Below are 57671 nucleotides of genomic sequence, written 5' to 3'. Positions count from 1 at the left end.
GCGACAGGATAGACGATGTTCGTCGCCTCGCCGTGAACAGCACCTCGGGGCAGCTAGTGACCCTGGGTAATATTGCGGACGTAGTGATGTCGAATTCTCCTGTCGAGATAGACAGAAAGTATCAACAGCGGATAATCGACGTCACTGCAAACGTTGCAGGCAGGGACTTGGGAAGCGTCTCAGCCGATATCCAGAAGAAACTCAACACGATTGTTGTGCCATCCGGATTCCAAGTCGTTCAAGGCGGAAACATCGAGCAGCAGAACAGTACGTTCAAGTCTTTGGGACTTGCTCTCATACTTGCTATCATAATGGTTTATATGGTCATGGCTTCTCAGTTCCAATCGCTCGTCGATCCGTTTATCATAATGTTCACGATACCGCTCGGAATCGCAGGAGTCGTGTGGGCATTGTTCCTCACGAACACTACTCTTTCAGTCACTTCTTTTGAGGGTGTAATCGTTATGGTTGGTATCGTGGTCTCCAACGGAATCTTGTTGATCGACTACATCAATCGTCTGCGTAAGAGAGGAATGGAATTGCACGAGGCGGTGATGACCGGCGGAAGAACGAGGCTGCGCCCGATATTGATGACCTCATTGGCAACGATCTTTGGATTGATTCCCATGGCGATAGGGGTCGGCGGCGAACGATCACAAGCACCTCTAGCCATCGCCGTTATCGGCGGTCTAACGGCATCTACTTTCCTGACTCTGATTTTTGTCCCAACCCTTTATACAATTTTCGAAGAGAGATTCAAGCGTGAGTTAAAGGCAGAGGAATAAAAGATGTCCTTTTTCTGCCATATCACTTATGATAAATATATGCATTCTGGCGGAGTTTTGTTTTGCTGGTTGAATCCTGCAACCATGGTCACGCTCGTCTAACCGCTCCATAATTTATTTTAGCTGGCGAGCGGGACGGCGCTAAGGGAGAGATTGACGGCACATTTCGTTTTTCGGCATCCCGCATGAAGCAATTGGCCACGAATTTTATCTTTTATTGCAATGGCTCATAAGGCAATGCTTTCTATTAGACATATGCTTCCATCCTATTAAATGCCGATACCAACATGGCTTTTGCCCTATCCTTCATTGTCGAGATCTCCTGGTATACTTTTGGAAAATAAATTGATGGACCGCCACCACACTGCTACGGCGTGTATACCGCAAACATTGTACCCAAAATGAACTTTTGGGAAATTAGATCCTATTTCTCCAAGCTCCTTAATCCTCCTTTGGAACCCGAAAAAGGATACGATATATGGGCTGACATCTATGACTCGAAGGAAAACAATCTGGTGTTCATGCTTGAGGGCAAAATTCTTGATTCTCTCTTAAAGGAAACAGATTTAAACGGGAAAGTAGTTCTTGATTTCGGATGCGGCACGGGAAGAAACTGGCAAAGACTTCTCGACAAAAAACCACAAGAAATAATAGGCTGCGACATTTCACGGGAAATGCTGGCGCAACTAAGGATGAGATATCCCGGTTCTAAAACGTATTGGACGGATCAAAAGTCGGTTTTGCCTTTTCAACATGAGTCATTTGACCTAATTTTTTCCACGTTGGTTATCGGACACATCAAGAATCTTAGGCCCATTTTCGAATCGTGGTATAATTGGCTGAAGCCGGGAGGATTTCTCCTTATTACCGATCTGCATCCGCAAATTTTGGCATCCGGCGGTAAGAGAACCTTCGAAAAAAGCAAAAAGATTTATGAAATCCGAAACTATGTCCACTCTCTCGACCAATTAAGAAATTTTTGCTCGCTTTTTCGTCTCAACCTCATAGAAATAGATGAGAAATATATTAACGAAGAGCTGAAAGATTTTTATGAAAGTAAGAACGCTTTACATGTTTATGATAGGTTCTTCGGTTTGCCTTTGGTGTACGGAATGTTGATGAGGAAGTAACGTGTTTTTATTAAATCTGCATACCCTGCAAAAAGACGATCACCAGTGGATAGAGATCAGAAAAGACAAGATTCACGCGATCGATGCGTTGAACGGCTCTGTTGCGCGGAATGACTCTATAAAATTTGGATTCGACAATGCAATTGCATTCCCCGGCTTAATCAATTCCCACGACCATCTTGAATTCAATCTTTTCCCAAAACTCGGCAACAGAAAGTATAACGATTTCGTTGAGTGGGGAGAAGATATTCACAAAACAAACAGCGGCGATATTGAGAAGATAAAACACATTCCGTTGCGCACAAGAGTGCGGTACGGAATCTATAAGAACCTGCTGAATGGAATTACTACGGTTGTTCACCACGGGAACTTCCCTATCGATAACAATGATCTCATTGATGTGTACTCGAATTATAATTACTTGCATTCGGTGAGACTTGAAAGACACTGGAAGTTGAAACTAAACCTTACGCCTAACCTTCTTCCCTTTTTAATTCATATCGGCGAGGGAACAAATCTAGAGTCATATCGGGAAATTGAGGAGCTCATTCACTTCAACTTTTTCAAAAGAAGAGTCATCGGCATTCATGGAATTATGATGGATGAAAGGCAGGCAGAACATTTTGAGGCGCTTGTCTGGTGTCCTGCCTCCAATTATTTTCTTTACGGATCCACGCCTCGCGTAGAGAAAATTAAACACCACACCGCGATACTTTTCGGCACAGACTCAAATGTCAGCGCGGACTGGAATCTTTGGGACCATCTAAGACTGGCAAGAGGCAGTTCGCAGCTCGACGACCGGGAATTATACGATGCCTTAACTTCGACCGCCGCAAAGATATGGAATCTTATCGGCAGTGGTTCTCTTTCCCCCGGTTGTAAAGCGGATATCGTAATTGCAGAAAAAAAATCGGAAGATTTTTTCAACTCCTTTTACGCTCTTAATCCTGGTAATATTTTAATGGTCATAAAAAATGGGAAGATAATTCTTTTTGATCCAACTTTGTTAACCCAGATGGAATCTTCGGGTGAGGATTTATCACACTTTAGCAAACTGGCATTTGACGATACAAGCAAATTTGTACGTGGAAATTCTAATGAGTTGATTTCCGGATTTGAACACTTTGGCTAGAAGCCGAGTCACTCACATCCCTTCTATTTCAGGCTGGCGATATCTGAACAGCCGCTGCAACAATTGAATTTCATATGGAAACCGGTACATGTGAGTTGCATAACGCCAAGAACCTGCAATTTTCAGTACCGACCGCTGAAACGGCTTCAGCTTGATATCGGAGTTTGTGGGAAACATCGCGTTTAAGACCCTTTCAAAATTTTTTACGCGTCGAAGATGACGGTCGGTTATCCATGGCGTCATAGGATTTCGCCGCAAATCGAAAATCGCCCATTCGGGCGTGAGCCAATCTTCTAAAATTTCAGGATAGCGGAATCCGCTTTCCGTGACCTGCTGATATAGAGAGGCGACATCCAGAGGAATCGGCGAATAAATGTAAATGACGATCTCCGCTTCAGGATTCTTTCGTTTCAATAGGTTAATGAAATTGATGTCACGTTCTATAGATGCACCAATATTTTTTGACAGGGCACCGAACACAAACGAACACTCGGGAATAATGCCATGCCGCTTGAACTTTTCGACAACTTTCACGATCGTCTCCCCTGTTTGAGTACCGCCTTTGTTCATGGATAGGAGTGTATCGTTGTCGCCCGACTCAGCTCCCATGAATATCATTTTCAATCCAGCCTGCTTCATCAAAGAAAATGTTTCGTCGGAATATTTCAACAAAGTATCCGGCCGCCCCTCTCCCCACCACCCGAATTTTAGTCCTCTTCGCAGGATCTCCTCTGAAAATTCTTTAACCCTTTTTTCTGAAGTGAAAAAATTATTATCGTGAAACTCAATGGCGTTCGCGCTATAATCTTTAATAAGTTTTTCGATGTCCTCAGCCATTTTACCGGCACTTCTCCCGAGCCAACGAGCCTTATAAATAGGAACTACCGCGCAAAAACCGCATTCAAATGCACAGCCATAGGAAGAATGATATGAAAGTGTTCGCGATCCAAGGTAGGTTTTGCCGACATATCTCTGAACATCGAGCCTATGATAAGGTAACGGCGGAAGGTCGTCAGGATGAATCAAGGGGACCGAATCATTGTGGGCCAGTTTGCCGTCGACCTGGTAAGAGACGTTGGGTACAGAACATAGGCTGGTATTCTTGTCATATAATGCATCCAATAGAATCGGGAATGCTCGTTCTCCCTGCCCGCGAACGACAAAATCCACATAAGGCGATTTCACGCAGACTTCCGTGTGGTTTGACGGGAAGTACCCGCCCCAGACAACTTTGAGCGAAGGAAATTTTTGTTTCAATCTCTTGCTCAATGGAATCGCTTCCTGGAGTTGCGGCCCAGGCATCACCGTCATGCCGATCAGCTCGACTCTCTTTTCGGAAATAACGTGACATAACGACGAGAAGGCATCGTCGACGAGATTTCCATCGACGATTTCATAGTCATACCTGCCTTCGATTACGGAACCGAGTGAGAGCAACGAATTGGGCAAACGGTATTTCGAGTTACAGCTGCGCGGATTGAAAAGTAGAATCATAATCTTTCTGCGAGGATCTTCTCGAACTTCGAGTCCTGGTTCCCCTCCAATATGGAAGTCACGAATTTCCGGATCGATTCTTTTATGTCAACAAAATGAATTTGCTTCATGCACTGCCGATTATTGATGCAGTTGACTGTCTTCAAGTTACTCACAGTCATACATGGACTGCACCATAATCTTTTATAAAAGGTAAGCTGGCTGGATGAGAGACTTCCGTATCGTACCGGCGATTCGGGGCCAAAAAAAGAAATTGTGGGAATATTCAAAGCCGAGGCGAGATGCAAAGGCCCGGAGTCGTTTGTTACAATCAATTGACAGGACTGCAGAAGTCCGATGAGCCCTCCGACTGTCAGTTCTCCGCAAACATTTGTGAAGCAGCTTGGATCCGTAAGAGTTGCCGAGAACTTCTCTACGTATTCGCGTTCCTCCTGTGAGCCGGTCAACATAATATGGGCTCCAAATTCCGCGGCAAGAAAGTCTGCGAGCAGCCCGAATTCCTCCGGACTCCATCTTCGCTCGTATGCCAGAGGGCTCGCGTTAATATTGAATGCGACTGGCATGTGATGGTACATTGGCTCAGGATCGTTTATTTTGTCGACCTTGAAATGTGGAAATAAAATATCGCTTGTTTTGTCAGCAAGCCTCAGGAAATTGACAGCGACATGCTCATTATCATGGAACGGCTTAGTGTCAGTGTACAGCTTGCTTCTCGCGTTTGTTCTGCTTCGACTGTTTTGAAACCCGATGCGATCACGAGCGCGGACAACTCTGCAGATAATTGCGGAGATATTTGTGAAGAATTCAAGGTCAAAAACCATCTCGAAGTTGTGGCGGCGAAGCGATGTCACTGCCTTAAAGGTCGATAGAAGAAAGGATGTTGCAGAGGTAAGCGAAATCGTGTGGATGAAGTCTATTTCCCCGATCATCGAACAAAGTTCGGAGTTGCCTGCAAGCGTAAGATAATGCAGCTTCGCCCCTGGTAAACTCCTCTTTAGATGCGCTAACAACGGCATCGATAGTGTCACGCTACCCATACCCCAGAATTTGATGACCAGTATGTTCCGTGTTTTTTTCTCACGCTTTCTCTTTCGACCTACGGACAGGATTGCCAACAGAAATACAATTGCGGTTCCAATGTATTCATCCATGAATTTCATGAATCGGATCGTCACGGCAGTTCGTCCCGACTAATTGGCAGGTAGAAAATCGTTGTGCAATCAATGCCACGCCCCCGGTCGGAAAGAAAATAGAGTTGCTTCGCATCTCTTGACCATACGGGTTCGCAATTTACTCCGGACGCCTCCGTCATTTGACGCACCGTGCCGGTGGAATTATTTCGCACGAAGACTTCAGTGGAGTTAGTTAAGGCCGAATCAAATGCGGTGAAAATGCCCTCTTCTGAAGTCCGCTCCGGTACCGGAGGATCGTCGTAAGTCCTTGCTCCGTTTCTCATGGATATAAATCCAGTTGGAGTCTCCCGGAAATAGTATATTGCACCATCGTGGTACGATAGATCAGCGATGATCAAACCATCAAAGCCTGCCCATATGGCCCCATCGGTCTCTTTTTCCCTGGTGGAGCGTACCGCCACTATCAGCAGACTCAATGCCAATGAAGCAGTTAGGGCTACCGGAAAAGATTTGGACCGCAGTGTTTGCGGTGGAATCATTGTTGTAAAAAAAATAACGAGCAGAAATAGTTTCGCATATGCGAAAAGTTGCAAGATCGGGAGTCCATAAAGCCATTGAAAAGGGACCAAATTAATAGCGATGTACGTCGCTGCTAACAATGCAAAACGCTTTCTCAAGTAATCTTTTCCTTCTCGGTTTTCCTTTGACAGAATAAGCGAAGTTACGAATGCCATAGGGATGATCAATAACACAAGATGGTAGCTTGCCGATGCTGGAGATGTTACAAGCCCAAATAGCGTGATAAGCGAGCAGTCATACAGAACGCGGTTATGTTCACTCCGCCAGGCAACCGAACGGCTTCCGCTGATGACCAAGGAGAGAAATATCAGGGAGATGAATGATGTGAGCCATAATGCCAAAAGGGGGCTGTTGAAAATCGGGTGTGGATTCAGGGATGCATTATTAACCAGCAGTCGATTTAGTAATGAATTAAATGATTGAAAATTCACGGCAAACGGATTTTGGATTTCACCCGCAAGATGCCGAGGCAAAATGTTGGTCAGGTAGAACTCATTAAGCTTCAGGCCTGTAAGAAAGAAACCGGCGAGAAAGATTGAAAGCGCAGAGAGAGCAGCTCCCATAACGATTCGATACCTTCGCCGCAGAAAAAAATATGCTACATACAGGAAGGTGATGTACTTGATCGGCAGAACGACGCCGAACAATACTCCCGCCAAAAGATGTCTTCCCTTTTTTTCTGCTGCGAAGGCAAGTAAAATCAACAAAGTGAGTATCAGATAGACCTGACCCTCGCGGAAATTGCTCCATAGACTGAATCCGTCGAGGAGCACCAAAATACTTAACGGCATCAGTGAGATCCCGGTAAACCTCCCCAAAACAACTATCATGGTACAAAGGACTAACATGTTGACAAGGATAAAAATATCTCGGGCTGAGTTCGGCGGAAGCCATGCCAGAGGAATCATAAGAAGTGCGGTAGACGGCGGAAATGGAATGAATGACCCCAGCGTGCCATGGAAATACCTCTCGATCTGTTTCTGAAACTCAAAGTGATCGTAAAGTCGGACATCATTGAGACTGTCAGTGATGGCGAGCCGCGAAGCCGTGTAGTAGTTTGCGAAGTCGCCAGCAGGTGATTTGACCGCTCTATAGCAGTTGAAAAGGAGTAAACCTATCAGTAGAGCCAGGACTAGTTTCCCAAGAATCCTCCCTGTCAGCCATGTTGGATAATCGGTCGAGAAGTCAATGTCCTTCATGGTTCGTATCGCATCGTGAGAATAAAGTGGTCGGCCCATGAGTGAAATGGAAATCTCTTTGAGAGTCTCACATCTAAATGCGATAATAATTCGAATAATCGTGGGTATCTTGTCGGGAATCGATCAAGGTACGGCGGCGGAACCAGACTTCCGAGCCCGCGCAGATCGAGCAGACTGTACTCATCGCCAAAGAAACCGATGAGCCGGCGCGGCGTGAAGTAATACGATCTAAAGATAACGCCCTCGACATGCGACCTTGTCCCGTGCTTCTGAAGTCTGCGGAATGCCAACTGGAAGTTTCCTTTTAATGCAAAAAGAATTTCCCAAGGACAGACGGGAGGCATCATAACCAGGGTTACCGTTCCTCCCGGCTTGAGCAGGCGTCTAAACTGTCGAATAACAAAATCAGGCTGCGAAGTGCAGTTTAATCCACCAAAGTCCGAGAAAATATGATTGAAAGTGTGAGGGCGAAACCCTTCTAGGTTCCTAAACGATCTCTGCTCAGCGTAAACAAGTTCGCTCAATCCATTCTCCCGAATTTTCCCTTTGAGCCGTTCCAACATTTTTCTAGAAATATCTATAGCATGCACACTGACACCGTTCTGCGCGAAGAAGATTGCATCAATCCCGGTGCCTGCGTTTAGTTCCAAAAGATGGTCCCCACGTCTCACATAGCTTAACATGTGCTTATGAATTACCGACCGCATCCACAAAAGGATTCGATTACCTTCCTCGTACTCATCGAAGGAGTCGGCCTGCCTGTCAAAAGCATCGGCAATAATCGCTACTGTATCCTGGTCTATCATGTGGTCGGAATTCTTTCGCTGAGAGTCAGACGGTTGGGATTCGGAAGTCTGGCAAGCTGGAGAAGTACATGGTAAACAACGAGAGTTATCGAGCTATAGATAAGAACGGCAACGGTTCGAGGAGTTATTCTTTCGCCGCCTTTGGTGATACGTAATATCCTGTGAAGCCGATGAAGAACTTTATGAAGTGTTTTATAAAAACGCGGCTTGAATTCGCCCGGAAAGAGAAGCGCTAAGTCGTTACTATCACGCCAGTTTCTTTTCTTTCCTAATGTCTGTTCGACTATCTTGTAAAACTTTGTATTCGGCAACGGGTACGAGACTGACATTCCAATTTCATCAGGCATCTCCTCTTTTACCAGATTGAAAGTTTTTAAGATATCGTTGTATGATTCACCAGGATATCCGAATTGTAAGAAATAACCTATCCTAATCCCTTGTTCTCTCAATGTTTTCGTCGCGGAACGAATTTGCTCTATGGTTGTTCCTTTATCCATTGCGTCCAAAATTTTCTGTTCACCGCTCTCCGCTCCCATCCAGACTGTTTCGCAGCCTGATCCGGCGAGCATAGAAAAACTATTCTCCTTGATGAGTAAATCCGGACGCGAAAGACATTTATATCTAACCTTGAGACCGGAATGTTCCACCTCCCTTTGGAATTCACTTAGCCAGCCAGGTCTCAGACCAAAAATATCATCGCAAAACCAGATGTGATCGGGGTTGTAATGTATTTTTAAAAAAAGCATCTCTTCAACAACATGCTTCGGCGATCTAACATTGTAACCTCTTCCATAGATCGGCTTCGCACACCAATTGCACCCAAACGGACAACCCCGCGTGGTGACTATGTTCATTGAGAAATATCCATTTGCAGAAAACCAATGCTTTCTATAATTCTCGACGTCGATAAGGTCCCATGCCGGAAGAGGTAAACTATCCAAATCTTTGATTGGCTTCCTCGCAATGGTATCAACCACACGACCATCCTCGATAAAGGATAAACCGTCGATCTCGCGGAATTTGTCGTCGGGTGATCTAAGAATATTTGTGCAGAGTTCGAGTAATGTTATTTCCCCTTCCCCCTTGATAACAAAATCTGCCCCGCGCGACAGATATTCCACTGCGTGATCGGCTGAATCGGAACTTGAGACGACTACGATACATTTTTTCCTCTTGGCAATTTCAATCATTCTAAAAGCTGCGATTCGCATTCGCTCGAGGCACATCTTCGTCAAATAATTGAAACTGTCGTCGTAGATAGCGACAATTCTGGGAGAATACTTTCGTATATAACCTTCCATCTCAAATTCAGATTCTGCCAGCATCGAATCAAAAAGGGAGACAGAGATGCCGGCATTTCGCAGAACACTGGCCGCATACAAAGTCCCCAAAGGCGGGTAAGGCTGCATGGTACGCCATTGTTTCTTATCAAACCGGGTAAAGTAAGAGTGCGTTAGGAGTACGTCAGTCACCTATTTTGATCAACCTTTCTATTCTTTCATCTCGCAATCTGTTTTCGTAAGCACTTAAGACCTTTCTCTGAAAATCATTGGGATGGATCTTTGAAGAATACGGTGTAGAGCGAAACTGGAACTCCCTCTCGGATTGAGTGTATTCCGGATATCTTGTTGCCCAGATCTCCCTGAATCGACGCATCAGTTGAGCGTCCCACTTCGCAGTGTACCCGTCACTCATCGGCAACTCAAGAAGCCGCTGGACAGTAGAGAAGGTTGGTTTCCTTCCGGGGCTATCAATGCGGAAGTTCGGAAAAAATCTCAGGATCCACCGATTGGCCTCAAGAAGTTCAAATAACATGTTCCGGTTAAAAAGAGGACGAAGTGTAACTAGTTCTGTCGCGGTGAAGATATTTTTTTCCGGGATTTCGAGGTGTTTCTCGGTCACGAAATAGTTCGGGCAAAGAAACTTTTTGCTATTTAAGAGGAACATCTTTTTAAAGAGAGTCAAGAAAGATCGGCAAATCCATAGTCTCTCCTCGGCGGATATTATGAACAAGTCAATATCGGCATCGCCATCGTTTACTCCTTTGCTCAGTGAGCCCGACAGGAAGACTGCTCTTACAAACGGGAAATATCTGAGAAACTTTCCAATTATCCCTGTCGCGAGCAACATCCTCTTCGCTTTCTTTTCCCTATGCTTTCTGATTGTAACCACCTCGTCATTGTCGCGAAGATGAACGAATCCGTCCACCGAGCGGAAGTCGTATTCGGAAAACATTCGATCGAATTCAGCCCTATCCAGCTTCTGCGGGAAAAAAGCATAGATCTCGTCTCGCGAAAGCGGGTGATCGAAAAGATCGAAGTACAGAAGAGTGGCGTAAACATTGTTTTTGAAATTCATCAGAAGCAATAACTTGAGGAGAATAAGTCGAAGTTCCCGTCAGCCGTCGTTTTTATCTAAAACAGCATCCGGTGTGACAAGGATAACACCTGTCAATAAGATGTGACCTTGGGTATTTTCACGCCGACACGGAAGTAAAATGTCCAGGGTGTGGAGATAGTCCTTAAATTTGTACTCTTCCCGGGATTGAATGCCTTCCCTGCGCTGAATTCTACCGGTCCGATTGGGGTGTCGAAACCGAGCGAGCCTCCAATACCTTGCTTCAAAGTTTTGAGGATTATGTTTTGTTGGGTTGCCCAGACGTCACCGATGTCGAAGCGCGCCGATAGAAATGTGCCGAAAAAAAGTTTGACCGGCGATTTGATTCTCAGCTCCCAGCTTGCGAGGAATACTTGTCTCCCGACCAGCACATCTTCGCGCAGGCCGTAAAACAAGTTCTGTCCGCCGAGGCTGAATTGTCGGGAGATAGGAAGGAGCACATTTCCAAATCCGAATTCATAATGCTGTCCGAAAGTGACTTCGTGAAACAGACTATGGTAAGTCGCATAGTCGAACAGAATTTTTGTGAAAGGCATTTCCGTGTTAAGACTTGGTAATGATGTCTCGAAATAGACATTGCTTAATATCCCGTTAGTCGGAAACCCGGCGTTGTCTCGCGTGTCGACGTTTGAGCCGATCTTGAGAGCCACAACTCGGCTCGAATAACTGCCAGAATAATTCTGCAGCGGTTTCAATTTGTCCCAGCCATATTCGAGCGATGCACTGACCATACCGAACCTCGCCAACAAAGTTCCGATCGAAAACTTGAAGCCATATCTTATGATCCGATAATCGCCATTCGAAAATATGTTCCACTCATTTGCAGCCCCGCTGTCGTTTTTCTCAGCGTACGTAAAGACATCCGCGAAGCCCGTGAACGCACGCAGATTGTAAGTGAGATCGGTATTAAGAATCCGCGTAGTGCCTACGTCGGCTTCGACCAACCTATTTCTTACTCCGCCGGAGAACGAGAGAATTGCCTCGGTGCCACTGCCGAACAGGTCTTCATCTGAGACCGAAGTGTAAAGCTGTCCGTTTCTTTCGTTGTCCACGCGGAATCCCAAACTTAAAAGGCGTGAACTTTTTTCCGAAACATCAATAGTCAGGTCCGGAGCCGGGTCGAAATGCGTCGACAGAAGTACCTGACTGAACAATCCGGTGCTGTAAATGTTTTTGATTCCTTCGACAGCTTTTGTCGTAGTGAAAATGTCCGCAGAATCCAGGGGAAATTCTCTCTTTATTAGGAAAGACTTGGCAACTTCATTCCCTCGTAAGGAAACGTTTGAAATATTTCCCTCATCGATGTTCAAGTCTAAAGTGGCGCTGGTAGAATCATAAATCACATTGTCTAACCTGGCCATTCCAAAATCCGCATTTCTATATAGCCATATCAATTTTTCACATGACTGATCGATCTGCTTTGGCGTGACGTAATGATCAAGTAATTCACTGAACGGCCCTGCCAGGAGAGAATCCGATAGTTTTCTGTTACCTGAGAATTTTATCCCGGCAACTAACAGCAAAGAGTTTTCGTAATAGGGAATTTTTGAAATAGTAACGTCATCTGTTTGCGATGCCGGGGTCGAATCATTGGCTATCCGCCCGGAGGAAACTTCGGCAGGACGATGCGCCCTGTAAGCTGCTGAATCGATCTTCTGGACTTCCCTCCCTACAGCAATTTTTCCGTCGAGAATTATGGAATCCAGGTTCGTAAAGTCAGACGCGAGGTGACCTTCTAATCTAGGAGTAACTACTATGTCCGCCTTTTCCAGCTGGAGTTTGTTTGAGAGTTGCATCATAATGCTCGTTGCTTGGTCAAGTGCGTCCCACGGAGTTTCGATGCTCGCCTCATTCCGTAGTGGGCTGGTTGTATTGACTGCGATGACGATGTCTGCTCCTAAATCCCTTGCTACGTCAACGGGAACGTTCGATATGAGGCCTCCGTCAACGAGCTGCAATGTGTCGGAAATTATCGGAGAAAATGCAACGGGCACTGTGGAACTCGCTCTCATCGCCTGAGCGAGGTCTCCCCTTGAGATAACTACCCTTTTTCCAGAGACCATGTCTGTCGCCACTGCACGAAACGGTATCTTGAGATCGTCAAATGAGCGGACAACACGATATGGCGCATTCAACACGAGCTGGGTTAAGATGGTAGTGAGTCTCTGACCGCCGGCGATCGCAGATGGAAGAATTGGCGTTAGTCCGTTCAACCTTATCACAAAAAAGCTCTGTGCTTCACTCTCCTTCTGTTGCAAGAATAATTCGCTGCGGTTCACGGCGTCAGAGAGGGCCAACAGCTGATTCCAGTCTTGTGTTTCAGCAATTGAATCGAGCTGCGATGCGGTGTACCCTGATGCATAAAGTCCCCCGATGATGCTTCCCATGCTTGTTCCAATTATCATGTCTACGGGAATGTGTGCTTCTTCTAGTCCTTGAAGGACGCCGATTTGAGAAATTCCCCTTGACCCGCCGCCGGAAAGTACTAACGCGACCTTCGGTCTATCCTTTTCAAAATAATGAAAAAACCTACCGGCGACCCGCAATGAGGTCTGTTGGGCATGTGATGCGCTCGCTAGTAGCAGGATCAGCGAAAGCATTCCATGGATGGTGCGGATAAATCTTACTGAAGTGCGCATTACACCAATACGGACAATTGATAATAAGATAAAGTTGCTGTGAAAATATACAAAAGTAGAGGCGGCGAGAAAAGGCGGATAAATACGGCTCGTTTGATCTCGTGGAAGAACTCGAGAGGTTGGCCCGGTCTCTTATCTTTTAGCCCATCATAGCCACGAAGGCTATGTACCCGACTGCTAGTATCATCGCAACGAACAGAAGCCAGAAGGCGCGTTCACGAATTATCCTGAGTCTCTTCCGCGATGTTGCATACAGACCAAGTACTACAAAAATTGCGGCGTTGCAGTTGGGACAACGATTTACCTTTATGATCCGGAGAGATTTCAGAAGTGATTCCCAAAATGAAGACGGATAATCCTTATGTAGTTTTACGACCGATAAACAGTCAGGACATTTTCTCATCTTTTTGACGCTCATACCTACCTAATTAAGAATGTATTAAGCTTAAAAGCAAAAGGTTCATCGGAGCTTCGAAGCTATCAAGTGATCAAGTTCACAAACCTGACATTTGCTCTAGAATTTGCACCATCCCTCCTGACAGACGCTCCACCGAAAAAAAAGCAACAAACCTATTTATGTTTACAACATGACCTTGAAAAGTGGGCACGGCGGGAGTCGAACCCGCAACCTTTGGCTCCGGAGGCCAACGCTCTATCCAATTGAGCTACATGCCCATTGATAGAATTTAAGTATAGGATTGTGAAGTTACAAATTGGGAGTCATGCTACGTTTCTGAAAACAGCTAGTTTACATTGAGTCAGAAACAACTCCATCTTGAATCTTCAAAATTCTATAAGCTAATCCTGCCAGATGGTTATTGTGCGTTGCGATAGCAAAAGTCGTTTGACGGTTTTTGGCAAGATCGAGAATCAATTCGTGCAGCGACTTTGCGGTCACAGAATCTAGATTTCCGGAAGGCTCGTCCGCAAGGACAACTTTAGGATTGTTTATCAGCGCCCGCGCGACTGCAACCCTCTGTTGTTCGCCTCCGCTTAATTCGGATGGGCGGTGGTCGGCGCGGTCGGCCAGACCAACCTCTGCCAGGAGTTTCGCTGCCGCTGATTTGACCTGCGGCATTCTTTTCCCTGCAATCAATGCGGGCATCGCAACGTTTTCCAGGGCTGAAAATTCGGGAAGCAGGTGATGAAACTGGAAGACGAATCCGACCTGCAGATTTCTGAACTCAGCCAATTTATTATCAGGAAGCATGAAGACGTCTGTACCATCATATAGGACGGAACCACTCGTTGGTTTATCGAGCGTTCCGAGGATGTGGAGGAGCGTGCTCTTTCCTGCTCCGGAAGCGCCAATAACGGCGACGATTTCGCCAGCAGTGATGCCGATATCGATTCCTTTAAGCACGTGCAGTTCATTATTACCAATGGAATAATTTTTGTAAATACGGGATGCTTCAATGATTTTTTTCAACAGGTTTTACTCCCATCTCACTGCTTCGGCAGGATTTATCTTCGCGGCTCGCTTCGCGGGATAAAGTGCCGCAACCGATGAAATAACGATCGCTATGAGACCAACTATTATGAAATCAGCGGTGTGCATTGAAACCGGCAACGCAGGGATGATGTAAACCGAAGTATCGAGCTTGAAAAGATGATATCTAATCTGCGCTTCGTCAACAAGGAATCCAAGAAAAAGTCCTATCGCGCTTCCAAACAACCCGATGCAAGTACCTTCGATCAGGTAAATTCCCATTATTCCCCGTTGCGTTGCACCCATTGATTTAAGCGCACCAATCTCACGCCGCTTCTCAATTACGGTCATCGTTAAAGAACCAAGTATGTTGAACGCGGCCACGATTATGATTAACGATAAAACAATATAAGCCACGATACGTTCCATGGTCATCATTTGATACAAGTCTTTGTGAAGATCATACCATGTATCAATTCGCACATCCGAAAGCATTTGTTCCAGTCTCTTTTTTATTTCATTTGAATTTTCAATATTCCACAACCTGATATCAATCCCATTAACCATCGAAGTAGATAGTCTTTCTCCCGGCGCGGTAAAGAGGTCTTGAGCAGCAGGAAGATTGATGAACGCATAATACCCGTCGTAGTCTTTATTCTTGGACTGGTAAATTCCTGATACGACAAATTTCGCAACCTTCGGCTGGTAAAACTGTGTGAGACTTCGTTCAATCCCAGCCGGGCTGATGATCGCGATAGTGTCTCCTACAACTGAATCGAGCGCGTCAGCCAATGAGATGCCGATCAGAATTTGATTGTTGCGGTTAGGATCTAGGAACTGTCCGAGGACAACAGAACTGGAAAGACTTGATATCTCTGCGTTTGACGGCGGAACGATTCCCGTGATGTTTACGGCTCTGTTGATTCCGCCCGAGACGGCCATGGCTTTGCCGCTTAGGAACATAGTCGCGGATTTTACCTCGTGAATCGATTCGACTTGCGCCAATACTTTTTCAGGCTCAGATATATATTCCCCGGCCTGTGCGGTGATCCTGATGTGCGGATCGAAGTTTACGAGAATGTTCGTGACCAGTCCTTGAAAACCGTTGAAGACTGAAATGACGACGACGAGCGCGGCAGTTCCAACGATGACTCCGACTAGTGAGATAAAAGAAATTATTGAAACGGAAGCGATTTTACGTTTTGATTTCAGGTATCGGAAAGCGATAAACGTCGAATATGACATCATTTTCCCTTTATACGAAAAGTCAATGAAATCTGATAGACTCCAGCGGATCGAACGAGGAAGCCGCACGGGCGGGCAAATATGAAGCAAGCAAGGATAGAACAAAACCGACACTTCCTATAATTAAGAAGTCCGATACCCTGGTGGATACCGGCACAGTATTCATGAAATAAATATCGCCAGGGATATGAATGAGACTGTATCTTTTCTGTATTTCTAACAGTACATAGGCAATTCCAGCGCCCGCTATGGTTCCGACGGCGCCGATAAAGGCCCCCTGCATGAGGAAGATTCTCGAGATCGACCGGCGATTTGCACCGATGGTTTTCAACACACCGACTTCGTTTATTTTCTCCAGGACGATCATAAGGATGGTTCCTATGACGTTGAGTGTCGCCACTAAAATTATAAGTGCAATAATAATAGGTATCGGTTCTTTTTGAAGCTCGATCCACGCAAATAGATTTCGGTACATCTGGTACATTGTTCTCGGATAATAGGGGTAGCCTAGAATTTCTTGAAGTGTGTCTGCCGTGATTCCTACTTGATTCAAGTCATGTACCATGACGTCAAAGCCCGAAACATTCGAGGGTGGAATATTGAAAAGATAGGAGGCTGCGCTAATGTTGGTGTAGCTGTACACATCATCATATTCAGACATGCCTGTTTCATAAATGCCGACCACGACAAAAGAAGCTACTCTCGGTGGGTTAAGCGGCGATGGAATTCCCTCGACGCCAAAAACAAAAACGGTATCCCCTGCAGAAATGTCTAACCGCCGAGCCAATTTCGAGCCGAGAAGCAGCGGATCCATCGTTCCGGTTCGGGTAAACCCGTACTTGCCGGACTTGATTTCGTTTCTCAAGCTGCTGTTGTCGTACTCGGGCAAAATTCCCTTCAGAAGAATTCCTTCGGTCGCAGACTGTTTGCCCAGCCTCTTGGCTCGTATCATGGCTTCGTGCTCAACGAATGGAGATACTGATTTCACGTTGTGCTGAGAAGCTATTTTGTGAAGCACCTCGACATAGTTCGGGAGCGGAACACGTTCAAATCCCTGGATCTCGATATTCGATGTAAAATTTGAGACATTGTCGGAAATCTTTTTCTCGAACCCGTTTAGGATGGAGACTGCAATGATGAGGGCCATGATTCCTATTGCGAGCCCCGCAGTCGCGAAAAAAGTGAGAAAGGAGACGAAGCGGTTGTGCGAGCGTGAACGCATCAAGCGCCTCGCAACGAAGTAACTATATTTCATTCCTTATTTTTCGCCCTCACCACCCGTCCGATTGCCTCCTGTTGGAACAAGCCCAAACTCAATCAAATAGCCCCGAATAAATTCGTCGAGGTCGCCGTCCATGACACCGTAGACGTCGCTCGTCTCGACGCCGGTGCGGTGATCCTTAACCATATTATAAGGATGAAAAACATAAGACCTGATCTGGCTTCCCCATTCAATTTTTTTCTTCGTTCCTTCAATTGCGTTTCTCTTAGCTTCCTCTTCCTCTTTTCGAACCTGGTACAGCCGCGAGCGAAGCATCTTCATGGCGCGTTCCCTGTTTTGAAACTGTGACCTCTCCTGTTGGCACGCGACGATGATTCCAGAAGGGATATGAATCAATCTCACTGCCGTTTCGACCTTGTTCACATTCTGGCCGCCATGACCGCCCGAACGATATGTTTCAAACTTTATGTCTTTAGGATCGAGTTCGATTTCGACATCGGCTTCTATTTCAGGATAAATGAAGACAGAAGCAAAACTCGTGTGGCGCCGGGCGTTCGAGTCGAACGGAGAAATTCTAACGAGCCTGTGAACGCCGTTTTCGGCTTTGAGATAACCGTACGCATATTTCCCGATAACTTCTATAGTAGCACTCTTAATTCCGGCACCCTCCCCCTCGAGAATGTCTGCGATATCCATCTTGAAACCGCTCCGTTCGCCCCAGCGAATGTACATCCTCATCAGCATCTGTGACCAGTCTTGCGCTTCAGTCCCGCCAGCTCCCGAATGAATTGTCAAGATCGCATTCTTGTCGTCGTCCTCGCTGCCGAGCATTTTTCTGAATTCCAAGCTCGAGACGTGTTTTTCAGCCCGAATGAGTTCGTCATCCACATCCTTCATGTGGCTTTCATCGCCGGACTCTTCAGCAAGCTCAATGAAAGCCGAAGCATCCTCCGTATACCTTGCTGCCTTCTCCCATTCGTCCACCCACGCCTTCGTGTCGTTCAACTGTGCCATGACCTGCTGGGCTGCCCTATTGTCATCCCAGAAATTCGGTCCTTGAGTTTTTTGGTGGAGTTTTTCTATCTCTTCGCGTTTGCCGTCAACGTCAAAGATACCTCCGTAGATTTTCGATTCTTGTCTTTAGATCGGAGGATTTTTGCTTCTGCGGTTCAAACATTATTGTACCTTTTTAAACACAATTTAAAGAATGACTCGCAGATAGACAATGAGCGATTTGAGTATCGATCAAACCAAAGTCGTTTCCTTCATCCTCAAAGGTACATATACACTTGAGCGTTTTTGGATTTCTTTTTTTTCCATCCAACGCTCAGATGGTGTAATTCCCCACTTATCCTGGAAGACGGCCTTCTTTTCTTCAAGAACCTCTTGAAACTTTTCAAATCCGTCATTCATAAAACTCTTGCTGCCGAAGTGATGGACGAAAACATCTCCCGCAATGAAATTCCTAAACCCTGCCAAGTTTGAACGGACGCAAAAATCGTCGTCCTCGCAGTTACCCATACCATAGGCAGTATCGAGTCCGCCGATTTTGTCGATCACGTCCTTTTTGATAAGCATACAAAACCCGGCGATCCTTGGAACCTCGATCCATCGCTTTCGATTTCGCCGTCGGTAATCGGCAGCGAATTCATCCAGCTGGCTGACCCTCTTGTAAGTGAAGTTTTTCTCAAGCTGATAACCGCTGATCCAATTGCTCATCGGACCGACGACGCCGGTCTTCGGGTCGCTCTCCGCGCACTCGACAAGACCCTCCAGCCAATTATTCGGCACGACTACATCATTGTTCAAGAGGACAATGTAATCGCCGTTTGCTCTCTCGATTCCCTGATTGCAGCCAGCAGGAAAACCAAGATTTTCTTCATTAAGAATAATTTGTAAATCTCTTTGAGTTTTCAAGTACTCGACCGTCCCATCTGATGACGCGTTATCGACGACGATTATTTCATAAGGGACCTTCGTGTGCTTTCTTATGCTATCCAAAGTGATCTTTGTGTACTTCAGCTGATTGTAGGTGAGAATTATTATCGACGTCGATTTGTCCGTCTGGCTCTTTTCATGTTTTGGAGGAGGCGATAATATTTCTCTCAGCCTCCTTTCTCCTGCCGTGAAGGACCATCTTTCTTGCATTCTCTTCAATCCATTTTTCGACAGCATTTCCCAGAATTCTCCATCCGAAAGCACCCTCACTATTTTCCCGGCCATTTCGGTTGGATCGTCGGCAATGATGATTTCCCGGCCACCCTGCAGTTCTGTACCCTCTGCACCGATCGAAGTGGTGACCACGGGAACTCCGTATGAAAGCGACTCTATGATTTTGCCTTTAAGGCCAGCTCCATATCTCAATGGTGCGATCGATATTCTGCATTTTTCATAATATTCCGAAAGATCTTCCACATAGTCCACAATCGTAACGTTGTTTGAGTTCAATGAACGAAATATTTTGCGGGAATTATTCCCAACGACGTACAATTGGACATCCGGGAGGGAATTCAGCACTAGCGGGAAGATTTCCTTCAAGAAAAATTCAACGGCGTCAGCATTAGGGGTATGGTTGAAGTTGCCGACAAAAAGAATTCCGCTTCTATTCTCGAAACCCTTCTGCACCTCCCGCATTTCATGTATCACGGGACGGATTTCGATCGGCTTGTTGCTCAATTCCTGCGCGAGAGCTCGTTTGTCTTCTTCCGTCACCACCCACAGCTTATCAGTTTTGCTGTAAACCGCCAACTCACGCTTTTTATTTTCAACGGCGGTTTTCTTAAGCTCAATGTCGTTCTTTAACTCAGCCTCCCGCATCTCGCGAACAAAATGTACATCTTCGGTGTCGATTATCACGGTCGTGAGCGGCGAGAACTTTTTTATCATAGGGAGGTAATACTCGGCGAGGTACCAGAAGTCGATCAATGCGAAATCGAATTGTCTTTCTTGAAAAAGTTTCTGGTAGTCTATTTTTCTATCGCGGGTGTTCCCCGTCAGGTCGGGATCGCCGGCAAAGGTTTCAATTCCCATTTCCTCAAGAATTGGCAGATAACGAGCCTTCAAATCGCCATTTGCGGAAATGAAGGTGATATGATAGTTCATCTTCCTGAGAATTTTCAGAATATTGAACAGATGCAGCGACCCTGCGGCTCTATCGAACAGCGGTAGATACGGATCGATAACGAGAATTCTTTTTTCGATTCCTCTCGAAGAAGCATTTTCCACGTTCCGTATCTCATACGGAAATTGTTCTCTTAGTTCGCTCTTCCACTTCTCGATAAACTTTGGCTTGTTGATAAGTTGAAATTGTTTCACGCCTGCATTGAGATCGGTTCCGGCCGTGGTGCCCTCATAATGAATAGCCACGCTATGAGGTTCATAATATACTTTGTAGCCTCGCTTTCGAATTTCAAAACATAAATCTGAATCTTCGAAGTATGCAGGATAAAATAATTTGTCCAGGCCGCCTATCTTATTCCATAAGTCTCTTCTCACCATAAGGGAAGCGCCGGAGACGTAGTCCACTTCCCTGACGAAGTTGAACTTCGGATGAGTCGGGTCCATTCCTTTTCCATAGTTCCAGCCGTTGCCGTCGGAAAAAATTATTCCGCCTGCCTCCTGTAATCTTCCGTCCGGGTAGATGAGTTTCGAACCAACGGCTCCACAATCCGGTGTCTTTATGGCAAATTCGATGAGAGACTCCAGCCAACCTTCGGTAACGACTGTGTCGTTGTTGAGGAGGAGGACGTACTCTCCTGAAGCGTGTTCAACACCGACATTGCATCCGCCGACAAAGCCGACATTGGTTTCGTTCCGCACATACTTGAGGTTCCCGACTTTTCGTGAGAGATTAAGCATGAACTCTCGCGTACCATCGGTCGATGCGTTGTCCACGACGATTATCTCATAGTTTCCATAATGTACCCGGGACAAAATGGATTGTATGCATCTTCCCGTGAATTCCAATTTGTTGTACGCCAGGACAATGACAGAGACCGATGCTGCCGGAGTTTCAGCGTTTGGTCGATGTTTCATCTCCCCAGCTTTCGACCGATCCGCATTAGCATCGAGCGCACCCAAGATTTGCAGTATTTCCTTCTTGATCTCAGGCTTCGACGACATACCAAGGACTTTATTATAGAAAAAAACGGCTTCTTCCTTTTTGCCAATTCTCAAACAGATGTTTGCGATAGAAATGAGTGGTTCGGTATCCTGAGAGTTTTCCGAAAAGATCTTCTGAAGGAGTGCCAAGGCTGTTTGGAAATTTCCTTCCGCTGCGTATACTTCTGCCAGATTCTTCTGTGCGATTATGTAATTCGGCGCCACTGAGATGGAACGTTGGAGATGTCTTTTTGCAGGTTGTATTTCACCTCTTTGAAAATACAAAACGCCGATGTCGTTATGCCCTGCAGCATGCTCCGGTGAAGTCTGCAATAATTTTCTTAAAATCTCAAAGGCTTTCGGCGCATTTCCACTTTCGATCATTGTCCTGGCCGCATTGTATAGTTCCCTGTGCTCTTCGGAATCGATCACTCGCGGAGCCTTGCCTTTCAACAGCTCGAGGTATTTCTCGTGAAGGTCGTAGACATGTTGCTCCATTGGCAACGGTGCATGAATTCCATTTCGGAATTTGGCGAGCACTGCTGGATCGCCAAGTATCTTCTTTATTGCGGCGGCCAGATCGAGTGGGTCGCCTCCGCGAAAGAGCAAACCATTTTCTCCATCGGTAACAAAATCTGGAATGCCCCCCATTCTGGCTCCAATTATTGGAATCCCGGCTCCTAGAGTCTCCATCACCGTTTGAGGCCCGTTGTCTTCCCACAACGGCGGGATTATCACTGCATCGATATCGCACATCAACGCAGGCAAGTTCTGCTGGGTATAACCACCTTTGAAAATAATTACCCTATTCAGGAACGGCTCTGATCTTAAGATGTTTTCAAGTCTTGCCCTGTAACTTTCATTTATGCCTCCTCCATATATCTCTATTATGAACTGCCCTTCGTATTCCTTCAGATGCTTTGCCGCTTCGAGGATCAGGTGTACCCCTTTCCTCAATGAAAGTGTACCGAAGTATGCAAGCCTCACAGGAGTATTCGGTTTTGACCTATGCTTATTATTTTTACCTAGATTGTTCCAATTCACTTCTGCGGCAATCGAACCAATATGCTGGGTCACAATTTTGTTTGCAGGCATGCCGAATTCAATAAACAACTCGCGAACGCGCTCGGAAACTGCGAGAACCAGATCCACATGGTTATTCAGAATTTCTTTCGACTTTGATGTTCTATACATCAAGTCATCAACGGCATCAGGGTTCCCGATGCAACTTGCGCATGGCGACCCATCTCCGGGGCCTTGGCATGAAGACTCATTGGTGGCAAACAAATCGTCTCTTGAGCACATCATCCAATAATTGTGTGCAGAGAGAACAGTTGCCGCGTCGAACTTCTTTGCAATTATGGGAAGAGACATGGACAGTCCGACGAGATTGTGAAAGTGAACAATGTCTGGCTGCCATTTTTGAAGGACATTTTGAAATAAGTTTTCGATTTCTTTGTTTTCAGTCTCCCGCCTCGGATTTGACCAGTCGAAATAGTGAGCCGGTCTGTTTTCCACTTTGAAGTACTTAAGGCCATCTATGATATCATCGTCGATGTAAGGTGGTTGACCGGATTTCTGCGGTGCCTGACCCGCAACGAAGCACGCTACGTCCAGTCCGTTCGCTTTCTGTCTGAGACTGAGATGGTGCAGATAGTATATTGGACCCGCCGCCATGTTCGGAGGATGTCCCCACGCAACATGCAGGACGCGAATTTTCCGAGTCACGGGTGCGGCATCGTTTTTTCGAATCAGCATAACGCTTAATCCGTACGGCTCACGAGAGAGATCGCTTTCGAGTTCGATCGTCTTTTGGACGCGCTCGTCAGTTATTTTTTGAAAACCTTTGTTGTAGAATGCATCAAACTCTTCCTTTGCTCGCGAATTGAAATCAAATTCAACAACGTCGAATAGACCCGAGGTCAGTCCCTTTATATCGTCGAGTTCATATCCGTCCCGAACGTGCCCGATGCTCCTGATCCACGCTTTATTGAATAGCGTAGAGTAATTCGGCCGGGGAGCATTGATTATCAGCTTGCCTCCCGGCTTCATGACTCTGAAACATTCCTTTATGATTCCGAGATCGTCAATTACGTGCTCAAGAACATCCGCTAGAAGAATCCTGTCGAACGTCGCGTTGGCAAAAGGCAATTCAGTTGCGCTGGCAGGCATAAATTCGCAATTGGACAGTCCAAAAGACGCCGCCCTCTGTTGTGCCTTTGCGATGACTTTCGGGTCTACATCTATTCCCACGACTTTCCCCGAGCAGCGTTTAGCCATCTCGATCGACATTGTGCCGACGTTGCATCCAACGTCCAGCGTCAAAATTGAGTCGTCGATGTATTTAGAAATCGAATTCCATCGTATGTAGCTGTGAAGATCGGGGATGTCTCGGCTTAGAATACTGTTATCCATCGAACTTTACCAATTTGTTGGTTGATACGTGCAACTTTTCTTTTTTTGCTATCTGCGTCGAGAATAAGTGAAGAGCTTGACCTATACATTGATCCATGTTGTAATAATTATATGTGCCGAGTCTTCCGCAAAAGAAAATGGCGCTGAGTTTGTCAGCAGCTTCTCCGTACTTGGAAAACAGCGATCGGCTGTCACTTGATGGAACAGGGTAGTATGGCTCCGCGTCGTTCCAGCACGGGTATTCATAACTGATTGTGGTCTTTGGAGCACTCTGCTCATTCAAGAATTTATATTCGACTATTCTTGTGTAGTCGAAATTATTTGGATAATTGACGACCCCGATGTGCTGAAAGTGCTCACGATCGTGAGTCTCAAATTCGAATCTGAGACTGCGGTAGGGGAGCTTTCCCAGCCCGTAGTTAAAGAACTCGTCGATGCTTCCCGTAAAAATCATTCTTTTGAATTTGACAAGCTCGGAGATCTGGCGATAATCCACATCAAGTATTACGTCTATATTCTCATGGCGGAGCATTGCCTCGACCATCTTCGTGTATCCGCCGACTGGGATTCCCTGCCATGGGTCGGAGAAATACCGTTTGTCTCGATTCATTCTGACGGGGAGTCTTAGCGTAACTCCAGGATCTAAGTCGGTTGGATTGAGGCCCCATTGCTTTATTGTGTAGTTCTTGTAAAAAGCTTCGTATAGTTCCCACCCAATCTTATTTATCACGGCCTCCTCAGCATTTTTCGGATGGTCAATCGGTACTCGTTTCTGTGCGATGAATGCCGGGAGTTGTTCCTCCGAAAGGTCGATTTCATAAAAAGAGTTGATGGTGTCGAGATTGACGGGAATCGAATAGTATTTGCCATCCACTAAGGCATCGACAAAATGTACATAGTTATTGAACCTGGCAAAGCGATTCACATAATTCCAGACTTGCCTCGACTGAGTATGAAATATGTGAGCGCCATATTTGCTTGCAAGTATTCCCGAGTCATCGTAAAAATCGTAAGCGTTTCCTGCAATGTGATTTCGTCTATCTATGATTAATACACGCTCGTTCAATTGAGAGGCAATCCTCTCAGCTAGCGTGGCGCCGGTGAGTCCGCAGCCGACGATCATCCAGCCATATGTAGAGCTATTTGAAATCATTCGTCATGGTAGATTCGTTTCTGATGAGAGCGTTTATCATTTGTGGTCCACGGGTTGACTCTTTTGTTCAGCCATCGAGTAAAAAAATGCAGCCTCTTCGTTTTTTCCGAGCAGAGAGCAGACATACGCAATTCGTCGTATTACTTCAAAATCATTTGGTGTAATCGCCAAAATGTCTTTATAGGTTTTTGTCGCCTCCGCGACACGTCCGACATCTAAGTAAAGATCGGCAAGGTTCTTCAGTGCGCTGATGTTCTGAGGATCCGACTTAACTGCTCTTTCAAATGATTGAACTGCCTTTTCCTTGTCACCTTTCTGAAAGTAAAGTGCGCCAAGGTCGTTTAGCACTCCGGCATGTTCAGGATTCACGCTTAACAGTTCCTCAAATATTTCCATCGATTCTGAAATCTTTCCGTTGATCGCAAGGTTTCGCGCATGCTCGTAACTCTCCTTGAAACTGCTCGTTGATGTAGCCGGCTTCAATCGAACAACGGGTTTTGAAATCAATTTCATAATTCTGCCGGCTGCCACCGCAGCTGCCTTCTCCCAAGACCAGTTTGTCCTGATAGTTTTGCTTGCGGTTTCTCCCAGCTTCTTCAGCTCTTCCCTGTGTTCGAAAGCCCACTGCATTTTGGAAGACAGTTCACGCGTCTCGATCTCATAGATCCAAGGGTAGTCGACAGTGGTTCTACCGCCGATTTCCTTTCCGGGAAGCCGCTTGATGGAAGCATCCACGAGTATACTGTTTGTATTGTCGCAAAAATCCAGCGCGGCTCCTCCGTTGGTAACCATCGGAGGTGTGCCGCAGGCCATGGATTCGAGTATTGGCAATCCGAACCCTTCTCCGCGATACGGGTGAACTAATACATCGCACGAGACATAAAGTCCTGCGATCTCTTCTTCTGTCAAGTTTCTGTCCAGGTATTCGATTTCAGGAGAATCGGGTTTTCGTTTCAGTTCGTTCACATTATCTCTGAAAGTCATTCCCTCGTAAAACGAGTCTACACAAAAATCTTTGATTACAAGGCAGACATCGTCTGAGGAATTGAAAGTTGAGGTGTATGAATCAAGCAAAATGTCGATCCCTTTTCTAAGAATCGTGCCTCCGACAAACAGGAATTTGAACTGCTTCTTCGATTGTAAACGGAACGGTCTCGCGTCAGGCCGGAAAATATTCGGATCAATCCCATTCGGAACTACTATGACCTTTTCGCTCGGGACTCCGCTGTCGACATAGACTTTGCGAACGTAATTGCTTGGGACCCAAATTTCATCAACCTCATTGGAGAAAACGCTCACCCAGTCTTTTGGCAGACTGCCAAACTCCCACGGTTGAATTATCACCCAGTGACCGTCATCCGGGGGATCTAGATTTGGCGGCCAACTATTGCGAATATGAACGTCTGCCTTTTCGCCTCTCGGATTGGTACTTTTGACTAAGTGCCGGTAACGATTTAGCCCGTTTGCTTTGATGGCAATGTCCACTGGCTCCAGTGGTTTCAGCTTAACCTTTATGTTCTGTTTCATCAGTAAGTCAGCCAGCTGCCGATTTATTAGAGACGCGGAATCATGGGTAAAGAACGTACCCTCCAACTCAGTACTTGGCATCGAAGGAAGTCGGTCTGCAAGGTGACCTTCTTTGAATGGTTGATTCGGAAGCTCACTCTTTTTTGAGATAGATGGTGGTACGCTAGATTTTGGAAGTTCGGCAGTCACATCATCAAAAGTTTTATGTTTGATTGTTTTCAACCGAACCAATGCCTGCTTGGCCTGTGCGTTATCTCTTTGCAACAGCAGCACCGTTTCGTATGCCTCTATCGCCTTGTCAGCCTTTCCGATCTTCGACAGAATAAAGCCCAAGGCAAGAAGGACTTTCACGTCGCGTGGGGCTTTGTCGTGCAGGTTAAGGAAAAGATGCAGGCTGCTTAAGAAATAACCTCTCCTGACCATTTCTTCGGCAGTCTCGAAAGATGCGATCACTGCCGTCGGTTCAAGGTCGATCCCTTCGAGGAAAACCGCGTTGGCTTTTTCAAATCTGCCCTTCATGGAATAAATTTCCGCAAGCTCTCCATTGAGCTGGGCAGATACGGCCTTCATGTTTTGCAGGCGAGTCTTGAACATTTTGCTCTCTTTCTGCGAAGCGGACAGGTGTATGAGCTGCCCGATCGCAATCGAAGCCTGTACGAGGGCCATGATATATTCTTTTTCAGCATTCGAAAATTCCTTGTTTGTTTTGCTCGCCCTTGCTTTCTTGATGTGCACCTCGATGGAATTTTTCTTGTCGTCGGCTCCAACGTCGCCGAATATTTCCTGATCTTTCGATTTTCGATTTCCTTCATGGAGTTGTCCGGTCAATGCTCCCTTTGTTGATTCAAGGAATTCCCTTCCGAATCTCAAGTCGGGTTCGAGGTACATACCTTCTGCCCATTCGTTCCATGCATTGATGAAGAGTAGTCGATGCTCGTGGTCCCTGCTTGAAAGTCTTTCAGCCTCTAACGATAACCATTTTCCATACGCTTCCGGAGAAGGCGATGTAAGTACGACGGCCCTTTTCCCGACTCTGGGACTATGATCCCACGAGCACATCACGGTGGGATAGACATGGTCGTTTTTGAGGTGACGATCGTTGTGTAATTTCAACAATGGCGCCGCGTTTTCGTAATCGAACTTAAGCGGGTATGATTCCTTTTCTCTCGGCAAACCTGGCGGTATGTATTTCCGTTCCATTAAGAATGCACGCTGGTAGTTCATTATTTCGAACAGAGGGTCAAAATTAGGATGATGGATCACCTCTCCGTCGAATCCGAAATCAGTCCAGTCGGTTTCCAGTTTACTGAACTTCGTCTTCAGGGCCAGGATGTACAGGCCTTTGAATCCGTTCTCTTGTGCCAGCTTTCTCCAGAGCGAGAGCGTCCGTTTAGGATCGGGCAGTTCTGCTGGCCTGTAAATCAGAAAGAGCGGTTTTCCTTCGACGGTCATGTATCGTTTATCTTGAAATGCATGTCGTAGATAGTTGAAATGATTCGTGTCGTCGGGTTCACCGCCGTAGACTTGCTCCTGCAACACTTCTTTGCTCTCGCCGTCCCATCGGCGGCTCCAGCTTTCATTTGCCCATGCGAGACAGAATTTGAAATCTGGTTCGCCGGTTGAAATGATTTCATCCACAGGTCTCTGCAATAATTGTTTCCCGCCGAACCAATAGTGCCAGTAGCAAAACCCTTCTATCCCGTGTTCTTTCGCCAGTTCGGCCTGCGAATTTCTTGCCTCCTTCAGACGCAAGTCGTAGAAACCCAACTCGGAGGGAATATGTGGCTGGTAATGTCCTGGATAAAGCGGCTTCACTTTTGAAGCATTTGTCCAGTCGGTGAACCCCTTTCCCCACCAGCGGTCATTTTCCGGAATCGGATGAAACTGAGGCAGGTGAAATGCAATTGCCCTTATCTGTCTTCCCACTCCTGCTTCCTTCGCTGCCATATCCTTCCGAATCTCGGAACTGTAGTTTCTTATTATTCCTTTGAACCGTTTTCCTCTCAGCACGTGCGTCAAGCATTGCCCGAAGACTTTAAATACTTCCAATGTTTTTATTTCTGAGACGCCGTCTTTCGAAAAGACCAGGTGAGAGTTAATGCCGCTTCCGTAGTCCCCGCTGAACGGATTATAAGTCTCGTAGACTTTGTATTTGCCCAATAATATTATTCCAAAGGTTCCGACGGCATTTGCGAGATGCGCGGGACCGCTGTCGACTCCTATAAAAATTGTGCTCCTGCGAATTACTTCCGCCGTTTCAAGGATGGAAAGTTTACCGCACAGATTGATGTAGCTTTTGAGTCCGCCATTTGCTAAGGTAGGTTTGATGCCCACTTCCACAACGGCCAAGCCGAAGCTATGAGTTATCTCGGAAGCGAGCTGAATCCATTTTGCTTCCTGCCAGTCTTTGACGCTTTCGTTTGTAAGAGTATGTACCACGACACAGTCGGCGGGAAGATTGAGCTGATCGACTCGCGACACGACAGCGTCAGGAATGTAAACCTTCGGGGGATCATCGAGCGCGGGCAATCCTGCCCCGATTGAAAATGCCTGAAGAAGACTCCCATAGTTAAAATAAGTCAGTTCCGCGACGTCTAACTCTCCTCTCGTTTTTTCCAGTGGAACCATGCAAGTCGGGCAAACTCTCTTGTTAATATGAAGATCAAAGATTTCATCAAACACTCCGGTCTTGGAAAGAAGTATCCATTCGGTCAGGCAACCTACGACGAGGGTCTCGTCGATATTTGGGTTTGTATCTATCAACTCCCTGTACTCCTTTCGCACCACCCATACTATATGCGCCTCAGGAAATTCTCCGCGGAGGTAACGCGAAACAGGCTCGCACGCGACGATATCACCCATGTGTTCTACCAGACCGATTCCGATTGTTTTCTTGCTGGAATCCTTTTCCATTTGCTAGTTCCTTTTATTCTTTGAGAAGTATGAAAAAGAGAAAGGAATTATCTGTCATAGCGAGAAGAAAGTGTTCCCACAGATCTCGGCGTGAAACTTATAACCCCATTTTTCTAAGTGTGTCTTGAACGTGCCGCTCCGTACTTCTTTATCGCTTTCTATGCAGATTAGTTTCGGCCTAAATATCGAAAGATCTAGTCCTTTCAAAACGTTTAGGTCTTCGGCTTCGCAGTCGATGCTGATGAATCCGAAATCATGCGGGCAGCCATTGGCAGTGAGAATCTCCGTGAGAGTTCTGACGTTGACTCTGTATGGCTTGTATCGGAAGTCATGCTCTTTGATGTAAGTGTCGGCGAAATTTCTGTTAAGCGTACTTACCTGAGCATATTCCCACTGTTTGCCTTCGGGTGTTCCCTCCGGACCCATCGCAATAAACATTTCGACGTTGTCCGCGGAATAATTTGACAGGGCATTCTGGAGGCAAACACAGCTCGAGAATTTCTCGTAATCTCTTTTCAATCCTCCGAAAACAAGAGGATTTGGTTCAATCAATATTCCACCCCAGCCGGATTCAGCTAAAGCCCTCGTGTTGCTTCCCATGATTCCGTTGAATGCGCCTGCGTCGACGAAAAACTTCAAATAGGTTTCGGAATATCCTTCGAAGAACTCTCTTATGATCGACTCCTCACCCCACTGGGAATATCCCTTCCTGCGGTTGGCAGAAAATCGCTGTAGCCGCTGTAATTCAACTAGGACCGAGTATGTCTCTTTTTTATGTTCGGGTATGGTGATGTCTTTTAGTAATCTTATTGCATGTCGGACGCCGTGGTCGCTGGAAAATATTTTCCAGAGTATCATGTGCGCTTCATTTTCCTTGCCGCTTGAAATAAGTCTCCGAACAAAATCGAATATCTCATAGAAGGAAGACTCTCCCATTTTGTTAATCAATCTATCTGCGTACTCGTCGCTTCGGTCCCAGATGCAGGAGCTGTTGGGTTCCGTCTCGATCATTATTTGGATTGTCTCTTTAGCGCCGGCAAAGTCAGAATTTCTGATCCGAAGCTTTGCATACGCATTCAGAGCTTCAATGTTTTTGGAATTCACGGCCAGGATATTGCTCAACTGGATGTCTGCCTCATTGAAACGTGACTCTTCGATCATCTTTTCTGCTTCGAGAACCTTTTTCTTTGTTTCGAATTGCTGCTTGATATATGCTAAATTGGAATTTGCCGCCTGGTTATTCGAATCGACGAGCAAGACTTTTTCTATTAGACTTATTGCACCTTCCCAATTATTCTCAAGAATTTTAATAACGGAAAAATCGTTCAGTGCGTTTAAGTCCTCCGGAGAATCTGAAAGAATGCATTGAAGGATTACTTCGGCAATTTCAAACTTGTTCGCCTGGATATATATCTCCGCCTGTCGGTCGAGCAGTTCAAGTAAATGCCTCTCTTTGCTTCCCTTCTTGTTCTCTCGTCTCGCTTTATCCAACCGTTGCTGTCTTTGACGAGGATTGGAAGGAGTAAACTTCGCTATGCAATAACCGAATTTTTCCCTTGATGTTTCGATGATTTCAAACCGCGGGTCGGACTTAATTTGAAGGTAGCTCTTATGATGTTTTATATGGAAGACGTCATCCAAACAAATGCAGCATTCTCCCTGAAGGCGATCGACCAGATACGTAAACTCCACAAATCCCATGTGGCCCGCGCTGTCGAGAAGTACGAAGTCGGGCTTGAAATCAAACTCCTCCAGTATTTTTTCAAGGAGGTTATCCGGCTCCTCCGGGAAATCTGTCTCTTTGAGATAAGACTCTACCCTGGTTTCAGGCTGGTAGTCGATGAATATTTCGTCGTTGCCGATGATCTCTTCCGACAGGATGGTAATTTCTTCCGGAGTCGGAAGCATTGAACGCGGGACGGAAATTCCCAGGAGAACTCTGGCATATTTGAGAAGGCGATTCCGATGGAGGTTATGAACAGCCTGATCGAAGTTGCCGGGATTGCATTCGACCGAATAAAAAATGGATCTGTCCAGACCCGATCGTTTTAGTGCTCCTGCGATGACGGCGGTAGAACCTTTTCCGAGATATGTCCCTGTCTCAAGCAATCGTTCGGGCCGCTGTTCTTCTATTATTCTCCTGATGCTCTGGGAAAAGTGCGAAGCATCGCTTACTTCCGACAAATCTTTCTGCATTGTTTCTGAGTCGACTTCACTCTGAAATACTTCTGCCATTCATGTTCTCCTATTTGTGCAAATCCTTTCGCGAACCAAACTCATGCCGATCCGATCATCACATTATCGAGATGAGACGGGCCACGATAGGACAACGTATACCATCGCAAAGGGCTGTCTTTGGGACAAAATGTTCTTGAACTTATTAGAACCGCTCATCAGCAATTATCCTTACGGCTAAAAAACCTTTGGCACTCAACCGGTACTCTTCTCGAATTCTGTACGCGTTAACGCTCGTGACACCTTCAGCAAGACATGTGCCGATGGTTTTCCCTCAAAATTGTCTTCTTTTCCTCGATTTTCATTCCAGGGAGCACATTATTGTTCATCTGGCTAACTTTGTACATAGGAAAGGGGTTTACCATACCGACTCTTTTCACTGAATAGACTCCACCTTCTCCGTTGAAGGGGTGTAGAAACAAATGAGTTGATGGATTAGACTGCTTGGCGAGAAATAACTACTTTTTCAAAACGGATTTCTGTCGGACCATTTCTGACATGATAATCGCAGATGCAACGCCAACATTTAATGATTCCATTTTGCCAACCCGCGGAATCATTACGGATTCGTCACATAAATCGAGTGTCTTCCTCTCGATGCCAGCTGCCTCCGAACCGAAAATCAAGCACGACTTTTGAGGAAAGGTGTAGTCGGCATAGTTCGTTTTACCATTCTGGCTTGATGCAATAATCTTGAATCCTATAGATTTGAATTTGGAAATCTCATCCGATGGTTTTATCTCCTGGACAACCTTGAGGCATGAGATGGCTGCCAGCGCCGACCTGACAACTTTGGGATTATAGACGTCGACGCTTCCCTCCCCGGTCAGGATTGCATCGACACCGAACCAAGACGCCGATCGAAGGATCGTTCCGAAATTCCCAGGATCAGAAATCCTTTCAAGAATTATGACAAGAGCATTCCTTTTGGATCGGACTTCATTAAGAATATCATCTAACGAAATCGACGGAATATTTGCAATTGCAATAATTCCTTGACTCGTTCCGGTCGAGGACAGCCTGGAGAATTTTCCGGCGGGTACTTCATCGAGTGCGATTCCGATCTCCTCTGCGACAGAGAAAATTTCAGCAAACTTAGACGGGTCAACGGCAATGTTTACAATTATTCGCTCGATGCTTGTATTATTTGTTAGTGCCTCCGTAACGGCACGTTTTCCCTCTATCAGGAATTTCGCCTGCTCTTCTCTTCCGCTTCTCTCTTTCAGTTCGCTAATACGTTTTATGTCGGCGTTCGTCAGCATCGTGTAAATATACTATCAACTCTTTTTCATCTGCACTTAATTCTTGAGTGCCATCTTTTTGGCGAGGTCAAAGACTTTGTTCACTTCTATGGAGTTAATGTCACTGTTTCGTCCGAGGATGAATCGATGATTGCTTCCCGCCGGCGCCCACTGGAGAGGATCGGTCGGACCGAATAGTGAAAGTGTCGATGTACCGACCGCGGCCGACAGGTGCATGATACCTGTATCGTTTGTGATCGTGAGGTCCATCTGTGTGAGGAGAGCCGCTATGGATTGAATCGTTCTGTTTCTTACCCGGACAAATGGAATCTTTATCAGATTTGTAAGGTGTTCTACTATCTCGTGATCGAACGAGCCTTCTGTGAAGTACAAATCCGCCCCGAGTTCGTCATGAAGCAACTCGGAAAGCTTGGCGAAATTCCATACGTTCCACCGGTTCGCCGCCTTGCCTGCCCCAGCATGAATCGCGACTTTTAATGAAGTACCGTTCTTGACGGATTTCATGAGTTCGCTGACTTCACCTGACAATCTTTCATCGACATCGTATTCCAATCCTTTGTCTTGCTTGACCGGATCGATGCCCAGTGGAATCGCGACTTGCATATTGCGGCAGGACTGGTGAGTGATTCCATTGTCCCATTGCAAATCTACGGCGATGTCATAAACCCCGTGCGTTTTGTTCGGCTTGTCTTCGAGAGATTTCGGACCGATCTTCACTTTCGCTTTTATGAAGAAGGACATGATGTCGTTCGTGAGAGACATGGAAACGTTCGATGGAACGAGTAAGACATCGTAACCGTTGCGAAGCTCTTTGAAAAATTTGAAGAAGAGAGACGGTTTCCTGTAAAAGGCTAACTTATCGTAGTTGATGATTTTGTCGACGTACCGGCAGCCGCGAACGGCGTCTATGTTCTGTGGAGAGACGACAACCGCCAATTCATCGAGACAAAATTTCGTTTTCAGTGCGCGAAGCAGCGGGACGGTGCAAAGCACGTCCCCGAATTGGTTATGCTGCCTGATCACAATTATTCTTTTGATGTCTTCCGCTTTTCCGAATCCGTGCCATCTCTGATGATGCCATGAAGCGAGAGAAGCGAGGAGCCGGCGTGCGCCTCCCTTTGCGGTTCTTTCGAGACTTTTGCTTAAGCCGTTCGGCATGACGTCAAAGGTGTGCGGGAAAACATGAAGTCAGTAAGATGCAAAGTGGGAACTCCGTAGTTGCTTGTGCTGGGCCCCTTAGAGGTCCTTGAAATCCGCATCTTGAATTTTTTTCTGATCGACCGTGATTTCTTTTTCCTTTCTCCGCCGCGCTTCCTTTTGTGCTTCGTAATCTCTGATTCCTCTGTTGACGGCGTTCTGAATCGTGTTTTTGATGATTCGATAGACCACGATGAAAAAAATTATCCAGAGAAAAAATTCTATCGTCACTTTCACTTCAATATCGGGTTATAGTATTCCGCGATCTTCCGCGGCTTTAAAATCTCGAAAGCGAGCTTATCAAAGTCTCTTTCATTATTGACAAAATCGATTTCGTCCGCATTCACGATCAGAAGGGGCGACGACCTATATCTGAAGAAGAAATAATTGTATGCTTCGTTCAGGCTTTGAAGGTATTCTTTCGAAATGTTTCGTTCGATCTTTCTTCCCCGCTTTTTGATATTTGCCATCAAATGGTCGACATTGCACTGCAGATAGACGACCAGGTCGGGTTTCGGGATGCTTTTCTCAAGCAAACTGACCACCGTCTCGTATAATTTCAGCTCATTATCCTGCAAATTCAAATAGGCGAATATTTTGTCCTTCTCAAACATATAATCGGTGACCAATGTCTGGTTGAAAATGTCGGTCTGCGCAAGCTCCTGCTGCTGCCTGTACCTGCTCATCAGGAAAAACATCTGAGTTTGAAACGCGTAGTGGCTTATGTCCTCGTAGAATTTTTCGAGGAACGGGTTTTCTTCAAACTTCTCCAGCACGGCTTTTGCGTTGAGAAACTTTGCCAGCTTAATTGCGAGACTCGTTTTCCCCGCGCCGATGACTCCTTCTATGGCAATCTGTCTTAAATCGGTGATATGATTTGTCGATTCCATATTCAGTCTGCCGGGCGCGTCGGCCCGCTAATCAGTGTCACTCTGGACTCGTCTCTGCATTCGCTCAACAACTGCGCCACCGTTTTGCTAAATACCGGGTGGACATAATGGGCTGCAATTTCATTCATCGGCTGAAGGACAAATCTTCGCAGGTGAGCTCTGGGATGCGGAATAGTCAGCTCTTCTGATTCGATAATCTCGTTGCCGTAAAATATTATGTCGATGTCGATCTCGCGTTCGCGCCATCTCTCTCTCGGCTTCCTGCCGATCATTGTTTCGATCTGTTTAAGCTTTCTCAACAAATTTAACGACGTCATCGGAGTAGAAATGTGGGCAGCCATGTTTAGAAATAATGGCTGATCGACAAATTCGACCGGCTCGGTTTCGTAGATTCCCGATGTGTTTATTACCTTCACATCCTGCAGTTGTGCCACCATATCTAAACTATTCATCAGAGATCCGTATCGATCCTCGAGATTTGAGCCCAACAACAGATAAGATTCAGCGTTTTCCAAGTCAAGTTCCCCGGACGCGGCTCTTTTCCGTTTCAAACTCGACGAAATCAACTACGCCGCCGACTTGAGGCGAGTGTTTCCTCACTTTGACGATCACGCGGTCCAATTCGGAAAAATTCGCCAAAATATTGTCCGCGATTTGTGTGCCAAGCGATTCCAGCAGATAAAACCTCTTGTCGATGACGAGCCTTTTGATTGACTGATAAACTTTTTCGTAATCGACCGCATCCTTCAAGTGGTCGCTCTTCGCGGCGGTCGAAAAATCCCCGAACATATCGATATCGACTTCGAATTTTCCCCCGGACGCCTGCTCATTGGTGAGGACACCATGGTACGCATAGAATGTAGCGTTTCTCAGACGAATGCACTGTTCTGCCATTGTTTTGATCTAATATAGAAGCAGAGGTAAAATTTTTCAAGGACGAGTTAGCTCAAAGGTAATCGGCGCGAACTAAGAGGGATCGGCTATCGACCCTTCTCGGATTCGTACGACTTCAAAAGGATAAAGAACATGAGTATAAGAAGCACGACGATCAGAGGAAGTGTAAAATTGAATCTGTCGGTGAAGGAAGGAATCTTTGCCGACAATGTGTCGGCAACTTGAATGAGGAAAGCCGTCATTAATGCTGGGCGGTTGTGATATAGGCGAAAATAGTCATGGTCAGCGTATAAACTATCACGCCGATCCCGAAAAGTGTGAAGAAAGGTTTTCCGTTCACAGGTTTCCTATCGAGAAAAGGAACCATGAGCCAGACGATTCCGCCGAGCGTAACGAGGCCTACCGCAGCGATCTCTGGAATTGTTCTGAGCGTCTGAAAAATAAAAAGAAAATACCATTCGGGCTTTATTCCGGCTGGAGCGGGCAAGATCGGATTTACTTTCGGATCTAAATTCGCCGGAAAAACCGACGCGAAGGCGAGCAGAATTGCGAACGTACCCGACCAGACGGCTGCATCGCGCATCAGAAAGTGCGGAAAGAATTTCGTCTCGCCATCGAGTTTCTTTATGGACAGCGGGACACTCGTGCCAAGAACCTGGCTGAGGAGTACATGAAACGTTACGAGCCCTGCTGCAGTCAGAGGCAGGATGACAGTATGAAGCGTAAACATTCTGGTCAGTGTTGCAGCGCTGACGTCTTCCCCGCCCTGCATGATCTGCGAGATGAAATTTCCTATCACCGGCATCACCATGGGCGTGTTCACGCCGACCTTCGTCGCAAAGTACGAGAGCGTCGTCCATGGGAGCAGATAACCAGTGAACGAAAACGTGAGAACCAATGCGAGAATGAGAACGCCTAAGATCCACATTACCTCGCGCGGCTTGCGGTAGGCTTTCATGAAGAATGTCGAGAACATGTGAACCAGAACTACAGCGATCAAAAAGTTCGCGCCCCAGAAGTGTATCGATCTGATCAGCCAGCCGTATTGCACATGTTCCATGATATAACGTACCGACTCATTTGCATTTGCCGGGTTGGGCGAATAATAAAATGCGAGAAGAATGCCGGTGATTATCTGAACCGTAAGGAGGAACAGAGCGAGTCCCCCGAAGTAATACCAGAACGAATGCTTGTGCTGTGGAACTGTTTTGTCGCTCACCCATCTCCGGATCGGAGACAAATCGAACCGTTCGTCGAAGAAGTCGGTAATTCGGCCCATTACTCTATCATTCCGCTGGCTTGCTCTTTCAATTCCTACACCTGCTGGTTTTGAGTGGTCACAAAAATATCGTCTCCTGAAACTGAGACGGCATACTGAGTCAGCGGCAGCGCTGCAGGTCCTTTGATGACTTTTCCGTCGATGTTGAACTGGCTCCCGTGGCAGTTGCAATAGAATATGTCTTTGTCCTGTTCGAATGCGACGGTGCATCCGAGGTGAGTGCATTTTGCAGACAGCGCTTCGTAACTGCCGTTTTGGAGGTGAACCAGAACAGCCGGCTTATCTAGAAACCTGAAAAACTTTGCTGAGTTCGGTTTCAGCTCGTCGATCGTTGCCGCCTGGACTCTCGTTTGCGCATCGAGCGGCACTGGAGGCGGAATAAGAAATCTGATAACGGGATAAATTACGTACGCGCTGAAGATGGCTGCACCCCCGGCGAGTATTCGATTCAAGAAACTTCTTCTACTTAGTGACATACAGTTCTTCTAACACAAAATTGTCCCGTTCTTGTTCCGGTGGTGTGTTCTTTAGCACAATACATAACGATCATTTGTCGCGACTGTACTCGGAAGGGCTCGACTTTCATCAATCGGCACTTTGATGGTTTCATTTGAACTTGAGCAACCAACGTCAACGGCGGTGAAACGGCCGAATGAGTTTCATACTTAGTATTGCCGTATTTCTATATGAATTTTGGAACGAACGTCCCTGCACAGAACAGTGTCTTTACCAGTATAGCTCCTTATTTGAACCGTGTCCGGGAGCAATGTGAAGTCAACGCGAAATGAAACTATGCTGACTTCACGCTCACCCATTTTCATTGCGGGTTGCCAGCGAGTGGCTCTTACCGCGTCGCGGACCAGATCGACAAGGTAGTGTTCAGTTGTTTTCACATAAATCGGGCCATCGATCGTACCTGAAGTGTCAACGCGAAATCCCACGCCGACAGAGCCATGAGCTCCTGCGCGCAGAAAAATTTCAGTATACTTGATCCGAGCCACAAGAGAGTCCCAGCCATCGATCGGCCGTGCGCTGAAACAAGTCGAGCGGGGTTTCTCTTGCGCTTGCACGGAAGTCAAGCAAACTGCCAAAAGGATAACTGCCCTATATAAATCCTGAACTTTGTTCACGTGCGTTTTATTGTCGGCGCCCACCTTGAACACTGCCTGACCATCTGACCCGCAAAGGTCGAATCAAGGACGGTAAAATCAGTTCCCTGAGTATGAACCCGAGGGGAATGGGAAGCACATCCCGCAGTGATAAGCAAGAATAAAACCAAGGATCTCATAAGCATACCTGACTTTGAGTTGTGTTTAAGAAGTGTCGCCACGCATGACAGATAACGTCCCGCAGAAACAAGTAGTCCGCCATTTTATTTTCTGGCGGATTAAGCGAACACGATCCGCTGAAAATGTTGAGTGTCTTTTTTCTACATGTTAGGCGAAGTGGCGGCTCCATCACTGCTTCTTTCTGTTGACGATTAAACCTATGACGATTCCACCTACCGCTCCAAAACCAAGTATCGGCACGAATGAACCTGTTATGATTGCATCAGGAATACTAATCAATAAGCTGATGAGAAGTCCATTGAGCCATCCTGCAAAGGGAAGCGTTGTATTAGGAATTAGAAAACCTATTGCAAAGCGGCTCGTAAAAGCTCCAACCATTGCAACATTGCGATTCGGTAAATCCATAAACAGCATTGGAATGATGTCAATAATTCCAAAAGCCAACCCTGCTATGGAACCAACTCTTAGTCGTGACATTTGAACCATCCTTTACTTTTTCGGTTGAGCGAGATCGAATGCCTCTTTTAGCAATCGAGCGAATGAGCTATTCAACTCCCGCTTGTCAGTGATTTTGTAGAAGTGATGAAATCTGTTCGCTGAGACTTTTTCGACCTTGCTCGCTGATGGAGCAGCTTTGGAACGGTCGAGGACGACATTCACGCCCAGGTAGCTCTTCTTGGGATGGATTGCAATAAAAGCTCGTTCTCGAAGAACGTGAATGGAGCCCTTTTTTGGTTCTAGTTTGTACTTCCCTATGGAATCCAATAGCTGTATCAAAGTTACTTGCAAATCATCGATGGTATTCATGAGTCTCCTTTCATTGATTGAGATTCAATGTAATGGATGTTAAAATGATTTTTGCAGCCGCCATTTTCGCCTAACTATTGGAAAACCAAACATAGTGTCGTTTTTTTTAAATCTGAAACCTATGGAACTCCATTCATTCCCCCAGTGTACCACACGACGCTTTTCATTCCGCTAAAAATATAAATTGTCCCCACCGCATAGTCAACCTTAGCAGCTCAGAGGTAGTGGCTCAGTTTCGATCCCGGGGTCATTCCGGCGGAAGCCGGAATCCATTTCTTTGGTTCTGGATGCCAGCTTTCGCTGGCATGACAATCGTTATTTTGCTTGGAACTATCAAACTGAGCCAGTACCAGCTCAGGCGAAATATGTCCTCTCCCAATGAAAAAGGACTTTCCCTTTTAAGGCAGAGAGCCTTGCGGAGCCGGCGGACAAGCCTGCAGCTCCGTCGGAAGCCTTTTCGCAACCAACAATTGATTCAGCGTTTCCAGCGGAGAGTTCGGCATAACCAGCGGAGGATTCGGCGCAGCGAGCGGAAGACTTTGCGCGATCAGCGGGCCATTTTTCACAACCAGCGGGCAATTCCATGCAGCCAGCGGGCCATTTTTCACAACAAGCGGAAGACTCTGCACAATCAGCGGGCCATTCTGCGAAACAAGCGGAGAATTTTCTGCGACCCGCAGGTCAGTTAGCGCATCGAGCGGAGGTGATATTACTCTGTGAGGGAATCGTCCGGCGATTCAGCCTGTTGAAACTTCTTGAATTACTACGAGCCACTTTTGCGGCGACAAGATTCGACGGAAGGACGGGATCCCCAAACCACTACAGCAAATCAGCTCCCCTGGTTCGTTTTTGCGAAAAATATTTTATCATCCGGCTAATCTATAGCCCGCCTTCGCGATTTTCTCTCTTACTTTATTTAGATCGAGTTCATTCTTATACTCCACCTCAACACTCTTGGCAGCATGGTCTGCCTTCGCGCTTTTGACGCCCGCAACTTCGAGCAGAGCTTTTTCGACGGTCATCTCGCAGTGATGACATGTCATTCCTTCTACGTTCAAAACTTTCTTCTTCTTTACAAAACCAAACATCAACGTCTCCTTGTATTTGGCGATTATGTGATTTTTATTCTCTTCAGCCGCAGCGAGTTGCTTACAACGCTGACGGAACTCAGCGCCATGGCGACCGAAGCGAACATCGGATTCAGCTGCCAGCCCGTGAGCGGATAGAAAACCCCTGCGGCAAGCGGTATCAATAAGATATTGTAGAAAAACGCCCAGAACAAATTTTGTTTAATTACTTTAATAGTCTTTCTCGACAAAAGAATGGATCGTGGTACGAGGCTGAGTTCATTCCTCACGAGTGTGACATCCGAGGATTCGACGGCGATGTCAGTCCCGTTCGCCATCGCGATGCCAATATCTGCCTGCGTCAACGCCGGCGCATCGTTGATCCCATCCCCGACGAACGCGACGACTTCCCCGCTGCTTTGCAGCTCTTTTATTTTATTCAGTTTTCCTTCCGGCGAGACGTTGGCAAAGTAACCGTCTACATCGACAAGCTCGGCGATTCTCTTCGCCGCTCCTTCTCCGTCTCCGGTAAGCAAATATGTTTTCAATCCGAGCCGCTTCACTCTGTTAACTGTCGATGCCGCATCATCTCTTACATAATCGCTTACCAGGACTGCGCCGAGAATTTCCGGCTTGTCGGAAGGTGCGCATCGACTTGAGACATAGAGAACTGATGCCGTCAACTCCTGCATTCGCTGCAAGACCTTTTCCTGGAATTTCGAATTTGGCATTTCGCCCGGGAATACAAAATAAAGTTTCCCGACGCGGAGAACTCTTTGGCCGGCATCTTCCCGCGTAATTTTCTCAACCCCTTTTCCTGTAAATGATTTGAAGGACGTATTTTCGGTGGAGTTATTTTCCAGCAGAGCGTGATTCAAGCCGCGTCGTCGGGCTTCTTCGACGACTGCTTTCCCGAGCGGATGAGTCGAGTGAGCTTCCGCAACAGCCGACAGTCTAAGCAAATCGTCTTCAGATATTTTGTTCCCAGCTTCGGGGTCCCCGACAAACGGAATTATCTCAACGACTTTCATTTCTCCTACGGTAAGTGTGCCGGTCTTGTCAAATATGACGCTGGTAATCTTGCGCGCCTGTTCCAGCGTGTCGCTGTCCCTGATGAGTGTCCCCATTTCTGCGCCTCGGCCCGTGCCGACCATGATAGCAGTCGGCGTCGCTAAACCGAGTGCACAGGGACATGCGACGATCAATACCGCAACAAAAGCCATCAGCGCATGAACGGGCGGCGGACCGAAAATAGCCCAGGCAGCGGCAGAGATGACCGCCACGACAATGACGACAGGAACGAATACAGATGCAACTCTATCGACAAGCCTCTGCACGTGCGGCTTGGATGTCTGGGCTTCTTCAACAAGTTTCGCGACACGAGCAACAAAACTTTCCTTTCCCACCTTCTCTGCCTGAATCAATATCGTGCCGTCAAGACAGACTGTGCCACCGAGAAGCGTTGCTCCTACGGTTCGTTCCACCGGAACACTTTCTCCGGTCAACATGGATTCATCTACCGTGGCGAAACCATTCAAGATTTTGCCATCGACCGGAATTTTTTCTCCCGGCTTCACCCTCAGTACGTTGCCCACCTGGACTATGCTTAGTGGAACATCGATCTCTCCGCCGTCGGCAGCAAGGTGGGCAGTCACAGGTTGAAGAGCGATCAGCTTTCTGACTGCTTCTGAAGATTTCAATTTTGCCCTTGCTTCGAGAATTTTTCCCAACAGGATTAAGGTGATAATGACTGCACTCGTATCGAAGTAAACGTCGGCAGGTTTGCCCGCAGAGACAAACAGGTTTGGCCATATTGTCGCTACAGCGCTATAAATAAACGCCGATAAAGTTCCAATGGAGATGAGGGTGTTCATATCCGTGGTACGATGCTTCGCGGCGGTCCAAAAGCCTTTAAAAAACTTGCCGCCGACGTAAAACATGACGGGAATGGTGAGCAACATCAGGGTGACATTTCTTATTTCCAGAGGAACAACTTTCACAAATTGAAAGAGTTCAGGCATACTCCCAACCATCACAATCAAAGACAGGATCGCGCCGAAGATAAATCTTCGCCGGAGATTTCTGTATTCCCGTTCCCGTAATTCGGTCTCTGCCCTCACGGGGTCAACTTCATCGGCAGTGTCGATAATTTTATAACCGGCATCCGTGACGGCCTTCTTGAGAATGTCAACGGAGACCTTTGCCGGTTCTATTTCAACGGTCGCGGATTCGGTTGCAAGATTAACGACTGCGTCCGCGACGCCCGTGACTCCTTTCAATGCTTTTTCAACCCGCAGCACGCAGCTAGCACATGTCATTCCTTCAACAGGGAATGTCAGTTTTATCTTATTCCTGGTCTGCTCCATCATGTCTACTGAATCATCTGTCATTTTCGGCTCTCAAATCCTTTTTGAGCACGACCTTCACATCTCCGAGGGCGGCTTCCTTTTCATCGTTGGTTGCAACCACAACTATCTTGTCGTTCCTCAGTTTCTCTATGAGGGAAAATACCATTTCAGTCCCCGCTACATCGAGGTTTGCGGTGGGCTCATCGAGAACGACCACTTCGGGCTCATGCATGAGTGCTGCGGCGTATTTCAATCTCTGCTTCATTCCTGATGAAAAATTTCTGAGTCCGTCGTTCCTTCTATTCAACAATCCTACAAGGTCAAGAATTTCAGAAAGCCTGTCGTTTCCTCTCCTTTTCAATCCGCGAGCCTTGGCTTCTATCTCGAGGTTTTCAAGTGCTGTGAATTCGCCATAGAGTTCGAGATAAGGTGCTACAAATCCTACATGTTCATGTATTTCATCCCGGCCGATATTTTTTCCGTCGTTGATGAGATTTATCTCGCCAGCCGTTGGTGTCAGGAGTCCGCAAACAATTTTTGATATGGTCGACTTGCCGCTGCCGTTGGGTCCGGTTATCGAAAGGACTTCACCGGTCTTTACTTCGAAAGAAATATTCTCGAAGACGACCCTCCTGTTGAAAACTTTCTTGAGTTCTTTTGCTTTCAGCAGCATCTAATTTTTCACCACGGCAATTTTTCCAAGAACAGTTTTTGAACGATTAGTCAAAACGTAGATATAAATTCCAGTCGAGACGATCTTTCCGCGGCTGTCCTTCCCGTCCCACGTGACGCATCTGCCGCGAAGAAAAGAGAGCGGCGCACTATTTTCCGTTCTAACTAGAGTCCCTGATATGCTAAAAATAGAAAGGGTTACATCATTCGTATCAGAAAATGGATATGGTATTTTTAATGGTTGCAGAAATAGTAATGGATTAAATGGTTGCGGATATGCGCCGTTGTTTTTTTCCGCGAAAGCTTGATTCGAAATAAACGGAATGATTCCCCAGTCGTTATGATTTGCAGCCGCAAAAAATAGACAATAGCCGTTGGCCAATTGTTCTACGCAATTTTGACCGCCAAAAGAAATACCTGCCAAAAATGGAAAGCTTTCCTTGTCGTCATTTATTGCTGCAGAAAAATTGTTGTTGACCACTGTTAGTCCGAAGGTATCAGAGTTATAGTAAATTTGATAAAAGTGCTCCGTCAGTCTCATTGCGGAATCAGGGAAACTAACACCGCTACCTGAGAGAGTATCTGACATGCTGATCTTGACCAACGGATAGTCTTCTCCGAGAGGATATGGCGTGATGTTGAATTGGCTCGCGATCTGAGTTCTGTAATTCGTGAAATAATTCAGCTGGGCAAATAATTGAAACACCGAGGATGGATCGTCCCCTGCCGCAGTGAACGCGTCTTCGATAGCCGGGATCGGAGGCTCGTGTGCCATCTTTTCCCAAATTTTTTTCATCATGGAGGTGCCGTATTCATACTGAACGAAGATTCCAAAGATGCATCGTTCATAACCGGCGTAATTGTACTGTTGGTAATCGTCGAATGGTCTGTCGACATTGTCGAAGAAATAAATGAGGTACTGGTAATAATCTTTCACCTCCGGATATACGACCTGCTCCATCCACGTTGATGTGAGCTCATAGAACCACAAATCTTTCTGCTGCCACAAACCGTAATTGCCCACCTGTATTCCGTGATGAAATTCGTGAGCAATCGTGACTTCCATGGCAGGTATTCCCTTTGTGTAAGTAGATTGGAATTCATTTCTTATGACACTCCACGCCGCGTAAGTCGGGTTGATGCGGTTAATTAGGGGCTGAGATGGATTGTAGTCCGTGTAACCGTATTCGCCCGCAGGCAAAGACTGTACGTAGATATCGTATTCGTTCCCGCCGCCCGCGCCGCTGTCGGAGGGTGGAGGAGGAAATCCAAGCGAATCTACTTCAACGTGATATACATAATCACAAGTATTTTCTACTGAATCAATAAAAGCGTAAGTACTATTTGGTATTATGTTTCCGTCAGGATCATAAAGGAACGGCTGGTTTCCGTTAATGTCGGTAGTGTCGAAGTGAATTCTGAATTTTCCGGAGGGACTTACCACAAAGGTATCATTAGGAGGTCTGACCTGCAAAACGCCTTTGACGTTAAATTCGTCAGCAGGTGTGCCATAATAATTCGCAATGATATGGAACCCGCATTTGTTGTACGACCTGACATTGTATGCTTCAAAAAATCTATTAATCGCTCCCTGATGATCGGAGCCCAGCAACATTTCCCCAAACAGCATATTTGACAGAACAAACATTTCAAAAATTGTGGACAGAGACATAGGACTCAGGTCGATTCAAGAAATATATTCTTCTCATCACAGGCAAAACGGCGATATCTTCCGGTCTGTCTTCAGTGCGCCACGATCTGATCAACTTTGACTGCGAAGCCGCAGCTGAGAAAAGTGATACGGAGCTCTGTGCGCTGTCGAAGAAAGCCACATAAAAAACTGAATCAGCAATTGAAACGCGAACACTGCTAAACTCAGAGCTATCGAAAGGCATCGCACATGTTTGATGCAGCGTGAGTATCATTGGTTTCTCCAATGAGATTTTGAACATCGTGAGCGTGTCATCATACTCAACAAACAGGTATTGTTGTTCATTCAGTGCGGCAAGTTTCGCTTTAGAACCCTGGATTACATTTGAAACGGTTCTTCGCCACCTCAGACGGGTGCAGACAAACGACATGGTGTCGATTCCCTTTTCCGAAATTCTAAAGAATGCGGGATCCCTATCCAGAAGAGTAAGGGCAGATGAAACGTAATTTTTCGCCTCGTTAAGATAATAGTCTTTCTCAATGAAATCTTCCTGCGCGTACGATGTGAAATATGAAATGCCGACTCCGCTGTCTGACTTTACCGTATAAGCGGTGGCCATGATTGCGGAATCTCCATGTATTGTTCCATCGACCAAAAATGGAATTCGGGCTGTCATGACCTTCCTGCCATTTTCGTCTTTTGTCAGCACATCGTACATGCTGACCGTGTTGGTATCAGTGTAAAATGAGAGAAGATGAAACTGGTCGGAAATGACTAATTTCATGAATGCAAGATTTTCTTCCGATCGAAATTCAAAGGCAGTGTCCTCGCCTGTTATAATTGTTCCGTTATAGTGCACAAGCGTGATTCTTCCCGATGTGTCCGCGGCAACCATGCAATTGGAGGTGTCATTTCCAAAGACAGATAGCTGGCAAGAACCTTCACTTACGGGCAAAAGCACGTCGGGGTATTTGTTAAATATAACGGAGGTCTTGAATACTTTGACATATTTCTCGCTTAAGCTCGAGGCGACGAGATCGGCGCGGAGACGGTTTGGAAAGTAAAACGGGATGATGTCGTCGTAATTCTCACCGACGCCCACCGTCCCCGAGTATTTGAAATCCTTTGATGACACGTCGTACGAAAAAAGCGTTATCTGTTTTTCGCTGGAGCTCAACGCGGCGATATCCTTCGCTCCGTTCCCGGTGAAATCTGCCAGCGCGAATTTTGAGATCGAGCCCGCGGTTTTTAATGTTTGCCTGAGGAGGAATCGTCCGACGCCGTCGCCTCCGTATAGATCGATCTGATCGAGGCCGTTGTAACCGATCAGAATGTCAGGATAGCCGTCACCGGTCAAATCAGCAACAGCAAGAGTTGACGGCTCAGCCCTAAGCTGGAACGAGACCGGCTGTGCAAATGTGCCATCTCCTCTGCCGTAGAAAATAAGAAGCCTATGGTTCACCCAGTCGAGGGCTGCCATATCAGGGACGAGGTCGCCGTTGAAATCTGTGAAAGCGATTGAGCTGAACGGAATACCCTCGAGCGGAGTTTGCATGGCTTGGGCATCTTGGATGCTGTCGGTTCTCGCTTTCCCTGCGACGAAAACCCCCGGGCAGAATTTTCCAAAAGTGATTATGTCGAGTTTTCCTCTGGCTTCAAGATCGGTCGTCCTGACATCGGTCGCATAAGCATCAGCATGGGATAATTGTGATACAATGGGACGGCCGTCTTTTCCAAACGATACGAGCATCACGGAATGGCCGCTCTCCAGAACTGCGAGCTTGTCGAAATGTCTTTCATGGTTGCTTGTATCTATGAAAATTTCTTGACCCTTCGAAATCGCAATTGGAGTGTCCGGAAGTGTTACGACATTCGCAAGGATGAGATTTTCCATCGAGTCGGGTTCGAAGAAGTATATCGCTTTTTCCACCCTGCACAGCGCAGCCACGCTATTATGTCCAGAGAAATTCCCCGCAACCATCTCGCCCAATGGAGCTATTGTCGCTTGCATCTCTACTGCCCTGAAGACAGGAGTGTAAACTTGCGCCTCCGCAACTCGCACAATGTTTACGACAAATACCATTTGAATGATCAGGTGTCTGAATATTATGACCGGCCTGATCTCAGCAATGTCGTTCATCCTTTTCAATCACCCCTGTTCACCGGTGCGCTCCTGCCAGATTCTTTTCGTTTCTTCCCTGTGTTTAAGTCTCTGTTCTCGTCTAACCTGAGCCTGTTCATATCGGCGCTTCTCTTCCAAAGACTCAGGCACGACGGAAACAGATTTGATCGGCTGACTCGATCGGTCGATGCTTACGAATGTCAAGTAAGCGGAGTTTGAATGCTTCCTTTCTCCCGTGAGCGGATTCTCTGAAAATACTTTCACACCGACTTCCATTGAAGTATTAAATACCCTGTTGACGCTTGACTTCAAGGTGACGAGCTCACCGAGCTTGATCGGATGGAGAAAACTCAGCTCGTCCACCGCGGCGGTTACGCAGACATGGTTGGAATGTCTTGTCGCAGCCATGGCAGCGACTATATCTATCCAATGCATCAGTCTGCCGCCTAGCAAATTGCCGAGCTGATTTGTATCGTTTGGCAGGACAAGCTCAACCATTTCTACATTGGATTCCTGCACCCGTTTATCCTGCGGATCTCGTTTGCCTTCAGTCACAATTTACTTTCTATCCTTCCCTCCATATCGGGTTAATTTGCGTCTGGCTGCTTGCCGGTGGCGATGTTCAAAGTATGCGCAAGTTGGTTTGCTTCTTCCCTTAATTTCGAATTTGGAAATGAAATGTAAAATTTTTCGAGTGCCGACTTTGCATCGCTGTCCTTGTGACGTTTCATCAGCACCTTAACTTTTCCCAGGGCAGCCTTGTCGGCAAAATTTGAATCATGGTACTGATCAAGAATCAGATCATAATAAACGACAGCAGCCTTGTAGTACCCCATCGCTGTGTACAGCTCTGCGGTGTCGTAATATTTTTCAGCGACACGGCTTCGAAGATCCATAATTTCCTTCTCTGCCTGAGGCACGAGCGGACTTTGGGGGTAATAGTCTATAAAACTTTGGAATGCCTCGATTGCCTTCGTCGTACTCTGCTGATCGAGTTGAACCCTCGGTGCCTGAGCCATGTAACATTTTGCAATCATAAACCTCGCGTCCGGTGACAACTTAGACGACGGGTAGCTTCTGTAAACATTTTCGTATTCGAATGCGGAGGTGATGTATTCCTCCTGATCGTAGTAAGTCTCGGCGAGATAGAATTGCGCGCTGTCCGCATAAGCGCTTGCGGGATATTGTTTAACCACTATATCGAATTTATCCCGCGCCTTCGTATAATCTTTATCCTGCATCAGAAGCATCCCTTGTCGGTAAGTTTCCCCCGCGCTCTGGACAATTAATTCTTGAGTAGACGAGCACGAGGCAAGAATGATTGCCAGACCGGCGAACGTCAGATAGATAGTAGCTAATGAACGGGTGTTTACTGTAAATTTCATTCAGGAACCTCTTAATGTGAAGAAAAGATATACCAGCACTGCGGCGGAAGCGAGGAACAAAATAGGCTGCAATATCGTGTCCAAGAATCCTCCGGGATCAATTTTCCCGCGGAGAAATCCGTATGAACCGGTTTCTAAATTTGGAATATCGCTCTCGTTGACAGTATCGGAAAAAGCAAAGGAAAACGACTTTGCGATCTTCACTTCTCCGCTGTCGGAGATCTCAACATCATAGGCAGATTGCACCATCCGCTCAACATCGGGAGATGCAAAGATATGGGACGCCACGGGAGGAGAGTAAGAAACTTGAAACAACGGTACACTCATTCTCAATTGTGATGTTGAATCCGATACGAGTCGCAAATTATTTTCCAACAAACGTTCTTCCATTTTTTGACGCACGAATGTCTCTATCTCACCAGGTTTAGCTCGATAGCTGATTGATCCGATCTGCCGGCTCAACAAAATCTTGACGACTGTTCCTGAAAGAGTATCAACCTGCGCGCGAAAAATCTCGTAGTTGGTGAATTTTTTGTCCGCTGACTCACTGCTTGAAACTAACAATCCGAACAGTAATAGAAGCCCTACGAATGGTGAATATCTCATTACGCATAGATTCCGCGGATCTTAAGAGTCTTTGCAACCTTGTCAATTGCCAGAATATATGCGCCGAGGCGCATCGAAACTTTGTACTTCTCCGCAGTTTGAAAAACATTATTGAATGCGTCGTGCATCATCCGTTCGAGACGACGATTGACCCTGTCGAGAGTCCAGAAGAATCCCTGACGATCCTGAACCCATTCAAAATAGCTGACCGTCACGCCGCCGGAATTTGCGAGGATGTCCGGGACAACGAGAATTCCTTTCTCGTCCAGAATCGGATCAGCTTTCGCAACAGTCGGCCCATTTGCTCCTTCAACAATTATTTTTGCCTTAATCTTGGAAGCGTTGTGCGAAGTAATTTGATCTTCTTTCGCCGCAGGGACGAGAACGTCAACGTCCAGTTCAAGGAGATCCTCGTTGGTGACCTGGTCGCCGATTCCGCTTCCTTCCAGTGATCTGGTCTTCTGCACCCATTCAATAGCTTTGTTCACATCTATCCCGCGCTTGTTATAGTATCCGCCGCTTATATCGCTGACCGCAACAACCCTTAATCCCTGCTCACTCAAAAGTTTCGCAGATACCGAGCCGACGTTGCCGAACCCCTGGACTGCACAACTTGTCTGTTTCGGATTCAGGCCGACCTTCGCCATTGCTGCAAATGCTGCTACCATGACTCCTCTTCCGGTTGCTTCTCGTCTGCCGAGCGAGCCGCCGATTATCAGAGGTTTACCTGTGACTACGGCATTCTCCGTCCGGCGAACATGCATGCTGTACGTGTCCATGATCCATGCCATGATTTGTTCGTTCGTATTCATGTCCGGCGCGGGAATATCTTTGTCGGGTCCAAAGACGTCGAGCATGTTTGCAGTAAATCGCCGTGTAATTTTTTCAAGCTCAACCGGGGTCAGCTTCGATGGATCACATTTTACTCCACCCTTCGCTCCTCCGAACGGGATATTGGCGATCGAGCATTTCCACGTCATCCATGCTGCGAGGGCTTTAATCTCATCCAGAGTTATGTCCGGCGCATAGCGGATTCCACCCTTCGATGGACCCAGGGCATCGTTGTGGATTACACGATATCCTTCAAACACTTCGATCTCAGCGTTGTCCATCTGTATCGGGATTGAAACGATGATTTGCTTGACGGGTGTCTTCAGATATTCGTAAACACCGCGTTCGAGCTCAAGCATCTCGGCCGCGACATCGAATCTCTCCATCATCGATTCAAACGGATTTTCCCAATCGACAATTGGGGCGGGCTCTTTGTAAGAATCCATAGGTCTCCTAAGTTTTTAGTAGAGGTTTCTTCCTGCTGCTAATGCTTCAAGTTTTGCTATTCGCTCCTCTGTTGGAGGATGCGTGCTGAAAAGTCTCGCAAAGGATCGCGCGCTTAATGGGTTTATTATGAAGAGGTGCGCCGTGGAAGGCTGTGCCTGCATGGGAATCTGCTGGGCACTGACCTGCAGTTTCTGCAATGCGTTCGCAAGCGACAGAGGCTTCTTAGATAGTTCGGCTCCTCCTTCGTCCGCTTTGTATTCCCGCGAACGGGAAACTGCCAATTGTATCAACATCGCCGCAATAGGTGCAACGATAATCACGAATAGTTCGCCGATGCCTGACGAATCATTGTCCCTTCCGCGTCCTCCGAAAAAGAACAATGACCAGCTCAGCATCTGGGCAAGATACGTTATCGTTCCAGCGAATGTCGCTACAATCGTGGAAGTCAAAATATCGCGGTGAAGAACGTGCGAAAGCTCGTGTCCGATAACGGCCTCCAATTCCTCATCGTTTAAAATTCTCATTACCCCCTCTGTCACGGCGACCGCAGCATGTTGCGGACTCCTGCCGGTCGCGAAGGCGTTTGGTGTCTCTGTAGGAATCATATAAAGCTTCGGCATGGGAATACCGGCGCGGGTGGCCAGCCGGTGTACCATGGTGTGAAGTCTCGGTGCCTCTGCCTCCCTGACTTCTCTTGCGTGATAACTCATTAGTACCATCTTGTCAGAGAACCAGTAAGCAAAGAAATTCATGACAAGACTGAACAAGAAAGCGTATGTTAACCCCGTTTTACCGCCGATTATGTTCCCGATAAAGAGGAACAGAACCATCATCAAAGTCATAAAGAACACTGTTTTTAGAGTATTCTTCATCTGTACTCATTCTCCTTTTGTAAAATAATTTATCAAGCGAACTATGGACTTGCAAGGCAAGGCAGATGCCCAACGCGGCGTTGACGCGCGTGCAGGTTGTTATCTTAGAGGGTAAAAATATTTCTGCTCAGAACCCCAACGCCTTAAGATGTGAGACAAGCAGCCCAGGATTTTCATCAAGGAAATGCCGCGAAAACAATCTCGCGCGATCCACCTCGGCCAAATCTATTTCAGACAAAATGGTATCTTCGTCATAAAGTTTTCCTGCAGCGACGACGGCACCGTGAGGCGAAACGACTTCCGAACCTCCCCAAAAACTCACCCCGTCTTCGAAACCGACTCGATGGGCAAAGGCAAGATAGATACTCAGCAGACGAGAAATACTCCGGTGCTGTTCACTGTTGATCTGGTAGCCCGAATGTTCTTCGCTGTCGCCGGAGAGACGAGTTGGGCTTGCCGCAGATGAAAGAATGAGCTTTGCTCCTTGAAGTGCCAGAATGTAAGGAAGGGAGATGTGCCATAAATCCTCACAAATCAAGAGACCGATCTTCCCGAATTTCGTGTCGAAGGCTTTGACCTCTCTTCCGGGAAGAAAATATCTCTGCTCTTCAAAAAGTCCGTACGTGGGCAAATAGACTTTATAATGGATGTGCTTGACCGTAGCATCTTCAAAATAGATCAGGCTGTTGCGAATGCCGCCGTTCTCATCTCGGATTATGGTGCCCGCCACGATAGAAATTTTCTTGCTTAGAGACAGCAGGGGTTGAAAGAACTTATCGTCCGCACTCATCGCGAGCTCGGAATTTAGATCTCGGACTGAATAACCGGTCAATCCAAGTTCCGGAAAGAGCATTAGAGCCGCGCCTTTTTCTTGTGCCTGCACGGCTATTTCAAGATGGCGGTCTAGATTACATTTCAGATCCCCGAGTTTTGGCTTGATCTGTCCGATCGCGAGACTGAATTTCTCCAACTTTCAATCCTCTACGACATCGTTCGGGAGCTCGCTTTGCTCCCCGGCTATTGGAGGCAATTTAGTTTCGAGCACTTCCCCGATTTCCGCCAGTGCCGCTTTCAAACCGTCATAAAAATTATTTCTCGAAAAATGTCCGGACAATTTTTGCGCCGCATTCGTCCAAAACTCCTCCGGAAGCACGGCGATTACCCCGTGGTCGGCCAGAAGTTCAAATTGTCTTTCACTCACCAGAATGAATACCAGGATGCCGGTTCCTTTTTTGGTCTTCGCCATGTTGAGTACTCCAAATTCGCGCTCGGCAACCTGGCGCGCCGAAAGTTTTCTTTCGCTCCAGTGCTTCTTGTGGTGTACCACGACGCGAATTTCTGCGGCGGTCTTTTTCTCGATTTCTCCTATCTGTTCAGCCAGATTCTGGAGCTCATCTTTTGTCAGGATTTTCTTCATTTGGGAAAATCTTTATTAAATGCCGAGGAAATTTTTCTGAGTTTTTCGGTCAACTCTATGAACTTTTCGGGCCTAAGCGACTGTCTTCCGTCGGAGAGAGCTTTTTCAGGATGAGGATGTACCTCGATCATCAGCCCATCTGCGCCCGCTGCGACTGCCGCAAGTGCCATAGGTTCAACCAGCTCCCAGCTTCCCGTGCCGTGACTTGGATCGACAACGATGGGAAGGTGAGAGAGATGCTTGACGAGCGGGACCGCGTTCAGGTCGAGCGTATTTCTCGTGTAAGTCTCGAATGTTCTGATCCCACGTTCACATAAAACGATGTCGTAGTTTCCTTGTGATGCAATATACTCAGCTGCCATCATCCACTCTTCTATTGTAGCTGCAAGTCCGCGTTTGAGGAGAACCGGCTTTTTCAAGCGTCCCACCGCTTCAAGCAGCGAGAAGTTGTGCATATTGCGGGCGCCGATTTGAAGCAGGTCTGAGTAATCGCTGACCAGAGGAAGAGTCTCGGTATCCTTCACTTCGGTAACAACGCTCAGCCCATATCGGTCGGCGGCTTCACGCAGGTATTTCAGCCCTTCCTCTTTCAAACCTTGGAACGAGTAAGGGGAGGTCCGCGGCTTATACGCGCCGCCGCGAAGCACCTGAACGCCTTGCGACTTCACGAATTCTGCAATCTCGTTGATCTGAGATCTGCTCTCAACCGAACATGGACCTGCCATGAGGACAAGTTCTTTCATACCAATGGAAACATTTTTTAAATGTACCACTGTGTTTTCCGACTTCACATCCCTGCTTACAAGTTTATACGGCTTGCTCACGGGGATGCACTCGACGACACCGGGCAAATTTAAAAACAGACCCGAATCGACAGCGCCGTTATTACCTGTAATTCCTATCGCGATTCGTAGCGAGCCGGGAATTTCGTGCGGCGTCCAACCGAGCGAGCGAATTTTATCCTCGACTAGAGTGATTTGCTCGTCAGTCGCATTTGTGTCCATTACAATAAGCATAAAATAGATTTCAAATTTTGAGTCTTAGGTTACGGTTTACATCATTTTGCTTTTGTGGTTCTTCTTTCCGCCACTTCCATTCTACCAGCTTCCGCTCGCGCCGCCGCCGCCAAATGAACCTCCACCGCCGCTGAAGCCGCCGCCGCCGAACCCACCACCTCGGAAGCCGCCAAATCCTCCTATCGGCGGCAAAAATACGCCGCTTCTTCTGATTCCTCTGGAGGAGGCGTAAAATCTTCTATTCCAAAACAGCAGTCTGAAGATTGCCGCAATGATCACAATAAACGCGAATGGAATCGATCTAGATGCAGGCCGAGAGCGCGTCCGCTGATTTATGTCGACGGTAAATGTTCCGCCGATCAAAGCAGCGAGCGCCGTGATTCCTTTGTCTATCCCGCTGTAATAATCTCCGTTTCTGAACTCAGGTATCACTATTTGGTTTATGATGTAGCTGGAGTAAGCGTCCGTTACGACTCCCTCCAGTCCGTATGCAACTTCGAACCGTACCTTATGGTCTCCGACATCAACTAGAAAAAGCAAGCCGTTATTTTTTTCTTTCTGACCGATCTTGTTTTTCTCAACGACGTCGATCGAGTACGATTCAATACTCCCCTGCGGGATCGACTTTACCATCAGCACGACAATCTGGGTTGAGGTAGTGTCCTCGTAAGTCTCGAGACGAGCTTCCAGCGTTCTGATTTGTTCCTGATCCAGCGTGCCGCTTTCATCTGTGACGTATTGGTTAAGTGCAGGGACTTCCTGTGCAAAACCATGGTACGGCAGAGCAAGGAACATGAATAGAGCAAACGGAGCTACAGTTTTCAAGTGCGGCATTTAGAATTGCACCTTCGGAGCAGTGCTTGCGCCCTGTTGCGCCTCAAAATAGGGCCGCTCATGAAAACCGAAAAGTGAAGCGATGATAGCAGATGGCATCCTGCGAACAAGCGTGTTGTAACTCTGTACGCTCTGGTTGAAACGCTGCCTCTCCACGGCGATGCGATTCTCGGTTCCTTCAAGTTGAGACTGCAGAGCCAGGAAATTCTGATCAGCTTTGAGGTTGGGGTAATTCTCCGACACAGCCATCAGCCTTGTAAGAGCCGAGCTCAAAGCGTCCTGAGCCTGCTGGAACCTTCCGAATGCCTGAGGGTCATTCAGGATTTCAGGCGTGACCGTCAACTTGCCGACGCTTGACCTTGCCTCGGCCACTTTTTCAAAAACCTCTTCTTCATGTTTCGCATAACCTTTAACAGTCTCAACGAGATTCGGAATCAGGTCATACCTTCGCTGGTACTGATTCTCAACCTGTCCCCACGATTGCTTGACGTTTTCATCATAAGATACGAGTTTGTTATAATTTGCGACCCCACAGCCGGCGATACTGAGACAGATAAGGACGAGAAAAGCTACGATTGACAAAACGATTATCGCTCCGCGCGACATGGTTAACTCCTTTTGTTTAGTTTAATTTAGATAAGGCCAATTTGAATAGCAATCAGTCCTGCCTGCAGTTGTTCACGTGACGCGATGGTACGCTAACCGCCAGCGAGTTGTTGTCGGCTACCGGTGGCGGACTTCATCTCTCCGAGAAACAAATGCCGCTTTGCGGCATCCCGCACACCTCATATAAGATGATTGGTCGGGATAATTTTTACAGGACTTCTTACTTCTTGTTTAATTCTACATTGAATTTTAATTTGTTTAAAAAGAGAGTGTCTATGCCTGAGAAACTCATATTTGAACTATCGCACAAAGGAAGAAAAGGTTACACTCTATCCAAGCGCGATGTTCCTTTCAATTTGGATGTCCCGAAAATTTATTTGCGTTCCAATTTTGCGGATTTGCCCGAGGTGAGCGAAAACGAAGTGGTCCGCCATTTCGTGAGGCTTTCAACGCTCAATTATCACATTGACAAAGGCTTTTATCCGCTCGGCTCCTGTACCATGAAATACAATCCTAAGGTGAATGAGAAGACTTCATCGATGCCGGGCAATGCGGACATTCATCCTTTGGAACCGGAGGAAGCGGTCCAGGGTGCGCTGGAGTTGATGTATAATCTCTCCGGAATGCTTCGTGAAATAGCCGGGATGTCCGCAGTTTCCCTTCAGCCTGCAGCCGGCGCACAGGGCGAATTGACGGGCATCATGCTCATAAGAAAATATCACGAGTCAAAAGGTGAAGTGAGAAGCAAAATTCTGGTGCCCGACTCCGCTCACGGCACGAACCCGGCAAGCGTAGCGATCAGCGGCTACAAAGCGGTCAGCATTAAGTCGAATCGAGACGGAAGAGTTGACCTCGAAGATCTGAAAAAAAATCTCGACGACGAGGTAGCCGGCATGATGCTGACAAATCCGAATACTCTCGGGATTTTTGAATCCGACATTCTGACGATAAGCAAGATGGTACACTATGTTGGCGGGTTAATGTATATGGATGGGGCCAATCTAAATGCAATCGTGGGACTCGTCCGGCCCGGCGATATGGGTTTCGACGTCGTTCACATAAATTTGCACAAGACATTTTCGACTCCGCACGGCGGCGGGGGCCCCGGTTCCGGCCCTGTGGCTGTAAATGACAAGCTGAAAGATTTCCTTCCGGTACCGTTGATCGAGAAACATGGAGAAAAGTTTTCCCTGAATTTCAACAAGCCGGACAGCATCGGGAAAATTCACTCGTTTTTCGGAAATTTCGGCATGCTTGTGCGCGCCTACACTTACATTCTTTCTCACGGACCGGATGGGCTCAGAAACAACAGCATCAACGCCGTGATCAACGCGAATTACCTGCTCAGCAAGCTCTGTAATTCTTTCGTACTTCCCTTCAATGCGAGACCGATGCATGAATTCGTTCTGTCGACCGATACGCAGAAAGCGCGAGGCGTCAGGACCTTGGATGTTGCGAAGCGGCTGCTCGATTACGGTTATCATGCGCCGACGATTTACTTCCCCTTGATCGTCCATGAAGCATTGATGATCGAGCCGACTGAAACGGAGACAAAGGAAACTCTTGACTCATTTGCAGATGCGCTCCTGATGATCGATCAGGAATCGAGAATTTCTCCCGAGACTTTGAGAGATGCGCCGATGACGACTCCGGTTCGTCGGTTGGACGACGCTTACGCAGCACGGAATGTTAACGTATGCTTCAAAGAGTAAAATTATTTTTGCAAGGTGCTAAAGTCTGAATGACAGACGGAGACGACAACCAACTCAGGGATATTTTAAAGAGTGCCAAGACGATTGCCGTGGTTGGAGCTTCTATAGATCCGAATCGCGACAGCAACAGGATTATGGAGTATCTCATCAAAGTGGGGTATGATGTGATCCCGGTAAATCCGAACTACCAAAGCGTCTTAGACCGAAAATGTTTCCCGTATGTGGCAAGCATCGGCAAGCCGGTCGATATTGTTGATGTGTTTCGACGAAGCGAGTTCGTCGGCGAAGTCGCGAGGGATGCGGTGAAGGCAAATGCGAAAGTGTTATGGATGCAGTTAGGGGTTATAAATGAGGATGCCGCCCGATACGCCACAGACGATGGTATGAAGGTGGTTATGAATAGGTGCATCATGGTGGAATACAGAAGACTCTCGCCGACATTTTGAAGTGTGAATCTTTAACTTCGGATCTACTTCAATACCATTCCCGTTAAATAACGGCGAGATTACTGAACATCTCTTTGAATTATTTAACCATCATCATCTTCTTCACCTTGCTCCACTTGTCAGCGCTTATCCGATAAAAGTAAACTCCGGATGAAACAAGTGTTCCATTTTTGTTTGTTCCGTTCCATGTCAGCTCGGTATAACCGGCAGGATAATCTGCGTCTGCAGCTTGCGTGACTTCTCTCCCGACGACGTCATAGATGATGAGTTCTACATGCGATGCTTTCGGAAGCTCAAATGCAATTTTTGTCGACGGGTTGAATGGATTGGAAAAGTTATTGTAAAGCTTGTAATCTTTCGGCGCTCCGACAGAGATCTTTATTTCCTTAGTCCATGACTGACCATTTGTTGTACTTATCGTTGCCGTCAAGGTCGTGTCCTTTCCAACAGGAGCTTTCTTATCAACAGAGAATGTAAACCCGGCATC

Annotated in this window: 49 protein-coding genes and 1 tRNA gene (2 of these 50 cut by a window edge); 5 read left to right on the top strand and 45 right to left on the bottom strand. The window is 46.8% G+C overall.

Translation table 11 applies throughout. The features are described 5' to 3' along the window. The 3 genes from VLX91_11725 to VLX91_11715 form a co-directional block, all read left to right on the top strand. Positions 1 to 785: the end of an efflux RND transporter permease subunit gene (locus tag VLX91_11725; GenBank protein HUI30879.1), read on the top strand. It extends 2341 nt beyond the left edge of the window; 785 of the gene's 3126 nt are visible here — the last part of the coding sequence; its start codon lies beyond the left edge, outside the window; its stop codon occupies positions 783 to 785. A 452-nt stretch (positions 786 to 1237) separates the two neighbouring features. Then, the gene (locus VLX91_11720; protein HUI30878.1) at positions 1238 to 1915 is read left to right on the top strand and encodes a methyltransferase domain-containing protein; all 678 of its coding nucleotides are present in this window, start codon (positions 1238 to 1240) and stop codon (positions 1913 to 1915) included. Between the two features lies 1 nt (position 1916). Continuing rightward, the gene (locus tag VLX91_11715; GenBank protein ID HUI30877.1) at positions 1917 to 3047 is read left to right on the top strand and encodes an amidohydrolase family protein; all 1131 of its coding nucleotides are present in this window, start codon (positions 1917 to 1919) and stop codon (positions 3045 to 3047) included. A 12-nt stretch (positions 3048 to 3059) separates the two neighbouring features. Here VLX91_11715 and VLX91_11710 read toward each other — a convergent pair whose 3' ends face one another. From VLX91_11710 to VLX91_11495, 44 genes are all read right to left on the bottom strand, one after another. Next, positions 3060 to 4496, bottom strand: coding sequence for a radical SAM protein (locus VLX91_11710; GenBank protein ID HUI30876.1), 1437 nt, complete (start codon positions 4494 to 4496; stop codon positions 3060 to 3062). Between the two features lie 41 nt (positions 4497 to 4537). Beyond that, positions 4538 to 5716, bottom strand: coding sequence for a glycosyltransferase family 9 protein (locus tag VLX91_11705; GenBank protein HUI30875.1), 1179 nt, complete (start codon positions 5714 to 5716; stop codon positions 4538 to 4540). Next, the gene (locus VLX91_11700) at positions 5713 to 7491 is read right to left on the bottom strand and encodes a glycosyltransferase 87 family protein (protein ID HUI30874.1); all 1779 of its coding nucleotides are present in this window, start codon (positions 7489 to 7491) and stop codon (positions 5713 to 5715) included. Before VLX91_11700 ends, VLX91_11705 begins: the two co-directional genes overlap by 4 nt. Beyond that, positions 7449 to 8258, bottom strand: coding sequence for a class I SAM-dependent methyltransferase (locus VLX91_11695; protein HUI30873.1), 810 nt, complete (start codon positions 8256 to 8258; stop codon positions 7449 to 7451). Before VLX91_11695 ends, VLX91_11700 begins: the two co-directional genes overlap by 43 nt. Further along, a complete protein-coding gene (locus tag VLX91_11690; GenBank protein HUI30872.1) occupies positions 8255 to 9730 on the bottom strand; it encodes a radical SAM protein in 1476 nt (491 codons plus the stop codon). The genes VLX91_11695 and VLX91_11690 overlap by 4 nt, the downstream gene beginning before the upstream one ends. After that, positions 9723 to 10616, bottom strand: coding sequence for a nucleotidyltransferase domain-containing protein (locus VLX91_11685; protein ID HUI30871.1), 894 nt, complete (start codon positions 10614 to 10616; stop codon positions 9723 to 9725). The genes VLX91_11690 and VLX91_11685 overlap by 8 nt, the downstream gene beginning before the upstream one ends. A gap of 92 nt (positions 10617 to 10708) precedes the next feature. Further along, positions 10709 to 13294 (bottom strand): patatin-like phospholipase family protein, encoded by a 2586-nt coding sequence (locus VLX91_11680; GenBank protein ID HUI30870.1) that lies wholly within the window; start codon positions 13292 to 13294, stop codon positions 10709 to 10711. A gap of 139 nt (positions 13295 to 13433) precedes the next feature. Beyond that, positions 13434 to 13712 (bottom strand): hypothetical protein, encoded by a 279-nt coding sequence (locus tag VLX91_11675; GenBank protein HUI30869.1) that lies wholly within the window; start codon positions 13710 to 13712, stop codon positions 13434 to 13436. Positions 13713 to 13895: 183 nt separating this feature from the next. Beyond that, positions 13896 to 13969 (bottom strand) — tRNA-Arg (locus VLX91_11670). 73 nt (positions 13970 to 14042) lie between these two features. Next, a complete protein-coding gene (locus VLX91_11665; protein HUI30868.1) occupies positions 14043 to 14723 on the bottom strand; it encodes an ABC transporter ATP-binding protein in 681 nt (226 codons plus the stop codon). A gap of 6 nt (positions 14724 to 14729) precedes the next feature. Beyond that, positions 14730 to 15968, bottom strand: coding sequence for an ABC transporter permease (locus VLX91_11660; protein HUI30867.1), 1239 nt, complete (start codon positions 15966 to 15968; stop codon positions 14730 to 14732). A gap of 22 nt (positions 15969 to 15990) precedes the next feature. Continuing rightward, positions 15991 to 17223 carry an ABC transporter permease gene (locus VLX91_11655; protein HUI30866.1) on the bottom strand — a complete coding sequence of 411 codons (1233 nt, stop codon included), beginning with the start codon at positions 17221 to 17223 and terminating at the stop codon, positions 15991 to 15993. Between the two features lie 3 nt (positions 17224 to 17226). Continuing rightward, entirely contained in the window at positions 17227 to 18303 is a 1077-nt protein-coding gene (gene prfB, locus VLX91_11650; GenBank protein HUI30865.1) for a peptide chain release factor 2, read from the bottom strand. A 132-nt stretch (positions 18304 to 18435) separates the two neighbouring features. Beyond that, entirely contained in the window at positions 18436 to 23706 is a 5271-nt protein-coding gene (locus VLX91_11645; GenBank protein ID HUI30864.1) for a glycosyltransferase, read from the bottom strand. Continuing rightward, on the bottom strand, positions 23699 to 24859 hold the full coding sequence (gene glf, locus VLX91_11640; protein HUI30863.1) for a UDP-galactopyranose mutase: 1161 nt from the start codon (positions 24857 to 24859) through the stop codon (positions 23699 to 23701). Before glf ends, VLX91_11645 begins: the two co-directional genes overlap by 8 nt. Before the next feature lie 36 nt (positions 24860 to 24895). Continuing rightward, positions 24896 to 29299, bottom strand: coding sequence for a glycoside hydrolase family 99-like domain-containing protein (locus VLX91_11635; protein ID HUI30862.1), 4404 nt, complete (start codon positions 29297 to 29299; stop codon positions 24896 to 24898). Positions 29300 to 29353: 54 nt separating this feature from the next. Then, positions 29354 to 31534 (bottom strand): FkbM family methyltransferase, encoded by a 2181-nt coding sequence (locus VLX91_11630; protein ID HUI30861.1) that lies wholly within the window; start codon positions 31532 to 31534, stop codon positions 29354 to 29356. A 458-nt stretch (positions 31535 to 31992) separates the two neighbouring features. Then, the gene (locus VLX91_11625; GenBank protein ID HUI30860.1) at positions 31993 to 32796 is read right to left on the bottom strand and encodes an RNA methyltransferase; all 804 of its coding nucleotides are present in this window, start codon (positions 32794 to 32796) and stop codon (positions 31993 to 31995) included. Between the two features lie 36 nt (positions 32797 to 32832). After that, positions 32833 to 33954 (bottom strand): glycosyltransferase family 9 protein, encoded by a 1122-nt coding sequence (locus tag VLX91_11620; GenBank protein HUI30859.1) that lies wholly within the window; start codon positions 33952 to 33954, stop codon positions 32833 to 32835. A gap of 78 nt (positions 33955 to 34032) precedes the next feature. After that, on the bottom strand, positions 34033 to 34230 hold the full coding sequence (locus VLX91_11615) for a hypothetical protein (protein HUI30858.1): 198 nt from the start codon (positions 34228 to 34230) through the stop codon (positions 34033 to 34035). Next, the gene (locus tag VLX91_11610; GenBank protein ID HUI30857.1) at positions 34227 to 34883 is read right to left on the bottom strand and encodes a deoxynucleoside kinase; all 657 of its coding nucleotides are present in this window, start codon (positions 34881 to 34883) and stop codon (positions 34227 to 34229) included. The genes VLX91_11615 and VLX91_11610 overlap by 4 nt, the downstream gene beginning before the upstream one ends. A 2-nt stretch (positions 34884 to 34885) precedes the next feature. Then, a complete protein-coding gene (gene folK / locus VLX91_11605) occupies positions 34886 to 35371 on the bottom strand; it encodes a 2-amino-4-hydroxy-6-hydroxymethyldihydropteridine diphosphokinase (GenBank protein HUI30856.1) in 486 nt (161 codons plus the stop codon). Between the two features lie 28 nt (positions 35372 to 35399). Continuing rightward, on the bottom strand, positions 35400 to 35777 hold the full coding sequence (folB, locus tag VLX91_11600; protein ID HUI30855.1) for a dihydroneopterin aldolase: 378 nt from the start codon (positions 35775 to 35777) through the stop codon (positions 35400 to 35402). 241 nt (positions 35778 to 36018) lie between these two features. Then, positions 36019 to 37056 (bottom strand): cytochrome bc complex cytochrome b subunit, encoded by a 1038-nt coding sequence (locus VLX91_11595; protein ID HUI30854.1) that lies wholly within the window; start codon positions 37054 to 37056, stop codon positions 36019 to 36021. A gap of 35 nt (positions 37057 to 37091) precedes the next feature. Beyond that, positions 37092 to 37532 (bottom strand): ubiquinol-cytochrome c reductase iron-sulfur subunit, encoded by a 441-nt coding sequence (locus VLX91_11590; GenBank protein ID HUI30853.1) that lies wholly within the window; start codon positions 37530 to 37532, stop codon positions 37092 to 37094. Positions 37533 to 37721: 189 nt separating this feature from the next. Beyond that, positions 37722 to 38219, bottom strand: a complete 498-nt coding sequence (locus VLX91_11585) for an energy transducer TonB (protein HUI30852.1) — start codon at positions 38217 to 38219, stop codon at positions 37722 to 37724. A gap of 294 nt (positions 38220 to 38513) precedes the next feature. Continuing rightward, positions 38514 to 38822 (bottom strand): hypothetical protein, encoded by a 309-nt coding sequence (locus VLX91_11580; protein HUI30851.1) that lies wholly within the window; start codon positions 38820 to 38822, stop codon positions 38514 to 38516. 12 nt (positions 38823 to 38834) lie between these two features. Further along, entirely contained in the window at positions 38835 to 39152 is a 318-nt protein-coding gene (locus VLX91_11575; GenBank protein HUI30850.1) for a DUF5655 domain-containing protein, read from the bottom strand. 398 nt (positions 39153 to 39550) lie between these two features. Next, positions 39551 to 39781 carry a hypothetical protein gene (locus tag VLX91_11570; GenBank protein ID HUI30849.1) on the bottom strand — a complete coding sequence of 77 codons (231 nt, stop codon included), beginning with the start codon at positions 39779 to 39781 and terminating at the stop codon, positions 39551 to 39553. Between the two features lie 237 nt (positions 39782 to 40018). Next, positions 40019 to 40240, bottom strand: coding sequence for a cation transporter (locus VLX91_11565; GenBank protein ID HUI30848.1), 222 nt, complete (start codon positions 40238 to 40240; stop codon positions 40019 to 40021). Between the two features lie 23 nt (positions 40241 to 40263). Next, the gene (locus tag VLX91_11560) at positions 40264 to 42609 is read right to left on the bottom strand and encodes a heavy metal translocating P-type ATPase (protein ID HUI30847.1); all 2346 of its coding nucleotides are present in this window, start codon (positions 42607 to 42609) and stop codon (positions 40264 to 40266) included. Continuing rightward, the gene (locus VLX91_11555; GenBank protein HUI30846.1) at positions 42599 to 43240 is read right to left on the bottom strand and encodes an ABC transporter ATP-binding protein; all 642 of its coding nucleotides are present in this window, start codon (positions 43238 to 43240) and stop codon (positions 42599 to 42601) included. Before VLX91_11555 ends, VLX91_11560 begins: the two co-directional genes overlap by 11 nt. Then, on the bottom strand, positions 43241 to 44911 hold the full coding sequence (locus VLX91_11550; protein HUI30845.1) for an MXAN_6640 family putative metalloprotease: 1671 nt from the start codon (positions 44909 to 44911) through the stop codon (positions 43241 to 43243). Next, a complete protein-coding gene (locus VLX91_11545; protein HUI30844.1) occupies positions 44889 to 47030 on the bottom strand; it encodes a VCBS repeat-containing protein in 2142 nt (713 codons plus the stop codon). The genes VLX91_11550 and VLX91_11545 overlap by 23 nt, the downstream gene beginning before the upstream one ends. A 9-nt stretch (positions 47031 to 47039) precedes the next feature. Then, positions 47040 to 47567, bottom strand: coding sequence for an acyl-CoA thioesterase (locus tag VLX91_11540; protein HUI30843.1), 528 nt, complete (start codon positions 47565 to 47567; stop codon positions 47040 to 47042). Positions 47568 to 47599: 32 nt separating this feature from the next. After that, entirely contained in the window at positions 47600 to 48397 is a 798-nt protein-coding gene (gene bamD / locus VLX91_11535) for an outer membrane protein assembly factor BamD (protein ID HUI30842.1), read from the bottom strand. Next, complete coding sequence (locus tag VLX91_11530) at positions 48398 to 49003, bottom strand: hypothetical protein (protein HUI30841.1); 606 nt, start codon at positions 49001 to 49003, stop codon at positions 48398 to 48400. Then, positions 49003 to 50280, bottom strand: a complete 1278-nt coding sequence (locus tag VLX91_11525; protein ID HUI30840.1) for a Glu/Leu/Phe/Val dehydrogenase — start codon at positions 50278 to 50280, stop codon at positions 49003 to 49005. The genes VLX91_11530 and VLX91_11525 overlap by 1 nt, the downstream gene beginning before the upstream one ends. A gap of 15 nt (positions 50281 to 50295) precedes the next feature. After that, positions 50296 to 51153: a zinc metalloprotease HtpX gene (htpX, locus tag VLX91_11520; GenBank protein ID HUI30839.1), complete on the bottom strand. Its 858-nt coding sequence runs from the start codon at positions 51151 to 51153 to the stop codon at positions 50296 to 50298. Between the two features lie 127 nt (positions 51154 to 51280). Beyond that, positions 51281 to 52123: a nitrilase-related carbon-nitrogen hydrolase gene (locus VLX91_11515; protein ID HUI30838.1), complete on the bottom strand. Its 843-nt coding sequence runs from the start codon at positions 52121 to 52123 to the stop codon at positions 51281 to 51283. Between the two features lie 3 nt (positions 52124 to 52126). Continuing rightward, a complete protein-coding gene (locus VLX91_11510) occupies positions 52127 to 52570 on the bottom strand; it encodes a TPM domain-containing protein (GenBank protein ID HUI30837.1) in 444 nt (147 codons plus the stop codon). Then, positions 52567 to 53586: a 3-deoxy-7-phosphoheptulonate synthase gene (aroF, locus tag VLX91_11505; protein HUI30836.1), complete on the bottom strand. Its 1020-nt coding sequence runs from the start codon at positions 53584 to 53586 to the stop codon at positions 52567 to 52569. The genes VLX91_11510 and aroF overlap by 4 nt, the downstream gene beginning before the upstream one ends. Positions 53587 to 53667: 81 nt before the next feature. After that, on the bottom strand, positions 53668 to 54420 hold the full coding sequence (locus VLX91_11500; protein HUI30835.1) for a TPM domain-containing protein: 753 nt from the start codon (positions 54418 to 54420) through the stop codon (positions 53668 to 53670). Continuing rightward, a complete protein-coding gene (locus VLX91_11495; GenBank protein HUI30834.1) occupies positions 54421 to 55026 on the bottom strand; it encodes a LemA family protein in 606 nt (201 codons plus the stop codon). A 275-nt stretch (positions 55027 to 55301) separates the two neighbouring features. On the opposite strand from VLX91_11495, the gene gcvPB reads away from it, so the two are divergent. Next, on the top strand, positions 55302 to 56738 hold the full coding sequence (gene gcvPB / locus VLX91_11490; GenBank protein HUI30833.1) for an aminomethyl-transferring glycine dehydrogenase subunit GcvPB: 1437 nt from the start codon (positions 55302 to 55304) through the stop codon (positions 56736 to 56738). Between the two features lie 29 nt (positions 56739 to 56767). Further along, positions 56768 to 57184, top strand: coding sequence for a CoA-binding protein (locus tag VLX91_11485; protein HUI30832.1), 417 nt, complete (start codon positions 56768 to 56770; stop codon positions 57182 to 57184). A gap of 79 nt (positions 57185 to 57263) precedes the next feature. Here VLX91_11485 and VLX91_11480 read toward each other — a convergent pair whose 3' ends face one another. After that, positions 57264 to 57671 carry the 3' portion of a FlgD immunoglobulin-like domain containing protein gene (locus tag VLX91_11480; protein HUI30831.1) on the bottom strand. It continues 285 nt past the right edge of the window, so only the last 408 of its 693 coding nucleotides appear in the window; the start codon falls outside the window, past its right edge; the stop codon is at positions 57264 to 57266.

The sequence above is a fragment of the Candidatus Acidiferrales bacterium genome (assembly GCA_035515795.1).
GTDB lineage: Bacteria > Bacteroidota > Ignavibacteria > Kryptoniales > JAKASW01 > JAKASW01.
This window is presented reverse-complemented; position numbering and strand designations above follow the sequence as displayed.

Bases quoted from the DNA above. Each gene is read 5' to 3' on its own strand.
- VLX91_11700 (HUI30874.1), bottom strand. From the start codon at position 7,491: ATGGGCCGACCACTTTATTCTCACGATGCGATACGAACCATGAAGGAC.
- VLX91_11555 (HUI30846.1), bottom strand. From the start codon at position 43,240: ATGCTGCTGAAAGCAAAAGAACTCAAGAAAGTTTTCAACAGGAGGGTC.
- VLX91_11500 (HUI30835.1), bottom strand. From the start codon at position 54,420: ATGCCGCACTTGAAAACTGTAGCTCCGTTTGCTCTATTCATGTTCCTT.
- VLX91_11635 (HUI30862.1), bottom strand. From the start codon at position 29,299: ATGGAAAAGGATTCCAGCAAGAAAACAATCGGAATCGGTCTGGTAGAA.
- folB (HUI30855.1), bottom strand. From the start codon at position 35,777: ATGGCAGAACAGTGCATTCGTCTGAGAAACGCTACATTCTATGCGTAC.
- VLX91_11660 (HUI30867.1), bottom strand. From the start codon at position 15,968: ATGTCATATTCGACGTTTATCGCTTTCCGATACCTGAAATCAAAACGT.
- htpX (HUI30839.1), bottom strand. From the start codon at position 51,153: ATGAAGAATACTCTAAAAACAGTGTTCTTTATGACTTTGATGATGGTT.
- glf (HUI30863.1), bottom strand. From the start codon at position 24,859: ATGATTTCAAATAGCTCTACATATGGCTGGATGATCGTCGGCTGCGGA.
- VLX91_11695 (HUI30873.1), bottom strand. From the start codon at position 8,258: ATGATAGACCAGGATACAGTAGCGATTATTGCCGATGCTTTTGACAGG.
- VLX91_11495 (HUI30834.1), bottom strand. From the start codon at position 55,026: ATGTCGCGCGGAGCGATAATCGTTTTGTCAATCGTAGCTTTTCTCGTC.
- gcvPB (HUI30833.1), top strand. From the start codon at position 55,302: ATGCCTGAGAAACTCATATTTGAACTATCGCACAAAGGAAGAAAAGGT.
- VLX91_11560 (HUI30847.1), bottom strand. From the start codon at position 42,609: ATGACAGATGATTCAGTAGACATGATGGAGCAGACCAGGAATAAGATA.
- VLX91_11685 (HUI30871.1), bottom strand. From the start codon at position 10,616: ATGAATTTCAAAAACAATGTTTACGCCACTCTTCTGTACTTCGATCTT.
- VLX91_11575 (HUI30850.1), bottom strand. From the start codon at position 39,152: ATGAATACCATCGATGATTTGCAAGTAACTTTGATACAGCTATTGGAT.
- VLX91_11565 (HUI30848.1), bottom strand. From the start codon at position 40,240: ATGTTTGGTTTTGTAAAGAAGAAGAAAGTTTTGAACGTAGAAGGAATG.
- bamD (HUI30842.1), bottom strand. From the start codon at position 48,397: ATGAAATTTACAGTAAACACCCGTTCATTAGCTACTATCTATCTGACG.
- VLX91_11590 (HUI30853.1), bottom strand. From the start codon at position 37,532: ATGTCACTAAGTAGAAGAAGTTTCTTGAATCGAATACTCGCCGGGGGT.
- VLX91_11545 (HUI30844.1), bottom strand. From the start codon at position 47,030: ATGAACGACATTGCTGAGATCAGGCCGGTCATAATATTCAGACACCTG.
- VLX91_11675 (HUI30869.1), bottom strand. From the start codon at position 13,712: ATGAGCGTCAAAAAGATGAGAAAATGTCCTGACTGTTTATCGGTCGTA.
- VLX91_11630 (HUI30861.1), bottom strand. From the start codon at position 31,534: ATGGCAGAAGTATTTCAGAGTGAAGTCGACTCAGAAACAATGCAGAAA.
- VLX91_11595 (HUI30854.1), bottom strand. From the start codon at position 37,056: ATGGGCCGAATTACCGACTTCTTCGACGAACGGTTCGATTTGTCTCCG.
- aroF (HUI30836.1), bottom strand. From the start codon at position 53,586: ATGCTTATTGTAATGGACACAAATGCGACTGACGAGCAAATCACTCTA.
- VLX91_11530 (HUI30841.1), bottom strand. From the start codon at position 49,003: ATGAGATATTCACCATTCGTAGGGCTTCTATTACTGTTCGGATTGTTA.
- VLX91_11550 (HUI30845.1), bottom strand. From the start codon at position 44,911: ATGTCTCTGTCCACAATTTTTGAAATGTTTGTTCTGTCAAATATGCTG.
- VLX91_11525 (HUI30840.1), bottom strand. From the start codon at position 50,280: ATGGATTCTTACAAAGAGCCCGCCCCAATTGTCGATTGGGAAAATCCG.
- VLX91_11610 (HUI30857.1), bottom strand. From the start codon at position 34,883: ATGGAATCGACAAATCATATCACCGATTTAAGACAGATTGCCATAGAA.
- VLX91_11645 (HUI30864.1), bottom strand. From the start codon at position 23,706: ATGGATAACAGTATTCTAAGCCGAGACATCCCCGATCTTCACAGCTAC.
- VLX91_11485 (HUI30832.1), top strand. From the start codon at position 56,768: ATGACAGACGGAGACGACAACCAACTCAGGGATATTTTAAAGAGTGCC.
- VLX91_11510 (HUI30837.1), bottom strand. From the start codon at position 52,570: ATGAAGAAAATCCTGACAAAAGATGAGCTCCAGAATCTGGCTGAACAG.
- VLX91_11620 (HUI30859.1), bottom strand. From the start codon at position 33,954: ATGCCGAACGGCTTAAGCAAAAGTCTCGAAAGAACCGCAAAGGGAGGC.
- VLX91_11625 (HUI30860.1), bottom strand. From the start codon at position 32,796: ATGCTGACGAACGCCGACATAAAACGTATTAGCGAACTGAAAGAGAGA.
- VLX91_11580 (HUI30851.1), bottom strand. From the start codon at position 38,822: ATGTCACGACTAAGAGTTGGTTCCATAGCAGGGTTGGCTTTTGGAATT.
- VLX91_11680 (HUI30870.1), bottom strand. From the start codon at position 13,294: ATGCGCACTTCAGTAAGATTTATCCGCACCATCCATGGAATGCTTTCG.
- VLX91_11655 (HUI30866.1), bottom strand. From the start codon at position 17,223: ATGAAATATAGTTACTTCGTTGCGAGGCGCTTGATGCGTTCACGCTCG.